The 55,741-nt window shown below is 71.9% G+C and carries 59 protein-coding genes and 2 pseudogenes (1 of these 61 cut by a window edge); 42 read left to right on the forward strand and 19 right to left on the reverse strand.

Translation table 11 applies throughout. From position 1 onward, the window contains the following. Positions 1-56: 56 nt before the first annotated feature. The 18 genes from AB0D74_RS34675 to AB0D74_RS34760 all read left to right on the forward strand — a co-directional run bounded on the left by AB0D74_RS34675 (position 57) and on the right by AB0D74_RS34760 (position 14,197). A complete protein-coding gene (locus AB0D74_RS34675) occupies positions 57-485 on the forward strand; it encodes a Pycsar system effector family protein (RefSeq protein ID WP_362596027.1) in 429 nt (142 codons plus the stop codon). Continuing rightward, on the forward strand, positions 482-1,465 hold the full coding sequence (locus tag AB0D74_RS34680) for a DUF2637 domain-containing protein (RefSeq protein ID WP_362595781.1): 984 nt from the start codon (positions 482-484) through the stop codon (positions 1,463-1,465). The genes AB0D74_RS34675 and AB0D74_RS34680 overlap by 4 nt, the downstream gene beginning before the upstream one ends. Further along, entirely contained in the window at positions 1,462-2,121 is a 660-nt protein-coding gene (locus tag AB0D74_RS34685) for a GGDEF domain-containing protein (protein WP_362595783.1), read from the forward strand. The genes AB0D74_RS34680 and AB0D74_RS34685 overlap by 4 nt, the downstream gene beginning before the upstream one ends. Next, positions 2,121-2,504 carry an RRQRL motif-containing zinc-binding protein gene (locus AB0D74_RS34690; protein WP_362595785.1) on the forward strand — a complete coding sequence of 128 codons (384 nt, stop codon included), beginning with the start codon at positions 2,121-2,123 and terminating at the stop codon, positions 2,502-2,504. The genes AB0D74_RS34685 and AB0D74_RS34690 overlap by 1 nt, the downstream gene beginning before the upstream one ends. A gap of 139 nt (positions 2,505-2,643) precedes the next feature. Then, complete coding sequence (locus AB0D74_RS34695; protein WP_362595787.1) at positions 2,644-4,926, forward strand: cell division protein FtsK; 2,283 nt, start codon at positions 2,644-2,646, stop codon at positions 4,924-4,926. 140 nt (positions 4,927-5,066) lie between these two features. Then, entirely contained in the window at positions 5,067-5,336 is a 270-nt protein-coding gene (locus tag AB0D74_RS34700; protein ID WP_362595789.1) for a hypothetical protein, read from the forward strand. After that, a complete protein-coding gene (locus tag AB0D74_RS34705) occupies positions 5,333-5,527 on the forward strand; it encodes a hypothetical protein (protein WP_362595791.1) in 195 nt (64 codons plus the stop codon). The genes AB0D74_RS34700 and AB0D74_RS34705 overlap by 4 nt, the downstream gene beginning before the upstream one ends. Positions 5,528-5,539: 12 nt before the next feature. Then, a complete protein-coding gene (locus tag AB0D74_RS34710) occupies positions 5,540-6,043 on the forward strand; it encodes a hypothetical protein (RefSeq protein ID WP_362595793.1) in 504 nt (167 codons plus the stop codon). Between the two features lie 37 nt (positions 6,044-6,080). Next, on the forward strand, positions 6,081-6,293 hold the full coding sequence (locus AB0D74_RS34715) for a hypothetical protein (protein WP_362595795.1): 213 nt from the start codon (positions 6,081-6,083) through the stop codon (positions 6,291-6,293). Between the two features lie 175 nt (positions 6,294-6,468). Continuing rightward, positions 6,469-6,630, forward strand: coding sequence for a hypothetical protein (locus tag AB0D74_RS34720; protein WP_362595797.1), 162 nt, complete (start codon positions 6,469-6,471; stop codon positions 6,628-6,630). Between the two features lie 90 nt (positions 6,631-6,720). Further along, positions 6,721-7,455 (forward strand): DNA methylase, encoded by a 735-nt coding sequence (locus AB0D74_RS34725; RefSeq protein ID WP_362595799.1) that lies wholly within the window; start codon positions 6,721-6,723, stop codon positions 7,453-7,455. Then, a complete protein-coding gene (locus tag AB0D74_RS34730; protein ID WP_362595801.1) occupies positions 7,452-8,081 on the forward strand; it encodes a methyltransferase domain-containing protein in 630 nt (209 codons plus the stop codon). The genes AB0D74_RS34725 and AB0D74_RS34730 overlap by 4 nt, the downstream gene beginning before the upstream one ends. Beyond that, positions 8,078-8,953, forward strand: coding sequence for a bifunctional DNA primase/polymerase (locus AB0D74_RS34735; protein ID WP_362595803.1), 876 nt, complete (start codon positions 8,078-8,080; stop codon positions 8,951-8,953). The genes AB0D74_RS34730 and AB0D74_RS34735 overlap by 4 nt, the downstream gene beginning before the upstream one ends. Before the next feature lie 328 nt (positions 8,954-9,281). Then, positions 9,282-10,724, forward strand: a complete 1,443-nt coding sequence (locus AB0D74_RS34740; RefSeq protein WP_362595805.1) for a phage/plasmid primase, P4 family — start codon at positions 9,282-9,284, stop codon at positions 10,722-10,724. Between the two features lie 26 nt (positions 10,725-10,750). Then, entirely contained in the window at positions 10,751-11,023 is a 273-nt protein-coding gene (locus AB0D74_RS34745) for a helix-turn-helix domain-containing protein (RefSeq protein WP_362595807.1), read from the forward strand. 89 nt (positions 11,024-11,112) lie between these two features. After that, positions 11,113-12,378 (forward strand): tyrosine-type recombinase/integrase, encoded by a 1,266-nt coding sequence (locus AB0D74_RS34750; protein ID WP_362595809.1) that lies wholly within the window; start codon positions 11,113-11,115, stop codon positions 12,376-12,378. A gap of 119 nt (positions 12,379-12,497) precedes the next feature. Beyond that, entirely contained in the window at positions 12,498-13,955 is a 1,458-nt protein-coding gene (locus AB0D74_RS34755; RefSeq protein ID WP_362595811.1) for an aldehyde dehydrogenase, read from the forward strand. 8 nt (positions 13,956-13,963) lie between these two features. After that, positions 13,964-14,197: a ferredoxin gene (locus AB0D74_RS34760; RefSeq protein WP_362595813.1), complete on the forward strand. Its 234-nt coding sequence runs from the start codon at positions 13,964-13,966 to the stop codon at positions 14,195-14,197. Here the strand turns inward: AB0D74_RS34760 and AB0D74_RS34765 are convergent. Both AB0D74_RS34765 and AB0D74_RS34770 read right to left on the reverse strand, forming a co-directional pair. Continuing rightward, a complete protein-coding gene (locus tag AB0D74_RS34765) occupies positions 14,194-14,829 on the reverse strand; it encodes a 1,4-alpha-glucan branching protein (protein WP_362595815.1) in 636 nt (211 codons plus the stop codon). The genes AB0D74_RS34760 and AB0D74_RS34765 overlap by 4 nt on opposite strands. Positions 14,830-15,204: 375 nt before the next feature. Beyond that, positions 15,205-15,843: a TetR family transcriptional regulator gene (locus AB0D74_RS34770; RefSeq protein ID WP_362595817.1), complete on the reverse strand. Its 639-nt coding sequence runs from the start codon at positions 15,841-15,843 to the stop codon at positions 15,205-15,207. Positions 15,844-16,063: 220 nt separating this feature from the next. Between AB0D74_RS34770 and AB0D74_RS34775 the strand changes: the two genes are divergently transcribed. From AB0D74_RS34775 to AB0D74_RS34785, 3 genes are read left to right on the forward strand one after another with little or no spacing between them, the layout of a single operon-like run. After that, positions 16,064-17,494: a glycosyltransferase family 4 protein gene (locus tag AB0D74_RS34775; RefSeq protein ID WP_362595819.1), complete on the forward strand. Its 1,431-nt coding sequence runs from the start codon at positions 16,064-16,066 to the stop codon at positions 17,492-17,494. Further along, positions 17,488-18,246: a class I SAM-dependent methyltransferase gene (locus AB0D74_RS34780; protein ID WP_362595821.1), complete on the forward strand. Its 759-nt coding sequence runs from the start codon at positions 17,488-17,490 to the stop codon at positions 18,244-18,246. Before AB0D74_RS34775 ends, AB0D74_RS34780 begins: the two co-directional genes overlap by 7 nt. Beyond that, entirely contained in the window at positions 18,243-19,313 is a 1,071-nt protein-coding gene (locus AB0D74_RS34785; protein ID WP_362595823.1) for a prenyltransferase/squalene oxidase repeat-containing protein, read from the forward strand. The genes AB0D74_RS34780 and AB0D74_RS34785 overlap by 4 nt, the downstream gene beginning before the upstream one ends. 82 nt (positions 19,314-19,395) lie before the next feature. Here the strand turns inward: AB0D74_RS34785 and AB0D74_RS34790 are convergent, their stop codons facing one another. Further along, the gene (locus AB0D74_RS34790; RefSeq protein WP_362595825.1) at positions 19,396-19,683 is read right to left on the reverse strand and encodes a hypothetical protein; all 288 of its coding nucleotides are present in this window, start codon (positions 19,681-19,683) and stop codon (positions 19,396-19,398) included. A gap of 137 nt (positions 19,684-19,820) precedes the next feature. Here AB0D74_RS34790 and AB0D74_RS34795 point away from each other — a divergent pair, with 137 nt between their 5' ends. The 4 genes from AB0D74_RS34795 (at position 19,821) to AB0D74_RS34810 (ending at position 24,157) form a co-directional block, all read left to right on the forward strand. Further along, positions 19,821-20,384, forward strand: a complete 564-nt coding sequence (locus tag AB0D74_RS34795; RefSeq protein ID WP_362595827.1) for a hypothetical protein — start codon at positions 19,821-19,823, stop codon at positions 20,382-20,384. A gap of 128 nt (positions 20,385-20,512) precedes the next feature. Further along, the gene (locus AB0D74_RS34800) at positions 20,513-21,799 is read left to right on the forward strand and encodes a hypothetical protein (RefSeq protein WP_362595829.1); all 1,287 of its coding nucleotides are present in this window, start codon (positions 20,513-20,515) and stop codon (positions 21,797-21,799) included. After that, positions 21,796-23,391 (forward strand): substrate-binding domain-containing protein, encoded by a 1,596-nt coding sequence (locus AB0D74_RS34805; protein ID WP_362595831.1) that lies wholly within the window; start codon positions 21,796-21,798, stop codon positions 23,389-23,391. The genes AB0D74_RS34800 and AB0D74_RS34805 overlap by 4 nt, the downstream gene beginning before the upstream one ends. Continuing rightward, positions 23,378-24,157, forward strand: a complete 780-nt coding sequence (locus AB0D74_RS34810) for a hypothetical protein (protein ID WP_362595833.1) — start codon at positions 23,378-23,380, stop codon at positions 24,155-24,157. The genes AB0D74_RS34805 and AB0D74_RS34810 overlap by 14 nt, the downstream gene beginning before the upstream one ends. Before the next feature lie 15 nt (positions 24,158-24,172). Here AB0D74_RS34810 and AB0D74_RS34815 read toward each other — a convergent pair whose 3' ends face one another. The 4 genes from AB0D74_RS34815 to AB0D74_RS34830 all read right to left on the reverse strand — a co-directional run bounded on the left by AB0D74_RS34815 (position 24,173) and on the right by AB0D74_RS34830 (position 27,833). Further along, positions 24,173-25,183, reverse strand: a complete 1,011-nt coding sequence (locus AB0D74_RS34815) for an LLM class F420-dependent oxidoreductase (RefSeq protein ID WP_362595835.1) — start codon at positions 25,181-25,183, stop codon at positions 24,173-24,175. Between the two features lie 96 nt (positions 25,184-25,279). Next, positions 25,280-26,086 (reverse strand): hypothetical protein, encoded by an 807-nt coding sequence (locus tag AB0D74_RS34820; RefSeq protein WP_362595837.1) that lies wholly within the window; start codon positions 26,084-26,086, stop codon positions 25,280-25,282. Positions 26,087-26,230: 144 nt separating this feature from the next. After that, positions 26,231-27,157, reverse strand: a complete 927-nt coding sequence (locus AB0D74_RS34825; protein ID WP_362595839.1) for an N-acetylmuramoyl-L-alanine amidase — start codon at positions 27,155-27,157, stop codon at positions 26,231-26,233. 22 nt (positions 27,158-27,179) lie between these two features. Then, positions 27,180-27,833: a class I SAM-dependent methyltransferase gene (locus AB0D74_RS34830; RefSeq protein ID WP_362595841.1), complete on the reverse strand. Its 654-nt coding sequence runs from the start codon at positions 27,831-27,833 to the stop codon at positions 27,180-27,182. A 206-nt stretch (positions 27,834-28,039) separates the two neighbouring features. Here AB0D74_RS34830 and AB0D74_RS34835 point away from each other — a divergent pair, with 206 nt between their 5' ends. After that, positions 28,040-29,077 carry an aldo/keto reductase gene (locus AB0D74_RS34835; protein WP_362595844.1) on the forward strand — a complete coding sequence of 346 codons (1,038 nt, stop codon included), beginning with the start codon at positions 28,040-28,042 and terminating at the stop codon, positions 29,075-29,077. 302 nt (positions 29,078-29,379) lie between these two features. Here the strand turns inward: AB0D74_RS34835 and AB0D74_RS34840 are convergent, their stop codons facing one another. Continuing rightward, positions 29,380-31,128, reverse strand: a complete 1,749-nt coding sequence (locus tag AB0D74_RS34840; protein WP_362595846.1) for an MFS transporter — start codon at positions 31,126-31,128, stop codon at positions 29,380-29,382. A gap of 194 nt (positions 31,129-31,322) precedes the next feature. On the opposite strand from AB0D74_RS34840, the gene AB0D74_RS34845 reads away from it, so the two are divergent. Beyond that, positions 31,323-32,522: a lipid-transfer protein gene (locus AB0D74_RS34845; protein WP_362595848.1), complete on the forward strand. Its 1,200-nt coding sequence runs from the start codon at positions 31,323-31,325 to the stop codon at positions 32,520-32,522. Positions 32,523-32,589: 67 nt separating this feature from the next. Here AB0D74_RS34845 and AB0D74_RS34850 read toward each other — a convergent pair. Both AB0D74_RS34850 and AB0D74_RS34855 read right to left on the reverse strand, forming a co-directional pair. Beyond that, positions 32,590-32,784: pseudogene (locus tag AB0D74_RS34850) on the reverse strand (RNA-guided endonuclease TnpB family protein); the annotation flags it as partial. Between the two features lie 63 nt (positions 32,785-32,847). Beyond that, a complete protein-coding gene (locus AB0D74_RS34855) occupies positions 32,848-33,795 on the reverse strand; it encodes a transposase (protein ID WP_362595850.1) in 948 nt (315 codons plus the stop codon). 259 nt (positions 33,796-34,054) lie between these two features. Here AB0D74_RS34855 and AB0D74_RS34860 point away from each other — a divergent pair. From AB0D74_RS34860 to AB0D74_RS34870, 3 genes and pseudogenes are all read left to right on the forward strand, one after another. After that, positions 34,055-34,321, forward strand: a pseudogene (locus AB0D74_RS34860) (MFS transporter); the annotation flags it as partial. Positions 34,322-34,463: 142 nt separating this feature from the next. Next, the gene (locus AB0D74_RS34865) at positions 34,464-35,006 is read left to right on the forward strand and encodes a SigE family RNA polymerase sigma factor (protein WP_362595852.1); all 543 of its coding nucleotides are present in this window, start codon (positions 34,464-34,466) and stop codon (positions 35,004-35,006) included. Further along, positions 35,003-35,764 (forward strand): hypothetical protein, encoded by a 762-nt coding sequence (locus AB0D74_RS34870; protein WP_362595854.1) that lies wholly within the window; start codon positions 35,003-35,005, stop codon positions 35,762-35,764. The genes AB0D74_RS34865 and AB0D74_RS34870 overlap by 4 nt, the downstream gene beginning before the upstream one ends. 21 nt (positions 35,765-35,785) lie before the next feature. On the opposite strand, the gene AB0D74_RS34875 is transcribed toward AB0D74_RS34870, so the two are convergent. Then, a complete protein-coding gene (locus tag AB0D74_RS34875) occupies positions 35,786-36,418 on the reverse strand; it encodes a response regulator transcription factor (RefSeq protein WP_351490902.1) in 633 nt (210 codons plus the stop codon). A gap of 262 nt (positions 36,419-36,680) precedes the next feature. On the opposite strand from AB0D74_RS34875, the gene AB0D74_RS34880 reads away from it, so the two are divergent. Then, positions 36,681-38,252, forward strand: coding sequence for an alpha-L-arabinofuranosidase B (locus tag AB0D74_RS34880; protein ID WP_362595856.1), 1,572 nt, complete (start codon positions 36,681-36,683; stop codon positions 38,250-38,252). On the opposite strand, the gene AB0D74_RS34885 is transcribed toward AB0D74_RS34880, so the two are convergent. After that, complete coding sequence (locus AB0D74_RS34885; protein ID WP_362595858.1) at positions 38,230-39,501, reverse strand: sensor histidine kinase; 1,272 nt, start codon at positions 39,499-39,501, stop codon at positions 38,230-38,232. The genes AB0D74_RS34880 and AB0D74_RS34885 overlap by 23 nt on opposite strands. A gap of 320 nt (positions 39,502-39,821) precedes the next feature. Here AB0D74_RS34885 and AB0D74_RS34890 point away from each other — a divergent pair, with 320 nt between their 5' ends. The 4 genes from AB0D74_RS34890 to AB0D74_RS34905 all read left to right on the forward strand — a co-directional run bounded on the left by AB0D74_RS34890 (position 39,822) and on the right by AB0D74_RS34905 (position 44,026). After that, positions 39,822-40,679, forward strand: a complete 858-nt coding sequence (locus AB0D74_RS34890; RefSeq protein WP_362595860.1) for a MaoC/PaaZ C-terminal domain-containing protein — start codon at positions 39,822-39,824, stop codon at positions 40,677-40,679. Positions 40,680-40,726: 47 nt separating this feature from the next. After that, positions 40,727-41,803: a Zn-dependent alcohol dehydrogenase gene (locus AB0D74_RS34895; protein WP_362595862.1), complete on the forward strand. Its 1,077-nt coding sequence runs from the start codon at positions 40,727-40,729 to the stop codon at positions 41,801-41,803. 11 nt (positions 41,804-41,814) lie between these two features. After that, entirely contained in the window at positions 41,815-42,759 is a 945-nt protein-coding gene (locus AB0D74_RS34900; protein WP_362595864.1) for a 3-oxoacyl-ACP reductase, read from the forward strand. A gap of 157 nt (positions 42,760-42,916) precedes the next feature. Further along, entirely contained in the window at positions 42,917-44,026 is a 1,110-nt protein-coding gene (locus tag AB0D74_RS34905; protein WP_362595866.1) for a SpoIIE family protein phosphatase, read from the forward strand. A gap of 96 nt (positions 44,027-44,122) precedes the next feature. On the opposite strand, the gene AB0D74_RS34910 is transcribed toward AB0D74_RS34905, so the two are convergent. Together AB0D74_RS34910 and AB0D74_RS34915 are read right to left on the reverse strand one after the other, a co-directional pair. Continuing rightward, positions 44,123-44,275: a hypothetical protein gene (locus AB0D74_RS34910; protein ID WP_362595868.1), complete on the reverse strand. Its 153-nt coding sequence runs from the start codon at positions 44,273-44,275 to the stop codon at positions 44,123-44,125. A 96-nt stretch (positions 44,276-44,371) separates the two neighbouring features. Further along, on the reverse strand, positions 44,372-45,604 hold the full coding sequence (locus AB0D74_RS34915) for a hypothetical protein (protein WP_362595870.1): 1,233 nt from the start codon (positions 45,602-45,604) through the stop codon (positions 44,372-44,374). Positions 45,605-45,792: 188 nt separating this feature from the next. Between AB0D74_RS34915 and AB0D74_RS34920 the strand changes: the two genes are divergently transcribed. From AB0D74_RS34920 to AB0D74_RS34930, 3 genes are read left to right on the forward strand one after another with little or no spacing between them, the layout of a single operon-like run. Beyond that, the gene (locus AB0D74_RS34920; protein WP_362595872.1) at positions 45,793-46,632 is read left to right on the forward strand and encodes a Nif3-like dinuclear metal center hexameric protein; all 840 of its coding nucleotides are present in this window, start codon (positions 45,793-45,795) and stop codon (positions 46,630-46,632) included. Continuing rightward, the gene (locus AB0D74_RS34925) at positions 46,629-47,372 is read left to right on the forward strand and encodes a C4-type zinc ribbon domain-containing protein (RefSeq protein ID WP_362596030.1); all 744 of its coding nucleotides are present in this window, start codon (positions 46,629-46,631) and stop codon (positions 47,370-47,372) included. Before AB0D74_RS34920 ends, AB0D74_RS34925 begins: the two co-directional genes overlap by 4 nt. 19 nt (positions 47,373-47,391) lie before the next feature. Beyond that, a complete protein-coding gene (locus tag AB0D74_RS34930) occupies positions 47,392-48,618 on the forward strand; it encodes a bifunctional RNase H/acid phosphatase (protein WP_362595874.1) in 1,227 nt (408 codons plus the stop codon). Here the strand turns inward: AB0D74_RS34930 and eda are convergent. After that, on the reverse strand, positions 48,590-49,264 hold the full coding sequence (gene eda / locus AB0D74_RS34935) for a bifunctional 4-hydroxy-2-oxoglutarate aldolase/2-dehydro-3-deoxy-phosphogluconate aldolase (RefSeq protein ID WP_362595876.1): 675 nt from the start codon (positions 49,262-49,264) through the stop codon (positions 48,590-48,592). The genes AB0D74_RS34930 and eda overlap by 29 nt on opposite strands. 121 nt (positions 49,265-49,385) lie before the next feature. Further along, positions 49,386-50,168 carry a peroxide stress protein YaaA gene (gene yaaA / locus AB0D74_RS34940; protein ID WP_362595878.1) on the reverse strand — a complete coding sequence of 261 codons (783 nt, stop codon included), beginning with the start codon at positions 50,166-50,168 and terminating at the stop codon, positions 49,386-49,388. A gap of 106 nt (positions 50,169-50,274) precedes the next feature. Here yaaA and AB0D74_RS34945 point away from each other — a divergent pair, with 106 nt between their 5' ends. After that, positions 50,275-51,711, forward strand: coding sequence for an RNB domain-containing ribonuclease (locus AB0D74_RS34945; RefSeq protein WP_362595880.1), 1,437 nt, complete (start codon positions 50,275-50,277; stop codon positions 51,709-51,711). Here AB0D74_RS34945 and AB0D74_RS34950 read toward each other — a convergent pair. From AB0D74_RS34950 to AB0D74_RS34960, 3 genes are all read right to left on the reverse strand, one after another. Continuing rightward, entirely contained in the window at positions 51,698-52,279 is a 582-nt protein-coding gene (locus AB0D74_RS34950) for a hypothetical protein (RefSeq protein WP_362595882.1), read from the reverse strand. The genes AB0D74_RS34945 and AB0D74_RS34950 overlap by 14 nt on opposite strands. Then, a complete protein-coding gene (locus AB0D74_RS34955) occupies positions 52,276-53,028 on the reverse strand; it encodes a MerR family transcriptional regulator (protein WP_362595884.1) in 753 nt (250 codons plus the stop codon). The genes AB0D74_RS34950 and AB0D74_RS34955 overlap by 4 nt, the downstream gene beginning before the upstream one ends. A 78-nt stretch (positions 53,029-53,106) precedes the next feature. After that, on the reverse strand, positions 53,107-54,699 hold the full coding sequence (locus AB0D74_RS34960; protein ID WP_362596032.1) for an FAD-dependent monooxygenase: 1,593 nt from the start codon (positions 54,697-54,699) through the stop codon (positions 53,107-53,109). 58 nt (positions 54,700-54,757) lie between these two features. On the opposite strand from AB0D74_RS34960, the gene AB0D74_RS34965 reads away from it, so the two are divergent. The 3 genes from AB0D74_RS34965 to AB0D74_RS34975 form a co-directional block, all read left to right on the forward strand. Continuing rightward, positions 54,758-55,396: a TetR family transcriptional regulator gene (locus AB0D74_RS34965; RefSeq protein WP_362595886.1), complete on the forward strand. Its 639-nt coding sequence runs from the start codon at positions 54,758-54,760 to the stop codon at positions 55,394-55,396. Between the two features lie 47 nt (positions 55,397-55,443). After that, on the forward strand, positions 55,444-55,623 hold the full coding sequence (locus tag AB0D74_RS34970) for a TetR-like C-terminal domain-containing protein (RefSeq protein WP_362595888.1): 180 nt from the start codon (positions 55,444-55,446) through the stop codon (positions 55,621-55,623). A 78-nt stretch (positions 55,624-55,701) separates the two neighbouring features. Then, positions 55,702-55,741, forward strand: the start of a protein-coding gene (locus AB0D74_RS34975) for an AraC family transcriptional regulator (RefSeq protein ID WP_362596034.1). The gene runs 728 nt beyond the window's last position; 40 of the gene's 768 nt are visible here — the first part of the coding sequence; it begins with the start codon at positions 55,702-55,704; its stop codon lies off the right edge, out of view.

The following is a 55,741-nucleotide window of genomic DNA, read 5'->3' on the forward strand; positions in this document are numbered from 1 at the left end:
GACAGGAACCCGCTCCCAGCAACGGCCAGAACGACGAACCCGCGCGCCGGTTCCAGATTCCCCACGCTCAGGAATCTGCGAACTGGCGCGTTTCCGCCCGGACCGACAGCAAGACCGCGCTCCTGCTCGCGTTCGTCGGCGCAGTCCTGGCCGGCGCCTGGACCATCGGCACCTCCCTCCCCCTCAACCCGCCGGCCGTCGCCGTCGGAGCGCTGGGCATGGCGATGTTGGTCGATGCGGTGAGCGTGCTGCTGACGTCGGTACGCCCGAACCTGAACGGCGGCCACGGCTTCCCCCTGTGGGCGACCCTGACCCCCGAGCAGATCACCGAGAGCCTGTCGACGGACCTCGCCGCCGACATCGCCGGCCTGTCCCGGCTCGCGGTCGTCAAGTTCACCTGCCTGCGCCGCGCGGTCGACCTCACCCGCGCCGGCGGCGCCCTCCTGGTCCTCGCCGTACTGCTTGCGATCGGGGGCGCGGCATGAGCGCTGAGCAGGCTACGGAGCGGCAGCAGGTACCGCCGCTCACCCGTCCCGAAATGGGTCTTGCCGGTCTCGGAGCGCTCGCCGCCGCGGCGGTCGGTGCCCTGGGCCTGTACTCCTCCTTCGACGCGGTCTCGCTGGCCGCGGCCCGGTGGGGCTTCAGCAGCCCGCACACCCTCCCCATCGCCATCGACGTGGCCATCCCAGTCTTCACCCTGGCCAACCTGCTCCTCATCCGGCTCGACATGGCACTCGGCTGGGTCCGGTTCGTGCCCTGGGTGCTCACCCTGGTCACCTGCTGGCTGAACATCGCGGCCGGCACGTCTCTGTCGGCGAAGCTGGCGCACGGCACGATGCCGCTGCTGTGGGTGGTGTTCTCCGAGATCGGCGCCCACGTTTACGCCGTGCGGATCGGTGCGGTCACCGGCCGGCGGATGGAGAAGATCCGGTTCTCGCGGTGGCTGCTGGCCCCGGTGTCGACGTTCGCGCTGTGGCGGCGCATGACGCTGTGGGAGGTCACGTCCTACGGGGATGCGCTCGCGCTGGAGCGTGAGCGGCTGCTGGCCCGTGCGGACCTGCGCGAGCAGTACGGCCGTGGCTGGCGGCACAAGACCCCGCGCCGCGAACGCGTCCTGCTGCGCCTGGGAGAACTCGCCCCGGCCGCCGCGAACGTCGCGGATGAACCGGAGCCCGATCAGGCCCCGCAGGAACCGACCCCGGAGGCACCCAAGCCCCCGCGCAAGCGGCCCGCCAAGTCCAGGGCGAAGACACCACCGCGCTCGCTGGCTGATCTGCTGACCGAGGCGCGTGTGATCACGGCCGACTGGACGAACGACGCGGTCAACGCCGAAGCGCTCCGCAAGGCACTGCACTGCGGCTCCGCACCGGCCCGCACCGTTCGTGACGCCCTGCTCGCCGAACGGGCCCAAGGACAAAGCCTGTTCACTCCCGCCGCAGACGCTGCGCAGGAGGTGGCCGCGTGAACACCTTGGCCACCATCGTGTTATCGGTCCTGCCGGTGGCGGGCGGGTGGACGGCGCATGTGCGCTGGCTGCGCGGCCGTCTGGACACGGCCCGCCGTGACCCGCTCACCGGGCTGTTCACCCGCGACGGCTTCACTCGCCGCGCCACGGTCCTGCTGAGGGACCCGCGGGCGGTCGTCGTCCTCGCTGACGTCGACAAGTTCAAGCACATCAACGACACCTACGGCCACGCGGCCGGCGACACCCTCTTGCAGGCGACGGCCGACCGCCTCGCCCACCACGTCGGCCGCTCCGGAGTTGCCGGACGGCTCGGGGGTGATGAGTTCGCGGCCGTCCTCATGGACGACCACGGCACCGCCGCCGACCTGCTCACGATGCTGCACGGTGTGCTGGCCCGGCCGGTCGTCGGCCAGGACCCAGCCGTACACACCACGGTCTCGCTCGGGTGGGTGCGCGCTGCGGACTTCCCCACCGATGACCTCTCCGGTCTGCTGCGCAGGGCGGATGAGGCGATGTACGCGGCCAAACAGGCCCGCACCGGCATGCGCCGCGCGGGACTGGGCCGGCTGTTCGCCACGGTCACCGGCCGCCGCGCCGGCCGCACCACTCGCGCCGGCACTCACCAGCCGGCGCCCGTGGCCGCGGCGGTCGCGTGATGTCCGCCGCGTGGGGCAAGTGCTACGACCCGTCCGGCGCGCTGTACGGCGTGCCCACCTACCCCTGGAAACTCGCCCCGACCGGGCTGGCCACGCGCCGCCAGTTACGAGCGCGTGGACTGCGGCCGGGGGGCCAGCCGGTAGCCGCTCAGATCATGCGCACCAACCGCCGCACCGGAACGCCGCGGGTCGCCTACCTCTACCGCGAGGAACTCGCCCTACCCGTGCGGCCGATGACATCGCGGAAGTGGGGTGCGCTCGCGCTCGCGATGCTCGCCCGCCGCACCTGCCCGAAGTGCCGACTGGACGTGGGCTACTGCATCCCCCGCTCACACGGCATCTGCGGCCTGTGCCTGGCCACCGAAGAACAGCGCGCCGCCTGAAACCGCACACCTGCACGAGGGGCACGATTCCTACCCCTCCCTGCTCGGCATCGCACTGACCATCGCTCTACGGGCCCGGCCGCCAACCTCCTACAGCGCCGGCCGGGCCCACCCTCCAGTGATCCGGAAGGAAGTCTCAGTGAAGCACCCCGACGACGACAACGAACTCTTCAACCGGCTGGAAGCCGAACTCTCCGGTGAGCCGCTCCACATCACCGACTCGCCCAGCACCCGCGACCTCGACCTTCCCGACCTGTCCGGCGAGGTGGTCGACCTCGACAAGCTGCGGGCGGCCCGCGCCCAGGTGGCCGACTCCACCGCCCGACCCGCCGCCGACCAGTCGGCCGACTCCACCCCCGACAAGTCGGGTGCCGAGTCGGCCGACCCCACCGCCCGTGTGTTGGTCGACTCGCCGTCGCTGAAGGCGGCCGGTCCCGGCTACCTCGGTCGGCTGGCCGCCGCCAAGCGCCGTCCGGTCATTCCGGTGTGGCTGCGCTCGCTCGCCGAACTGCGCACCGCGTCCGCGTGGGTAGCCCGCCACTACGCCCACGCGGCCGGTTACCACGCCCTTCGCTCCCCGGTCTACGCCGGCCGCCTCGCCCTGCAAGCCCCCACGGGGCTGGCGAAGTTCGTGGGCGGCACGATGCGGTGGATGGCCGACCGCGAGGGCGAACCGGTCCGACTCGCCGCCGTCCGCCGCGAGGACGCTGCCGAGTACCTGAAGCTGTCGCGGCAGCGCGACGGCCGGGTCCGCCTGCGCACCCTGGTCGCCGTGCTCGGCATGTTCATCGGGCTCGGGGCCGCACTGGCCGTCTACGTCCTCGCCCCCGACTGGCTGCAAGCCCTGTCGGTCGGCGCGGTCGTGATGGCGCTCGGGGCGGCAGGCCGCAAGGCCGACAACCCCGTCGTCCACCGCGCGGTGGAACTACCCAAGGCCACCAAGCTCACCAGTGACATCGTGCTGCGCGCGCTCGGTGCGATCGGCATCCCGGCCATCAACCAGGCACAGGCCAAGGGCCGGGACGGGTTCGAGTTCACCGCCCCGATCACCCGCGACGGCCCCGGCTGGCGCGCAGAGGGCAACCTGCCCTTCGGCGTGACGGTCACCGACGTGATCGAGAAGCGGGAGCGCCTCGCCTCCGGCCTGCGCCGGCCGCTGGGCTGTGTCTGGCCCGAGGCGGAGTCGGAGGAACACCCCGGACACCTCGTTCTGTGGGTGGGGGATCAGACCCTGAAGGCCGCGCGCAAGCCGGCGTGGCCGCTGATGAAGTCCGGCACGGTCGACCTGTTCAAGGCCATCCCCTACGGCACCGACCAGCGCGGACGCTGGGCCGAGGTCACGCTCATGTTCATCGCCGGGATCATCGGCGCGATCCCCCGCATGGGCAAGACCTTCCTCCTGCGCCTGCTGCTGCTCATCGCCGCCCTCGACCCGCGCGCTGAGCTGCACACCTACGACATGAAGGGCACCGGCGACCTCGACCCGGTCGGTGAGGCGGTCTCGCACCGGCACGGCGTCGGCGAGGAGGACGAGACGATCCGCTACGCCCTGGCCGACTTCCGCGCCCTGCGCGAGGAACTGCGACGGCGCACGAAGGTGATCCGCTCGCTGCCCCGGGACATCTGCCCCGAGTCCAAGGTGACCAGCGCTCTCGCCGACAAGCGCTCGCTCGGTCTGCACCCGGTCATCATCGGGGTGGACGAATGCCAGGTGCTCTTCGAGCATGCCGAGCACGGCAAGGAGTTCGAGGAGATCGCAACCGACCTGGTCAAGCGCGGTCCCGCCACCGGGATCGTGCTGCTGCTGGCCACCCAGCGGCCGGACGCGAAGTCGCTGCCCACCGGCATCAGCGCGAACGCGAGCACCCGCTTCTGCCTGAAGGTGATGGGCCAGACCGAGAACGACATGGTCCTTGGCACCTCCAGCTACAAGCGCGGCGTGCGGGCCACGATGTTCGCCTGGGGTGACAAGGGTCTGCACTACTTCGTGGGCGAGGGCTCCGATGCCCGGATCGTCTCCAGCACGTTCCTGGACGCGCCCATGGCTGAGAGCGTTGCGGCCCGCGCCCGCAAGATGCGCGAGAAGGCCGGCCTGCTGTCCGGCTACTGCCTCGGGGAAGTCCCCGAGACCGTGGCCGGCCCGGCCTACGACCTGCTCGCCGACGTCGCCGCCGTCGTCCCAGAGGGCGAGGAGCGGGTGTGGAACGAGCGGATCGCCGCCCGCCTCGCCGAACTGCGCCCCGACGTCTACGCCAGCTGGAAGGGCGAGAACGTCACCAGCGCGCTCAAGCCGCACGGCATCAAGACCCGCGACGTCGCCGGCACCACCGACGACGGAACCCGCACCACCCGCCGGGGCATCGCACGCGCCGACCTCATGAAGGTGATTGCGGAGCGTAACGAAACTCCGGGCGCGGCGTAGGCCGGATCGGGTGCTACCGGTAGCACCCGCACCTGCTACCGGTAGCACCCTCGCTAGCACCCCAAACCGCATCCCATCAGGGATCTAGTGGATAGCACCCCACCTGCGGAAACCCTCGAAAACCGCCCTGGAGGGCCATCATGACCCCCACCATCGTTGCTATCGCCTGCCTGATAGTCGTCACGCTCGGTTATGGCGGGCTGTGTGCGGTCTCGCCGTTCGGCGACTGCCGCCGCTGCCGCGGCATGGGCCACGCCCTCAAGACCGACCGCAAGGGACGGCTCAAGCGCGGCAAGGACTGCCGCCGCTGCCACGCGACCGGCAAGCGCATCCGCATCGGCCGCTGGCTCTACAACCGCTGGGCCCGCATCTACCGCGCCGGCACCGACACCCCCGGAGCCACCCGATGACCCTCACCATCTCCGCCGTCCTGCTCTTCGGCGCGGCATCCGCGTTCGCCGTCAAGACGAAATCCGCCGGGGGCGGCGCGGCCCTGGTGCTGTTCCTGTTCGGGTTCTTCGCCGCCGGGACCGGCGCGTACGAGCCCATCCACAACCTCGTCCAGGCCGCGGCCGACTCGCTCGGCCAGCTCGGCAACTGACCGGAGGAACCAGTGAACGAGCCCACCCCCGCACCGGCCCGGACCGGTGTCCCGCTCACGGACGTCGAAGCTGCCACCGAAGCGCGCCGGATCATCGCCGACGCCTACCGGCCCGCCCCCGACGCCCCGACGTCCTACCGCGACACCAGCCCGCTCCCGCTCTTCGGCGACACGCCGCCGGTCGCGCAGCAGGGCACCCCGCCGATGTCCCAGCGGGCCGTCGACATTGGCCGGCTCATGCTCACCGCCGGACTGTCCACCGTCCCGCCCGGACTCATCGCCATCGGTGTCCTCGTCGCCTCCCGGCACGCCGACGCCACCGTCATCGGCATGATCTGCGCCGCGCCGGCCGCGGTCGCCGTGCCGATCCTCGCCCTCGCCCGGCTGTTCACCCGCGCTGCCGAGGCCGCCCCCGACGAGCACCACCACCACTACAACGCCCCCGTCCGGCAGGAGAACACCACCACCCACACCCGCGGCCTGATCGCCCGCACCCGCAACGAGCACCACGGCTGACTCCCGCACCGACCTCTGACCACCGGAGAAACCAACCGTGTTCGAGATCCGCATCATCTGCGACCCCGACGACACCGACCGCGTCACCACCGCACTCACCGGCACCTTCACCGCCGGCGCGGTACGCACCTACCCGACCCGCGACGGCAAGCGCACCCGCCTGTACGCCACCGCCGACCACCGCCCTGACCCGGAGCCCTTCCCGGCCCCGGAAACCGCGTACGCGCTCGCCCCCCAGCATCGTCAGTGAGATCGGATGGACCGCTCGCACGCTCGCCGCGGCCGAGTGCTTCACGAGGCTGGACCGGACCTTCTACCTGCGCAAGGCCGCGCTCCTGGACCGCATCGCCCTGCTGGATGAGCCGGACCTGTTCGGTGACGGGGAGGCCACGGAGACCGCGCTCCTGTCGGCGCGGATGCTCCTGATGCTCGACACCGACGGGGCGCACATGGACCCGTACCTGGTGGAGCAGGCCGAGCAGGACGTGCGCGGCTACGTCCGACAGCAGTACGCCCGCCAGGCCGCATGCGTCTGCGACGAACCGGGCGAGGGCGACTGCCTCATGCACCCGGACTCCGACCACTAGCTACGCCAAGGGCGGCCCCTCACGTCTCGCCAAAGTCGCGGGGCCGCCCTTGTCCAGCCAGTCACCATCAAGGAACTGGAGACATCCAGGATGACCCAACCCACTCACATCCGGCGAGTGCCCGGCCCCCGGCCGCGTCTGCTGGACCTGTTCTCGTGTGCCGGTGGTGCCGCCATGGGCTACCACCGGGCCGGGTTCGACGTGGACGGCTGTGACATCGCCGACCGCCCGAACTACCCCTTCACGTACTACCAGGGCGACGCCCTCACCTACCTCGCGCTCCTGATCGCGTCGGGTGAGATCCGGCGGTACGCGTTCGTCCACGCCTCCCCGCCGTGCCAGCACGGATGCGCCCTGACCGTGGGCACCAACGCCTCGCAGGGATGGGGGCGCGCCCACGTCGACCTGGTCGCCCCCGTCCGTGACCTCTTGGAAGCGACCGGTCTGCCGTACGCGATCGAGCAGCCCAACGGCCGCGCCGCGATCCGCAAGGACCTCACCCTGTGCGGCGAGATGTTCGGGCTCGGGGTCATCCGTCACCGCAACTTCGAGTTGGGCGGCTGGACGACGGAGCAGCCGGCGCACGTCCCGCACCGCGGGCGGGTGCGCGGCTACCGGCACGGCCGTTTCTACGACGGCCCCTACGTCGCCGCCTACGGCGCGGGTGGTGGCAAGCCGACCGTGCCCGAACTCCAGGTCGCGATGGGGATGGACTGGACCGACGTCCGCGAGGAACTGACCGAGGCGATCCCGCCCGCATACACCGAGTTCATCGGCCGCGCCTACCTCGCCACCCTCGCCCCCGTGCTGGGGGTGGCCGCGTGAGCGCGCGTGTGCTGCCGCTGCGCCGTCCGAACGGGCTGCGGGTGCTGGACCTGTGCTGCGGCGGCGGGGGGCTATCCATGGGCTACTACCTTGCCGGGTTCGACGTCGTGGGCGTCGACATCCGCCCGCAGCCCAACTACCCGTTCACCTTCCACCAGGCCGACGCCCTCACCTTCCCGCTGGACGGCTTCGACCTGGTCCACGCGTCGTGGCCGTGCCAGCACTTCGCCCGGGTCACCGCGTGGCGCGGCAGCCGGGCGGACCACCCCGACCTGCTCACCCCCGGCCGCGCGCGGCTGGAAGCCTCGGGGCTGGCGTGGGTCATCGAGAACGTCCCGGAGGCCCCGCTGAGGCCGGACTACCTACTGTGCGGGACCCAGTTCGGCCTCAACGTCCGCCGTCACCGTGCGTTCGAGACGTCGTGGGGCGGCGGCGGGGGCCTGGTCCCGCCGTGCTGGCACCACAGGGACCTGCTGGCGTTCGAGCACAAGGGCGAGCGCGCTTACGCCGACGCCATGGGCTGCACGTGGATGTCCAACATCGAAGCCCGGCAAGCCGTGCCGCCCGCCTACACCGAGTGGATCGCCACTCAGTACCTCGCCCTGCAAGGGAGGGCCGCCGCATGACCACCACGTCCAACCCCCTGCACGTCGCCCTCGCCCTCGCGGCGGCCGGCGTCCCGGTCCTGCCCCTGCGGGCGGGAAAGGTCCCGTTCGGCAACTGCCGCACCTGCAAGGACAACGAGTGCGGCGGCCGGCCCAACATGAAGAGCGCAGGCCCCTGCCGGTGTGCGGCCCCGTGCCACGGATGGGCCGCCGCCACCACCGACCGCAACGTCGTCGCCTCCCCGCTGTGGGCTCCGGCATGGCGGGCGGCGGCTGCCGTCGCCTACCACCCCGGCGGCGCCGGCGTGACCGTGGTCGACCTGGACAACCCCGCCGCCGTCCAGTGGGCCCGCACCACCCTGCCCACCACCCGCACCGTGACCACCACCCGAGGCGAACACTGGATCTACCGGGGCACCATGCAATCCGCGAACGCCGTACGGCCCGGTGTGGACGTCAAGTCCCTCATGCAGTACGCCCGTTGGCTCGGCCCCGGCACCGGCCACACGGCCCTGCTGCCGCCAGCCGTGCGCGCCCTCGTGGGGAAGGAAGACACCACCCCCGCCGCCGGGAAGGTGGTCTCTTCCCTCCCGCGCGCCCGATGGGACCGCAGCGTCGCGGCCGGCTGCCGCCACACCGACCGCTACGTCCGCACCGGTCTCGAACGCGGGCTCAACCTCGTACGGGCCCGCACCGAATCCGGCGCCGGCTCCCAGGCGTTCGGAGTGGCTCGGTTCCTCGCCGCCCAGCACACCCGCTGCCCCGGACTCTGCGGACTGGACGCGATCGGCGAGGAGATCATCGCCGCCGCCGTCACGGTCGGTGTCCCCGAGGCCTACGCCCGCCGCGCGGTCACCAACGGCCTTGCCGCGGCCCCGGAGCGCACGGCGTGACCAAACCATCGGATAATCCCGCAAACGACCCTCAGGGCGCCGTACAGGGCCCGCCACGGCCGTCCGTAGGCGAACCGAAGGTCGCCGCCCGCAAGGGCGTCCTTTCATCCCTTCGCTCTGACCCGCGGTCGCCGGACGGGCGTTACCCCGTCTCGTGGCTGAACATCCGAGCCCCATCGGGGGCGACCCCGAGTGCGACGTCGACGTGCCTGTGCGGCCGACACGAGACCGCGTTCGGCAAACGGCGGGTGCTCGCCCTGATCGCCGACCACGACGACCACCGCTACCTCTGCCCGCTGCGCAACCCGCTGGAAGGGAGGGCTACGTCATGACCGAGCAGGAGCAACTTCCCCCGCCCTCGAACCCCTTGGCGGTCGCCCGCCGCCTGCTGCCGGACTGGCAGACCAAGGACGGGCACCTGGTGTGCCGGCGCTGGCGCGGCTCATGGATGCGCTGGACCGGAACGTGCTGGCGCGAGCTGGACGAAGCGCAGATGCGCGCGGCCATGTACACCCGCCTGGAGCACGCCGCCTACCTCGCCCCCGCCAAGGACGGCAAGCCCGAACAACGGGACTGGGCACCGACGAAACAGAAGATCGGCAACCTGCTCGACGCCCTGGGAGCCATCACCCTGCTGCCCACCGACACCGACGCCCCGGCCTGGCTCGACACCGACGACGCGACCGCCAAGGACTGGGGGCCGATCGTCGCGTGTGACAACGGCCTGCTCCGCATCCGTGACCGCGCCCTGCTCCCGCACGGCCCGCACTTCTTCAACCTCGTCTCCGTCCCCTTCGCCTACGACCCCACCGCGACCGCCCCCAACTGGGAACGCTTCCTCGCACAGATCTGGCCCGACGCCCCCGACGCCATCGCCGCCGTTCAGGAGTGGTTCGGCTACGTCCTCTCAGGCCGCACCGACCAACAGAAGATCCTGCTCATGGTCGGCCCGTCCCGCTCAGGCAAAGGCACCATCGCCCGCGTCCTCAAAGAGCTGGTCGGCAAGGAGAACCTCGCCGGACCGACCCTCGCCGGACTCGGCACGAACTTCGGTCTGGCCACCCTGATCGGCAAACCCCTCGCGGTCATCTCGGATGCCCGCCTGTCCGGCAACGACAACAGCCAGGTCGTAGAACGGCTGCTGACGATCTCCGGTGAGGACACCATCGACATCGACCGCAAGTACCGCGAGGCATGGACGGGAAGGCTGCCCACCCGGCTGATGCTCCTGTCCAACGAACTCCCGCACTTCGGCGACTCCTCCGGCGTCATCGCCCGCCGGTTCGTCGTCCTGAGCATGACGGTGTCCTGGCTCGGCAAGGAAGACACCACCCTCACCGACAAACTCGCCGCCGAAATGCCCGGCATCCTCAACTGGGCCCTGGAAGGACTCGCCCGCCTGGAAGCCACCGGTCGGATCACCGAACCGAAATCCAGCCGCGAAGCCATCACCACCATGCAGGACACCTCGTCGCCCACCAGCGCGTTCATCCGCGAACGCTGCACCACCGGACCGACGTGCAGCGTGCCCGTGGACGCCCTCTGGAACGTCTGGCGCGAGTGGGCCGAGGACAACGGCGTACGCCCCGGCACGAAGCAGGTGTTCGGCCGCAACCTCCTGTCCGTGGTCCCCCAGCTCAGCCGCTCCCGCCCGCGCGACGAGTACGGCCGGCAGGTGGTCACGTACACCGGGATCACCCTGAACAAGTCCGAACCACATTTGCCTGAGTCGCGACTCATCGCGTCTCAGAACCTCCCTGAGAGCCGCTGAGTGCCGATGAGTCGCGACTCAGAGCAATGTATTTCCAACTCCCGGAGGACTCAGTGAGCGCGCCCGCCTCCGTCCGAGACGACCCCCGCGCCACCCTTCGCGGCGGACTCCCGGACCGCTACCTCACCCCCGACGACATCGCCGACATCTTCGGCGTGCCACTCGAAACCGTCTACCAGTGGCGCAGGAAGCGCACCGGACCACCCGGATTCCGCATAGGTAAGCACCTCCGCTACGACCCGGCCGACGTACGGGCCTACGTCACTAGCCGCAAGAACCACGACAGCGACGCTGCCTAGAGCAGCCGAGCAGCACATCACCGAACTCCCTGGGGAGGGCCGCGCCGCGGCCCTCCCCGACCCATGCCCAGAAAGGGACCACGCCCCGAATGGCTGGCTACATCCAAGACCGCTGGTTCAAGACCGAGACCGACGACAACGGCAACGAAATCAAGGCCAAGACCGACCGCTACGGCACGGGCATGCGCTACCGGGCCCGGTACGTCGGCCCTGACGGCACCGAGAAGTCCAAGAGCTTTCCCGATGGGAAGAAGCGCCTTGCCGAGAAGTGGCTGTCTCACATCGAGTCCGACATGGAGCGCGGTCAGTACATCGACCCGAAAGCCAGCAGGACCACCTTCCAGCAGTACGCCGAGCGGTGGGTAGCAGCACAGACCACAGACGTCGCCACTCAGTCAGGTGCGGAATACCGACTCAGGCTCCACGCGTATCCGCACATCGGTTCTCGCCCTCTCGGCTCCTTCCAGCCGGAGCACATCCGCGCGTGGTTCCGCGAGTTGCAGGAGAAGGGACTTGCCGCGTCCTATCGGCGGGTCATCATCTCGAACGTGTCGACCGTGTTCACGGCCGCCGTGGACGACGGACTCATGGGCAAGAACCCGTGTCGAGCGGTCTCGGTCAGGCTGCCGGCCGTGGTGCCCAGCCGGGTGCGGCCGTGGACGTCTGAGCGCGTGTTCGCTGTGCGCGCGGCGCTCCCCGAGCCGTACCGCGCCATGGTGGACGCGGGCAGCGGTTGCGGACTGAGACAAGGCGAGATCTTCGGCCTTCCCGTCGATGAAATCAGTTTCCTCAGAGGGTGGTTGCACGTCGCCTACCAGGTGAAGCTCATCAATGGGCACCCCGTATTCGCACCCCCGAAGCGCGGAAAGGTGCGAGACGTGCCGCTGCCCGAAACGGTCGGGGAGACGTTCGCGGCGCACATGAAGCAATGCCCGCCCGTGGATGTGACGTTGCCCTGGCTGATCCCCGGCGGCGCTCCCGTGACGAAGAAGCTTCTGTTCACCGCTCCCGACGGCGGCGCCGTCTTGCGCAGCAACTTCAACGTGCATGCCTGGAAGCCTGCTCTCGTGACCGCTGGAGTGATCCCGCAACCCAAACCGGGGGAGCGGATCGCAGAGTCCCGCGAGGACGGCATGCACGCGCTCAGGCACTTCTACGCGTCCGTACTGCTCGACGCCGGCGAGAACATCAAGGCACTCAGCCGGTACCTGGGGCACACCGACCCGGGGTTCACGCTGAGGGTCTACACGCACCTCATGCCGAGCAGTGAGAGCCGCACCCGGCGGGGCGTCGACGGCATGTACCGAGCGGCCCAGGGAGGCGATGACGGCCCACAGACGGCCCACGCGGCTTGACGGCACACCCCATCAGCGGCAAAGCCGCTGGTGGGGGCCTATTTGCTCCCATGCCTGGCTTAGTTCAACTAGAACTGGTATCAGTTCTGAAACATCGTCAGGAAGGGTGGCGGGGCGCCATGACCGAGTTCCTGGAACACGGACAGCTGTTCATCGGCGGGGAGTTGACCGATCCTCTGGGCAAGGACGTCATCGAGGTGGTCTCCCCGCACACCGAGGAGGTCTTCGGGCGGGTGCCGCATGCCTCGCGGGCGGACGTGGACCGGGCGGTGGCGGTGGCGCGGCGGGCGTTCGACGAGGGGCCCTGGCCGCGGATGACGCTCGACGAGCGGATCGAGGTCGTCACCCGGATCAAGGACGCGATCGCCGTGCGGCACGAGGAGATCGCCCGGGTGATCTCCTCCGAGAACGGTTCGCCGTACTCCTGGAGCGTCCTCGCGCAGGCGCTGGGCGCGATGATGGTGTGGGACGCGGCGATCAGGGTCGCGCGCGACTTCACGTACGAGGAGACGCGCGACGGCGTGCTGGGGAAGATCCTGGTGCGGCGGGAGCCGGTCGGGGTGGTGGCGGCCGTGGTGCCGTGGAACGTGCCCCAGTTCGTGGCCGCCGCCAAGCTCGCCCCCGCGCTGCTCACCGGCTGCACGGTGGTGCTCAAGCCGTCCCCGGAGTCGCCGCTGGACGCCTACATCCTCGGCGAGATCACGAAGGAGGCCGGGCTGCCCGACGGCGTGCTGTCGATCCTCCCGGCGGACCGCGAGGTGAGCGAGTACCTGGTCGCGCACCCCGGCATCGACAAGGTCTCCTTCACCGGGTCCGTCGCGGCCGGCAAGCGCGTGATGGAGGTCGCCGCGAAGAACCTCACCCGGGTGACCCTGGAACTCGGCGGCAAGTCGGCGGCCGTCGTGCTGCCGGACGCGGACGTGGCCACCGCCGTCGCCGGCATCGTCCCGGCGGCCTGGATGAACAACGGCCAGGCGTGCGTGGCCCAGACCCGCATCCTCGTCCCGCGCTCGCGCTACGACGAGTTCGCCGACGCCTTCGCGACCGCGGCCGGCGCCCTGAAGGTCGGCGACCCGCTGGACCCCGCCACCCAGGTGGGCCCGCTGGTCGCGCGCCGTCAGCAGCAGCGGAACCTGGACTACATCCGCATCGGGCAGGAGGAGGGCGCGAAGATCCTCACGGGCGGCGGCCGGCCCGCCGGGCTGGAGAAGGGCTGGTACGTCGAGCCCACCCTCTTCGGCGACGTCGACAACTCCATGCGCATCGCGCGGGAGGAGATCTTCGGGCCGGTGATCTGCCTCCTCCCGTACGGCGACGAGTCCGAGGCACTGAAGATCGCGAACGACTCGGACTACGGGCTCAGCGGCAGCGTCTGGACGGCGGACGTGGCGCACGGCATCGAGGTCGCGCGCCGGGTCCGTACCGGGACCTACTCCGTCAACACCTTCAGCCTGGACATGCTGGGCCCCTTCGGCGGCTACAAGAACTCCGGTCTGGGGCGGGAGTTCGGACCTGAGGGGTACAGCGAGTTCCTCGAACACAAGATGATCCACCTGCCGGCCGGCTGGGAGGGGTGACGGGCCGCATGGGCGACCGCTGGCACGTCGAGGTCGACCGTTCGCTCTGCATCGGCTCGGCCCAGTGCGTCCACCGCGCCACCGGGGCCTTCCGCCTCGACTCCGCGATGCAGTCCCACCCCGTGGATCCGGAGACCGACGCCAACGGAAGGGTCCTCGACGCGGCGGAGAACTGCCCGGTGGAGGCCATCACCATCACCCTGCTGGGCAGTGGGGAACCGGTGTTCCCGCCGGAGGACTAACGGCTTTCCAGGGTGGCGAACAGGCCGCGGGCGCGGGTGCCGTCCGGCTGCTGCCAGGCGCCCGTGACCTCGCCGACCGCGCCGTCGGGTGCCGTCGAACCGGCGGTCAGCACGCGCCGCAGCCGTAGCACCGGGCCGCCGTCCGGTACGGCGAACTCGGTGGCCCCGTCGGTGTCGACGGGGCCACCGAGGCCGGGCACGGGACCCGCGCCGGCGTAGGACCGGGCGACCTCGCGGTCCGGGGTGTCGGTGACGCTCTGTGCCTGGGCCTCGGCGCGGCCCTCGATCAGGGCGAGCAGCCCGGCGGTCAGGACCGGGTCGTGGCAGCCGTCGTAGGCCCAGCGGGTGCCGAGGACCCCGTGCTCCATGGTGCCGACCAGCGCGTGGTCGGCGCCGGGCAGCGGGGCGCCGCGATAGGTGAGCGGTACGAGGTACGCCTCCGGGTCCGCCGCGCCCGCGGTGACGATCATGAACTCGATCCCGACCTCGCCCGCCGGGTCGTCGAGCCGGAATCCGCCGGCCTTGGCCAACTCCGGCGCGGCGGGGCCGTGGTACCAGGGGCGGGTGGGGAGCCAGGCGGTGAGGAGTTCGACCTTGGTGGGGCTGAGGGTGGTGTGGTGGATGAGTGCCATGGGGGTGATTCTGCGTTCGGGCGGGGCCGCCCCGCCAGACGGTTTTCGCGCCGCGGGGCGGCCGTCTCGGTTGTATCGCTCGTGTCGGCCGTAGCGGTTGTGTCGGCAGTGTCACGAAAAGTCCAAAAAATCCCCCATGGGGGGTTCTCATTTGCTCTGTGCGTTCTATCCTGGAAGCAGCCTACGAGGCGAGTGAGGGAGTCCGAGCGGAGTAGCCGACTCAGGCGTGACGCAGATGCAGAAGCATCCGCCGGTGCCGACGTCGACGGTCGGGCTGAGAGGCCGGAAGGCAGCAGTAGGGCCGGACGGCGACCCCCAACACCTGATCCGGACCATGCCGGCGAAGGGAACCCGTCTCGTAGGTCTTCGCATGCCCTACGGCGCCCCGGGCCTCCCCGCCGGCTCCGTCAGGTCGATCAGGCGGCACACCGTCTCGATGTCGATCTTCACCTGGGCGATGGAGGCGCGGCCCGACAGCCAGGTGATCAGCGCCGAGTGCCAGGTGTGCTCGATCACCCGGACGGCGGACAGCTGGGCCGGGGTGGGGTCGGTCAGGCCCATCGCGTCCAGGATGATCGCCGTCGTCTGCCGGGAGACCTGGTCCACCTCGGGGGAGACGCTGCGGTCGGCGAAGGTGAGGGCGCGGACCATCGCGTCGGCCAGGTGCGGCTCGCGCTGGAGCGCGCGGAAGGCCCGCATCAGGGTCTCGGCGACCCGCTCGGACGCCGTCTCGCCCGCCGGCGGCTTCTTGCGCAGCGTGCCGTGCATGTGTTCCAGCTGGTCCTGCATGGTCGCGACCAGCAGATGCACCTTGGACGGAAAGTAGCGGTAGAGCGTGCCCAGGGCCACCTGGGAGGACTCGGCCACCTCCCGCATCTGCACCGCGTCGAAACCGCCCCGGCTGGCCAGCTGGGCGCTCGCGTGCAGGATCCGGCGGCGCCGGGCCTCCTGCCGCTCGGTGAGCGGCGGGGCGGCCGATCTGGCGCCGATGTCCACCTTGGCTTCCGCAGGCATGGGTCCCGTCCGTGACAGTCGGTGAGGGCAGTGCTCAGGGCGAGTGATCAGACAGCATGGCAGGGGTTCCCGCCGTGGCGCGAATCACCCGATCCACTGCTCACTCCGCCCCTACCTGCCGGTAGATTCAGAGCCTCTTGAACGATCAAGTCTGAAACTTGTTCTAGATTAGCGTCCCGGCGTAATCTCACGGGAAACTGCAGGGAGAAGGGGGCCCGGAGTGACCGCTGAGGCCAGTCGGGCGGGTGCCGACGAGGAACCCGCCGCCGACGGCGAGCGACCGCTCGACATCGCGCTCCTCACCTATAAAGGGAACCCGTTCTGCGGCGGCCAGGGTGTCTATGTACGGCACCTGTCGCGCGAGCTGGCCCGGCTCGGGCACCGGGTCGAGGTGATCGGCTCGCAGCCGTACCCCGTCCTCGACGCGGGATACCCGGGCCTCACCCTCACCGAGCTGCCCAGCCTCGACCTGTACCGCTCCCCGGACCCGTTCCGGACGCCGAAGCGGGACGAGTACCGGGACTGGGTCGACGCCCTCGAAGTGGCGACCATGTGGACCGGCGGCTTCCCCGAACCGCTGACCTTCTCCCTGCGCGCCCGCCGCCATCTGCGCGCCCGCGCCGGGGAGTTCGACGTCGTCCACGACAACCAGACCCTGGGGTACGGCCTGTTGGGGGACATCGGCGCCCCCCTGGTCACCACCATCCACCACCCCATCACCGTCGACCGGCAGTTGGAGCTGGACGCCGCCGAGGGCTGGAAGCGGCGGTACTCCGTACGGCGCTGGTACGCCTTCACCCGGATGCAGAAGCGGGTCGCCCGCCGGCTGCCCTCCGTGCTCACCGTCTCCGGCACCTCCCGCCAGGAGATCGTCGACCACCTCGGCGTACGCGAGGACCGCATCCACGTCGTCCACATCGGCGCCGACACCGACCTCTTCGCGCCGAATCCCGCCGTCCCGCAGGTGCCCGGCCGGATCGTCACCACCTCCAGCGCGGACGTCCCGCTCAAGGGGCTCGTCTACCTCGTCGAGGCCCTCGCCAAGGTACGGACCGAGCACCCCGCCGCCCACCTCGTCGTCGTCGGCAAGCGGCCCACCGAGGGCCCCGTCGCGCAGGCGATGGAACGTTACGGCCTCGACGGCGCCGTGGAGTTCGTGAAGGGCATCTCCGACGCCGAACTCGTCGACCTGGTCCGCTCGGCCGAGGTCGCCTGCGTGCCGTCGCTCTACGAGGGCTTCTCGCTGCCCGCCGCCGAGGCCATGGCGACCGGCACCCCGCTGGTCGCCACCACCGGCGGCGCGATCCCCGAGGTCGCCGGACGCGACGGGGAGACCTGCCTCGCGGTACCGCCGGGCGACGCGGGCGCGCTGGCGGCCGGGCTGAGCCGGCTCCTCGGCGACCCGGAGCTGCGGCTGCGGCTCGGCCGGGCGGGCCGTGAGCGGGTGCTGCGGCACTACACCTGGGCACGCGCCGCGGAGGGCACGGTGGCCCGCTACCGCGAGGCGATCGCCCGCGCAGGGACCGGCACCGGCGCCGCCTCCGGCCGCTCCGAGGCCGGGTCCGCCACCCCCTCCGCGCCCCGCAGTCCCGGCCGCTCAGCGGCCTCAGCTGGTGTTCGTCACGAGAGTGAAAGCAGGGCCACGTGCTGACCGTCGACTTCTCCCGGTTCCCGCTCGCGCCGGGCGACCGCGTCCTGGACCTCGGCTGCGGGGCGGGCCGGCACGCCTTCGAGTGCTACCGGCGCGGCGCGCAGGTCGTGGCCCTCGACCAGAACGCCGAGGAAATCCGCGAGGTCGCCAAGTGGTTCGCGGCGATGAAGGAGGCCGGCGAGGCCCCCGCGGGCGCCACCGCCACCGCCATGGAGGGCGACGCCCTGGCCCTGCCGTTCCCCGACGAGTCCTTCGACGTCGTCATCATCTCCGAGGTGATGGAGCACATCCCCGACGACAAGGGCGTGCTCGCCGAGATGGTGCGGGTCCTCAGGCCCGGCGGCCGGATCGCCGTCACCGTGCCCCGCTACGGCCCCGAGAAGGTCTGCTGGACGCTCTCCGACGCGTACCACGAGGTCGAGGGCGGCCACATTCGCATCTACAAGGCCGACGAGCTGGTCGGGAAGATCAGGGAAGCCGGGCTGCGGCCCTACGGCAGCCACCACGCGCACGCGCTGCACTCGCCGTACTGGTGGCTGAAGTGCGCGTTCGGCGTCGACAACGACAAGGCGCTGCCGGTGCGGGCGTACCACAAGCTGCTGGTCTGGGACATCATGAAGAAGCCACTGGCCACACGCATCGCCGAGCAGGCGCTGAACCCGGTGCTGGGCAAGAGCTTCGTCGTGTACGCGACCAAGCCGCACCTGCCGGCGGTCGCCGACAAGGCCGATGCCGGGGTGGCCGCCAAGTGACCACCCCCCGGACAGAACACCTCGTCCTGCCCGGGGTCCTCACCGCCGAGCAGGCCGCCGCGACCGTCCGCGGCATCCTCGCCGTGCAGCGGGAGGACGGCGCGATCCCGTGGTTCCGGGGGCACCACCTCGACCCCTGGGACCACACCGAGGCCGCGATGGCGCTGGACGCGGCCGGGGAGCACGCCGCCGCCGAGCGGGCGTACCGCTGGCTGGCCCGGCACCAGAACGAGGACGGCTCCTGGTACGCGGCCTACGCCGACGGCGCGCACGACGACGTCACCGACCGCGCCCGCGAGTCCAACTTCGTCGCGTACATCGCCGTGGGCGTCTGGCACCACTACCTGTCCACCGGCGACGACACGTTCCTCGACCGGATGTGGCCCGCCGTCTACGCGGCCGTCGAGTGGGTGCTGCGGCTTCAGCAGCCGGGCGGCGAGATCGGCTGGCGCCGCGAGGACGACGGCTCGCCCACCGACGAGGCGCTGCTGACCGGGAGTTCGTCGATCCACCACGCGCTGCGCTGCGCGCTCGCCATCGCCGAGCAGCGGGAGGAGCCGCAGCCGGACTGGGAGTTGGCGGTCGGCGCGCTGCGGCACGCGATACGGCTCCACCCGGAGCGGTTCCTGGACAAGGACCGGTACTCGATGGACTGGTACTACCCGGTCCTCGGCGGGGCGCTGACCGGGGCGGAGGCCGCGGCGCGGATCGAGAAGGACTGGGAGCGGTTCGTCGTGCCCGGGTTCGGGGTGCGGTGCGTCGTCCCCAACCCGTGGGTGACGGGCGGGGAGTCGGCGGAGCTGGCGCTGGCGCTGTGGGCGGTGGGGGAGTCCGACCGGGCGCTGGAGGTTCTCCAGTCCATCCAGCATCTGCGGGACGCCGAGTCGGGGCTGTACTGGACCGGGTACGTCTTCGAGGACGACGCGGTGTGGCCGCGGGAGCTGACGACGTGGACGGCGGGGTCGTTGCTGCTGGCGGTCGCCGCGCTCGGGGGGCACGACGCGACGTGCGCCGTTTTCGGGGGCGGGGAGCTTCCGTCCGGGCTTGAGGTGGACTGCTGCGCCTAGCGGGGCGGGGGGTTCCGTGCTACGGCGGGTGCGGGTCCGTCGTGGTTGCTCGCGCAGTTCCCCGCGCCCCTTCGGGGGCGCTTCAGTGGCGGTGCATGCGGTTGGCGATCGCGTGGCCTATGAACAGGTAGACCACCGCGGCCAGGCCGTAGCCGGCCACGACTCGCGCCCATGCCTTGTCGAAGGTGAACAGGTCGTGGGACCAGCCGGCCAGCCAGTCGGCCGCGTCGTGGACGAACTGGACCAGGCTGTTCGCCCGGTTCGCGTCCAACAGGTACATCAGGATCCAGAGGCCCAGGATGAGGGCCATGACGTCGGCGACGAGCGCGACGACCCTACCGGCCTGATTGGCACCGCGTTCAGAGGACATACCCTGCGGCTTGCCGCTGAACGGTCCTTGAAACCTGAACCGCGTCCTCCCCGAGTGGCGAGGTGCCGCCATCTGGGTGAGGCTGCCGGAGGAAGCAACCCGCTCGGGGAGGACACCGAGACACACGGGAGGACCCCGTGCCCGTACCGATACGGCGCCTCGTCGTCACACTCACCCTCTGCTGCGCCCTGGTCGCCGGCGTCACCGCCTGCGCCGGCAGCGCCCGGAGCAAGGCCGTCGACACCGGCATAGCGGTGGCCCCGGTGGCCGACACGCCCAGTCCGAGTACGTCCGCGCAGAGACAGAAGCTCGCCAAGACGCGGTTCGTCGCCAACGCGGGTCTGGCCGCAGGCGCGACCTACCAGTGGATCGTGAAGCCGTGGAAGGCCGGCAAGTTCAAGAAGGGCTCCCACGGCCGCACCTTCGCCCTCGTCAAGGCCGGCCTGGCCGGCACCTTCGCCTACAACCGGCTCAAGGCCGCCCAGCGCAACGCCCAGGGCGATCCCCTGCTCTCCAAGGCGATCGCACCGCTCACCGCCGCGATCGACGGCCTGAAGGACCTGCCGGCCAAGCTCCGCAAGGGCGACACGAACGCGGCGAGTTCGTTCAACGACGTCATCAACAGCGTGAAGGACGCGGGCAAGAGCGCCGGCGCCCCGGTCACCAACCAGGTGCCCAAGGCATCTCAACTCACCCACTAGCAAGCAGAGTTGCGGATGGAAGGCGCCGGTGAGCCGTTCGCCCCGTGTTCGGCCGGAGTTGACGCTTCCGGCGGGGGCCGTTCGAGGCGGTACCCGATGATCCTGCCCCCGGAGAGGCAGGAGCGCAGGTGTCCGACTCCAGACCCGTCACCGCCGACGAGCCCCGGCTCGGCATAGGCCGAAGACCCCGGCGCCGCTTCCCCCGCCGTGTTCTGCTCGCCCTGCCGCTGGCCCTGGCCGGCCCGCTCTCCCTGCTGCTGCCCGCCGACGTGCCCCGGCCCTACCGGAGCGTCGTCACCATCGAGGCCAAGATGGCCTCCAAGTCCGACTTCTTCAAGGACCGCGAGGTCCAGCGGCTGCTGCTCAGGCACGGCATCCGGGTGGACATCCACCGCCTCGGCTCCCGGGGCATCGCCACCCAGTCCCTCAAGGGCATGGACGTCGTCTTCCCGTCCGGCCAGCCCGCCGCGAAGATGATCATCGACCGGCAGCAGGGGATGTCCGCGAAGTCCGCGCGCCCCTTCGTCACCCCGCTGGTCCTCGCGACCTTCCGGGACTACGCCGAGACCCTGGTCAAGGCCGGGGTGGCCCGCCCCCAGCCCGGCTCGGACGCGGACCGCACCCTCTACTACGACCTCGACATGCGCCGCTTCACGGGCCTGCTCGACGGCAGGGACGACCCGCAGAACAGCGGGGACGGCTCCGGCCGTACCGCGGACACCTGGAACGGGATCGGCTACCGCGAGGTCAGCGGGCGCAGCAACAGCGGCCGGGTGCTGGTGCGCACCTCCAGCGTCTGCGAGTCCAACTCGGCCGGCACCTACCTGAGCATCCTGGCCTTCGTCGCGGGCGGGAACACCACCCCCGGCACCACGCACTCCGACGACCCCGAGGCCGCCTCCGCCGCCGTGCGCAGGCTCGCCGAGAAGGTCCGGCCCCTGATCGACCTCCAGGGCATGTGGGCCGACGAACAGGCCGACAGCTACTTCTCCGACCTGGGCGAGAGCATCGCACCCGTCTCGGTGATCTACGAGCACCAGTACCTGGCCCACCAGATCGAGTACCACGACAGGCACCACCGCCAGGACACCGGCCGCGTCCTGCTCTACCCCACCCCCTACGCCCTCACCGAACCCCAGCTGATCTCCCTGAGCCCGCGGGGCGACCGGCTCGTCGACCTGATGCAGAACGACCCCGAACTGCGCGAGCGCGCGGTGGAGCTCGGCTTCCGGGTGCGGTTCAGCGGCGAGGACGGCACCAGCGAGCGGCTCAACGCCTACCTGCGCGACCACGGCATCCAGGTGCCCCGGCAGAACACCGACCGGACCAAGGTGTACGAGCCCGCCCTGGACGTCCTGGAGGACATCATCACCTACGTGGGCAACTGCCCGCCGCCGGCCGGGGACGGGCGGTGAGCCGGCACGCACGGGCGGTTCGCACCGCCTGCCTGGCCCTCGCCCTGCTGCTGCCCGCCGCCCTCACCACCGCGTGCGGCGGACACGACGCCCGCCCGGTCACCCTGCGCGTCCTCGCCGGCCCCGAACTCGCCGACGTGGCACCGCTGCTGGACGATCTGGCCGAGGACACCGGGGTCCGCCTCGACATGACGTACCAGGCCGCCGCCGACCTGACCGGGCAGCCGGACACCGCCGGGACATCCTCGTACGACCTCGCCTGGCCGGTCTCGGACCGCTCGTTCCTGCTGGGGCTGCAGGCGTCCGGGAAGAACACGGCGCGGCCCGAGTCGGCGCCGATCATGCGCTCACCCGTCGTGGTCGGGCTCGCCCCCTCGGTCGCCGAACGGCTCCGCGAGGGGGTGCCCGGGGGACGGCTGAGCTGGGCGGACATCGCGGACGCGGCAGCCCGGGGCGTCGTGCGGTTCGGGATGGCCGACCCACGGCGCAGCGACACCGGACGGGCCGCGCTGGTCGGCGTGGCCACGGCGGCGGCCGGCACCGGCGGCGCGCTGCGCGCCCAGGACGTCTCCTGCGACCGGCTGCGGGGCTTCCGCTCCGGCCAGACCCTGACCGGCGCCAGCTCCCGCGACCTGCTGGCCGGCTACCCGGCCCACCAGGACCGGGCCAACGCCCTCATCGCCCACGAGTCCGAACTGCTCTCCCTGAACGCCACCCGGAAGCTGCGCCGGCCCCTGGAGATCGTCCACCCCGACGACGGCATGGTGCTCTCCGACTTCCCGCTGCTCCTCCTCCACCCGGCACAACGCGACGCGTACCGCAAGGTGGTGGACTGGCTGCTCGGCGCCGACGCCCAGCGCAGGCTGATGGAGACGACCTACCGGCGGCCGGTGAACCCGGACGTCACCCCGGCACCCGCGCTGCGCACCTCCGTCGGCAACGCCCTGTCCTTCCCTGACCGTCTCGCCGTCGTCGAGCAACTGGTCGACGACTACGGCGATCCCGCCGACCGGACCGCCGACCAGGTGGTGTTCCTGCTGGACTTCTCCACCTCGATGCGCGGCGGGCGGATCGCCGCACTGCGCGCCGCGTTCGCGGGGCTGAGCGGTGCCGACCGGTCCGCGGGCGGCAAGTTCACCCGCTTCTACCGGGGGGAGCGGCTCACCGTGGTCCGCTTCGGCGGCCGGGTCCTCCAGGAGCGTACGGTGACCGTCCGCGGCGACGCCGATCTGCGCGCCCTCGGCCGGGTGGTCGCCGACGGCGGCTTCGACGACGCCACCGCCGTGTGGTCGGCGCTGGACCGCGGCTACCGGATCGCCGCCGACGCGGTGCGGGCACGGCCCGAACGGCCGGTGGCGATCGTCCTGATGACCGACGGCGAGAGCAACTCCGGCCTGTCCTATGCGGAGTTCAGGCGCCGGTACGACACGCTCGGCGCCCCGGCGGAGGCGGTGCCGACGTTCACCGTCCCGTTCGGAGAGGCCGACACCGGCGCCCTGGAGCGGGCCGCAACCGCCACCGGGGGCCGTATGGTCGACGCCGGGCTCTCCTCCCTCTCCGAGGCGTTCAAGGAGATCCGTGGCTGCCGTTGACCGCGAGTGGTGGGGCGTGTGGGGATGGCCGTGGGCCCTCCTGTGGGTGCTGACGGTCCTGGGCTGGGCGGTCCTCGCCGGGTGCGGCGGGACGGCGTTCGTCCGCCGGCGGCGCGGCCGTGGCGGCGGGCGGACCGTCCACGGCATGTGCTTCTACCTGCACGAGCAGCGGGTGATGGACCTCTTCCAGAGCGGCGGCTTCGCGGCGGCCCTGGAGCAGGAGGTCGCCGACCGCACCAACGTCACCACCGGGTTCGGGCTCAAGGGCCGGCTCGGCCTCGGCGACGGGAGCGCGACCCAGGACATCACCCGGGAACGCGTCACGAAGTACGTCCGGCAGAACACCCCGATCACGGTGATACGGCTGCTCATGGACACCATGCGCAAGGAGGACGTGATCGTCGACGCCGACCTGCTCACCGACCGGATCGTGCCCAACCGGGCGCTCGGCGAGCGGCTGCGGGAGCGGCACGCCGAGCGGGTCGCGCTGAGCGACGTGATGCCGGAGTTCGTCTGGGTCACGGGCCGCTTCACCGCCCGCAGGCTCGGCGACCGCACCCTCGTGCTGCGGGCCGGCTACGGCACCGCCCCGGACGAGCCGGCCCACGTCAGGATGGCCTGCGCGGTCTCCGGGGTCCGCGAGGAGTTCCGGGACGAGGAGTACCCGGACGGCGTCGAGTTCCAGGCCCGCTGCCTGGGCAAGGTCCGCAGCTGGAACCGCCAGGCCCGGGAGCTGACCCTGGACCCGCTCGCCGTCTTCCGCTGAACGGCAGCCGTACGGCTAGGAGTTGAGCTCGGCCAGCACCCGCAGGGTGTGCGGGTCCGGTGCCAGGGCCAGCAGGTCGGTCACCGGGCCCTTGCGCCACAACTCCAGCCGCTCGGCGATCCGTTCGCGCGGGCCGACCAGCGAGATCTCGTCGGCGAACGCGTCCGGCACCGCCAGCACCGCCTCCTCCCGCCGCCCCGACAGGAACAGCTCCTGGATCCGCCGCGCCTCCTCCGCGTACCCCATGCGGGCCATGAGATCGGCGTGGAAGTTGCGGGCCGCGTGCCCCATCCCGCCGATGTAGAAGCCGAGCATGGCCTTCACGGGCAGCAGCCCGGCGGCCACGTCGTCGCAGACCTTGACCTGGGCCATCGGCGCGACCAGGAACCCCTCGGGCAGCTCGCCGACCGCCGGGCCGTACACCTCGGGCCGGCTCGGCGCCCAGTACAGCGGCAGCCAGCCGTCGGCGATCCGGACCGTCTGGGCGACGTTCTTCGGCCCCTCCGCGCCGAGCAGGACCGGCAGGCCGGGGCGGAGCGGGTGGGTGATCGGCTTCAGCGGCTTGCCGAGGCCGGTCGCGTCCGGCCCCCGGTACGGGAGCGGGTGGAAGCGCCCGTCCACCGCCACCGGCCCTTCCCGGCGCAGCACCTGCCGTACGACGTCCACGTACTCCCGCGTCGCGGTCAGCGGCGACCTCGGGAACGGGCGGCCGTACCAGCCCTCGACGACCTGCGGCCCGGACAGCCCGAGGCCGAGCAGCATCCGGCCCCCGGACAGATGGTCCAGGGTCAGCGCGTGCATCGCGGTGGTGGTCGGCGACCGGGCCGCCATCTGGGCGACGGCCGTACCCAGCTTGATCGTCGACGTCTGCGCGGCGATCCAGGTGAGCGGGGTGAAGGCGTCCGAGCCCCAGGACTCCGCCGTCCACACCGAGTCGTATCCGAGCCGCTCCGCCTCCCGTGCCAGCGGCACATGGTCGGGGGAGGGCCCGCGCCCCCAGTAGCCGAGTGCCAACCCGAGCCGCATGGCCACCTCCTGACGTCACGTCAGATCGACTGCCGGGCGACTGTACGACAACGGCCCCTCACCCGGAAGGGCAAGGGGCCGTACGTGCGGGGCCGTTCAGCCGCGCTGGATCCCGGAGGTGTCCTGGAGCACGCCGCGGCGGCCGTCCTGGGTCTGCGCCACCAGCGCGCCACCGCGCTGCTCGACCGCCAAGTACCAGGTGCCGGGCGCGAGTTCGGCGATCGGCGCGGTCGAACCGTCCTCCGCGAACAACGGCCGTGCCACCGGTACGGCGAACCAGAACGGCGAGAAGTCGGGGGCCGGCGGCTGCTGCGTGGCGGCCGGGGGCTGCTGCTGGCCGAAGGGCTGGCCGGGCTGCGGCTGCGGCTGCGCGCCGTAGGGCTGGCCGGGCTGCGGGGCACCGGCACCGGGGTAGCCGTAGCCGCCGGGGGGCTGGGCGCCGTAGGGCTGCGGGGCCTGCGGCTTGGGGGCCGGGACCAGGGCCGCCTGGAGCGCCGGGACCAGCGGGGTGGCGATCGCGGCGGCGGCCAGCACCAGCGTCGCGATCAGGCCGAGGATCAGGCCGGAGCCCGCGCCGACGTCGGCGCCGCCCAGCTCGTCGGAGAACGCGCCCAGCGGGTCGATGGTCGACCAGAACGCGGTCCACAGGGAGAACACCGTGAGGCCGACGCCGATCTGGCCCAGGTCGAGCCCGACGAACTTGAACGGCTGCGGCAGCGCGCGGGCGAGGACGATCAGGACCGCGCCGGCGATGCCGCCGACGTACATGCTCATCACCAGGCCGAGGTTGTCCCAGGCGTTCGGGCCGGACTTGTCGAACGTGTCGAGGAACGACGCGACGAACAGCAATACCGCTGCTCCGATCACCGCGCCGTCGCCTCTAGTGAGGGAGCGGATATTCACTTCAGGTCCTTCGTGGGTCGTCTCGTCGGCGGAGGAGGCGTCGCGGGGGTGTGCCCCTCATCGTAGGAATCGATCGTAGGAATCCTAGGAAGGACCCTATCGTCCGAACGATCAGGGTGTCCGCCCGGAGGGGCCCGCCGATGCCTACCCGCGCAGGAAACTCACGATTCCCTCAGACATCCCCTGCGCCGCCTTCTGCCGCCAGGCCCCGCTGGTCAGCAGTGCCGCGTCCTTGCTATCGCGCATGTTGCCGCACTCGATGAACACCTTGGGAACTGTTGACAGATTGAGACCGCCGAGATCCTGGCGCACGTCGAGACCGGTGCCGTTGCCCACGTAGTTGGAGGGCGCGCTGCCCGTGACCTTCGCGAAGTCGCTCTCGACGCGTTCGCCGAGGGTGCGGGAGGAGTCGACGATCGGGCGGGTGTCCGCGGCGCCCGAGTGCACGGACGCGGGCAGGATCACATGGAAGCCGCGGTCGCCCTCGGGCGCTCCGTCGGCGTGGATGGAGATGGCCGCGTCGGCGTGCGCGGCGTTCCCGATCTCCGCGCGCTGCGTCACGCACGGCCCCCAGGCCGGCTGGTCCCCGTCGTGCGTCAGCTTCACGGTGGCGCCCTGCTTCTCCAGCAGGGTCCGCAGCCGGTCCGCGACGTCGAGCGTGAACCGCGCCTCGGTGTAGCCGGCGTTGGTGGACGTCCCCGTCGTGTCGCATTCCTTCCAGTTCGTCCCGATGTTCACCTGCTGGTTGATCTCGGACGTGTGCTGGAAGTTCCCCGGGTTGTGCCCCGGGTCGATGACCACGACCTTGCCCTGCAGCGGGCGGCCCGCGCTCGGGCTCGCGCTCGCGCCCGGCACCTTGGCGTCGTCGCCCGGCACCGCCCCCGCCGACTTGGGCGTCGCCGCCCCCGCCTGCCCGGACCCGCCGGAACTCCCGCCGGACCTGCCGACGCCCTCGTACACCACCCATCCGAGCAGCGCACCGGGCACCAGCGCGGCGAGACCGACGGCAAGCGGCGCCCGCCGGAACCGGCGCTGCTGCGGGGGATCGAATTCCGGGCTTGTGTACGACACGTCTGCGACTCTAACCGCGTCCTCAGATCCCCGCCCCCGTTCGCCGCAGCACACGCAGCGAGTCGTGGGCGGACACCTCCGTGAAGGCGCCCGACTCCAGGGCGCGGAGGTAGACGCGGTAAGGGGCCTGGCCGGTGAACTCGTCCTTCGGGTCAGGGAAGACGTCGTGGATCAGGAGGAGCCCGCCTTCGGCCAGATGGGGGGCCCAGCCCTCGTAGTCGGCGGTGGCGTGCTCGTCGGTGTGGCCGCCGTCGACGAAGACGAGGCCGAGCGGGGAGTTCCAGAACGCGGCGACCTGCGGGGAGCGGCCGACGACGGCGACGACGTGGTCCTCCAGGCCCGCCCGGTGCAGGGTGCGCCGGAAGGCGGGCAGCGTGTCCATCAGGCCGATCTCCGGGTCGACGGTCTCCGGGTCGTGGTAGTCCCAGCCCGGCTGCTGCTCCTCGCTGCCCCGGTGGTGGTCGACGGTGACCGCGGTGACCCCGGCCGCGCGGGCCGCGTCGGCGAGCAGGACGGTCGAGCGCCCGCAGTACGTCCCGACCTCCAGCAACGGCAGGCCGAGCCGCCCCGCCTCGACGGCGGCCGTGTACAGCGCGAGCCCCTCGCCGACGGGCATGAACCCCTTCGCCGCCTCGAACGCGGCCAGGATCTCGGGCTTGGGGGCTGCCGCCGTCATGGGCGTCCTCTCACTCGTGCACTCGTGTCCGCTGTCCGGACCTCCATGCTGCCGCACGTGCTTCGCGGGCCGGTCGACAGGGGGTGTGTGGCGGTCAAGTCGGCTGTACGGCACCGGGGTTGGCCGCAGGGGCTGGCTCTCAAGTGCACTCCAACACCTACACTGACGCCGCCAACCCGCCGCCCCACCTGTGACGGAGCACCGACATGCGCTACCGCGTCCTCGGCAAGACCGGCATCGAGGTCAGCACCCACTGCCTCGGCACGATGATGTTCGGAGGCATCGGCAACCCCGACCACGAGGACGGCGCCCGCGTCATCAACGCGGCGCTCGACGCCGGCATCAACTTCGTCGACACCGCCGACATGTACTCGGCCGGTGAGTGCGAGGAGATCGTCGGCAAGGCGCTCAAGGGCAGGCGCGACGACGTGGTGCTCGCCACGAAGGTGCACTTTCCGCTGGGGGAGGGCCGCAACCGCAGCGGCAACTCGCGCCGCTGGATCGTCAAGGCCGTCGAGGACAGCCTGCGGCGGCTGGACACCGACTGGATCGACCTCTACCAGGTGCACCGCCCCGACCACACCACCGACATCGAGGAGACCCTGTCCGTCCTCGGCGACCTGGTGACGGCGGGGAAGATCCGGGCGTTCGGCTGCTCCACCTTCCCCGCGGAGGACCTCGTCGAGGCGCACCACGTGGCGGAGCGGCGCGGGCTGATGCGGATGCGCACGGAGCAGCCGCCGTACTCGGTCCTCGCCCGCGGCATCGAACGGGCCGTGCTGCCCACCGCGCAGCGCCTGGGCATGGGCGTGCTGACCTGGTCGCCGCTCGCCTCCGGATTCCTCTCCGGCGCCCACCGCGAGGGCCGGACCGTCGACTTCGGCACCGGCCGCGCCAAGCTCACCCCGCACCGCTTCGACCCCGGGCTCCCGGGCAACGCCGCCAAGTACGCGGCCGTCGAGCGGCTCGTCGCCCTCACCGAGGAGATCGGCTGCACCCTGCCGGAGCTGGCCGTCGCCTTCCCGCTGGTGCACCCGGCCGTCACCTCGGTGATCATCGGCCCGCGCACCATGGACCAGCTCACCGCGCTGCTCAAGGGGGCCGAACTGGTCCTCGACGACGCGGTGCTGGACCGCATCGACGACATCGTGCCCCCCGGCACCGACCTCTACCGAGCCGACGGCGTCTGGCAGCCCCCGTCCCTCACCGACCCAACCACCCGCAGGCGCCCGACCACGCCCTGACCGGCCACCCCGAAAGCCGAGCGCCCCGAAGGCCGAGCGCCCCGAAGGTTGAGCGCCCCGAAGGTTGAGCGCCCCGAAGGCCGAGCGCCCCGAAGGCCGAGCGACCCGAAGGCCGAGCGACCCGAAGGTTGAGCGCCCCGAAGGTTGAGCGCCCCGTAAGGGGCGCGGGGAACTGCGCGACCAGCCACAACGCTGCCGCAGACGCCAGACGGCACACAGCGGCACGTCCCACCGAATCCCCCGGTTCCCATGACAAAAGGGGGGCGACCGCAACGTACTCGGCCGCCCCCCCCCACGGAGTGTCACGCGCTGACCGTCTCCCCCGGCAGCGCCAGGTCCAGGTCGACCGCCCGCTCGTCCCCGGCGTGCGTCGCCGACGAGGCGAGCGGCCCGTGGCCCGCCGCCTTCGCGGCCAGCACGTACGCCCCCTCCGCCGGCACCGCGAGCGCATACGTGCCGTCCTCGCCGGACACCGTGGCCCCCGCCTGCCGCCCCCGCCGGTCGATCAGGGTCACCTTGGCACGGGCCACCGGCACGCCCGTCGCGTCCAGGACCCGGCCGCGGAAGCCGCGCAGCACCTCCTCGGCGCCCGCGAGCACCGCGTCCTCCTCGCTGCTCGCCCGCAGCTGCGTGTGCTGGGCGACCTCGGCCGGCCGGCTCCGCTTCGGCAGGAGCAGGGCGAGGACCAGACCCACCGCGACCGCTCCGGTGGCGATCAGGAACGAGACGCGGAAGCCGTGCATGGTCGGGATGGCGACGCCGCCCACGTGGTTCGCGGTGTTGGCCAGCACCATGCCGATGACGGCGCTGGACACCGACGTACCGATGGACCGCATCAGCGTGTTGAGGCCGTTCGCCGCGCCGGTCTCCGAGGCCGGGACCGCGCCGACGATGAGGGCAGGGAGGGAGGAGTAGGCGAGGCCGATGCCCGCGCCGAGGACGACCGCGATGACCAGGCTCTGCCAGGCCGCGCTCATCAGGCCGAGACCGGCGCCGTAGCCGATGCCGATGATCAGCATGCCGAGGATCAGGGTGGTCTTGGGGCCGTACTTGGCGGAGAGGCGGGCGTAGACGGGCGCCGTGAACATCATCGTCAGGCCCAGCGGGGCGACCAGCAGACCGGCGCTGACCATCGACTGGCCGAGGCCGTAGCCGGTGGCCTTCGGGAGCTGGAGCAGCTGCGGCAGGACCAGCGAGACGACGTAGAAGCTGACGCCGACCATGATCGAGGCGAGGTTGGTGAAGAGCACCGCCGGGCGGGCCGTGGTGCGCAGGTCGACCAGCGGGGCGGAGTGGCGCAGCTCGAAGAGGCCCCAGAGGAGGAGGACGGCCACCGAGGCGGCGAACAGGCCCAGCGTGGTGCCGGACGACCGGCCCCAGTCGCTGCCCTTGGTGATGGGCAGCAGGAGCAGCACCAGACCGGCCGACAGGCCGATCGCGCCGGGCACGTCGAAGGAGCCCTCCGCGCGCATCGGGGATTCCGGCACGACGAGGAGGGTCAGGGCTATGGAGAGCACACCGAGGCCGGCGGCGCCGTAGAACAGGGCGTGCCAGTCCATGTGCTGCGCGACCAGGGCCGCGGCGGGCAGCGCGAGGCCGCCGCCGACGCCGATCGAGGAGCTCATCAGCGCCATCGCCGAGCCGAGCTTCTCGCGCGGCAGCATGTCGCGCATCAGGCCGATGCCCAGCGGGATCGCGCCCATGGCGAAGCCCTGGAGGGTCCGGCCGACGATCATGGTGAGCAGGTCGTTGGTGAGCGCGCTGACCAGCGCGCCGGCCACCATCACGGCGAGGCTGAGGACCAGCATCCGCCGCTTGCCGTAGAGGTCGCCGAGGCGGCCCATGATGGGGGTGGCCACGGCGCCGGACAGCAGCGTCGAGGTCAGGACCCAGGTGGCGTTGCTGGGTTCGGTGCCCAGCAGCTGCGGGAGGTCCTTGATGACCGGAACGAGCAGGGTCTGCATCACCGCGACCACGATGCCCGCGAAGGCGAGGACCGGGACGACGGCCCCGCTCGCGCCCCGGGCGGGCTGGTCGGTCGTGTGCGTCATGGGGTGGGGCCTCCGGGCCGAGAGAGTGACGGGACGTACGGCATGCGTGCGGGATAAGTGCTCGGTAAACCTCGTATGCACAGGCAACTATTCCGTTGCTTCGAGCTGCTAACGAATCCTTGACCGTCCCATGGGTTTCTGATCTGCCGTCAGGGTCTGGCCTGTTAGTGGAACGTGTTCTAATCTCACGCGTCATGGCTGCTGTGAAGGCGTATGTCGCCGGGGTCGGAATGACCAAGTTCGAGAAGCCCGAGACCCGCGACTGGCAGTACTGGGACATGGTCCGGGAGGCCGGCGGCTCCGCGCTCGCCGATGCCGGGATCTCCTACACCGACGTGGAACAGGTTCCTGTCGGCTACTGTTTCCAGCCCTCGACCGCGGGTCAGCGCGCCGCCTATGAGCTGGGTCTCACCGGCGTCCCCGTCTACAACGTCAACAACAACTGCGCCACCGGCGCGACCGCCCTGATGCTCGCCCGCCAGCTGGTCGAGGGCGGAGCGGCCGACTGCGTCCTCGCCCTCGGCTTCGAGAAGATGAAGCGGGGCGCGCTGGGCGGCGGCGCCGACGGCGGCGACTTCTCGACGTCCCCCGTCGCACGGCACTACGGCGTCATGGCCGCCCGGCACGGCTTCGAGATGACCCCGCCCACCGCGCAGATCTTCGGCGACGCGGCCCGCGAGCACATGGAGCGGTACGGCACGACCGAGGCCCAGCTCGCCGCCGTGGCCGCCAAGAACCACCGGCACTCGGCGGACAACCCCTACGCCCAGTTCCAGGACGTGTACGACGTCGCCGGCATCCTCGCCGCCCGCACCGTCCACCGCCCGCTCACCAAACTCCAGTGCTCGCCCACCTCCGACGGCGCGGCGGCGGCCGTCGTCGTCTCCGAGCGGTTCGCCGAACGGCGCGGCCTCACCGGGCTGGTCGAGATCGTCGCGCAGGCGATGACGACCGACACCGAGGAGTCCTTCGCGTCGGGCTCGTGCATCGACGTCGTCGGCCAGCCCATGTCACGGGCCGCGGCCCGGCAGGTGTACGACCGCTCCGGACTCGGCATCGAGGACGTCGACGTCGTCGAACTCCACGACTGCTTCTCCGTCAACGAGCTGCTGACCTACGAGGCGCTCGGCATGTGCGCCGTCGGCGAGTCGGGCAAGCTCGTCGAGTCCGGCGCCACGACCTACGGCGGGCGCTGGGTGGTGAACCCCTCCGGCGGGCTCATCTCCAAGGGGCACCCGCTGGGCGCGACCGGCCTCGCCCAGACCGCCGAACTGGTCTGGCAGTTGCGCGGCACGGCCGGCGACCGGCAGGTGCCCGGGGCGCGCGTGGGGCTCGCGCACAACATCGGCCTGGGCGGCGCGGCGGTGGTGACGCTGTTCCGGCGGGCGGCGTAGGCCGTAGGAGCGGGCCGTATGCCCGCCGCACTGTCGGCGATGTTCTGCATTTGACATCCTCCCCCTCTCAAAAGAGGAGGATTCCAACCCAGGTGGGTTGAGGTTCACGGGCGCTCGAACGGCCGATGGCCGCTGTCACCCCTCCGGCACCGGCTGATTGCCGGGAGCGGGGGATCCCGCCCTGTCCTGCCGCGACGTTGATACTTGCGTTCTCATCGGCATTGCAGGTGAACGCGCAGGACACGCAGACGAAGTCGGCTTGGCTGAGCCTTCTGCTCGGTGCGCCGTCTCAGCAGACCCCAGCCCTGAGCAAGGATGCCCCGGTTCAGCCGGCCTTCTGCCGGACGTTCTTACCCGGCTCGGTGATGGTTCCCTTCGCCGAGCGGGTCATGTTCTTGATGTTCAGCTTCTCGAAGCGGATCACGTCGTATGTGCGAGCGAGCATGGTGCTGGTCTTCACGCACCAGTCCTTGCGCCGGTTCGCCTCACGTGCCTTCAACCGGGCGGCCTTCGCGTACTCGGTGGCCCTGGCACCACTTCCCTTGGGCGCACGAACTGTGCGCCGCTGGTGCTTGCGGATCTGCGCGCGCTCCTTGACCGTGAGCTGCGGGCAGTTCAGCTTCCGGCCGTCGGACAGAGCGGCCGTGATGGTCACGCCCCGGTCGATGCCGATGACCCCGTCGGCCGTCGGCGCGTCGATCGGCTCGGGAACGACGGCGAAAGCCACATGCCACTGCCCGTTGCGGAAGGTGACCCGGAACGTCTTCGCGGCAGGCAGTGCGGCACGAGTGAGACGGAAACGCACCCAGCCACAGCCGGGCACCTTCACCCGCGCCCACCGCCGGTTGAGCTTCTGCACGACCACGGAACGGCCCATGACCTGCTTACCGTTCTTCGGGTTCAGCTTCGCGCTGCCGTCGGGCTTGTACTCGGGTACGCGATCAGTACCGATGACACGGAAACCCTCGTGCACGTGCTTCCTGCGCCAGGTCGGCTCACCAAAGCCGGAGGCAAAGCGAGCGTTCCTGGCCTTGGCGAAGTCCCTCAGGGCCTGCTGCTGCACGTCCGCATTCCCGGCGGCAAGCCACTGGTTCTCGGCACGCGCTTCGGTCAGCTGGCGGCACTGCTCCGCAAAACCCGGTCCGGACCCCCGGCCCGGCCTCCAGTACGCATGTTGCTCCACAGCCAGATTCCACACGTACCGGGCGTGCGCGCAGTGCAACAGCATCTGCTCCGCCTGCGCAGACGTCGGGTACATCCGGAAACGTGACATGCCGTGAACCTAGCCACCCCGTTCCCCACCCGCGTATGTCTTCGATCAACATCACCCATGAGAGTGACCCACACACCATGCCCCCAGGGAATCCCCGGCCACAAAGCCCTCGACTTGCCACCACCGACCATCCGAGGCCGCCCTCAGGTCTGTGCGCGGAGACGAGGAATTGCCCTGGCGGCTACTCATCCCTGTCCCGCTCCGCGGGAGCACGCATTCACCCCGGCCCCGAAGGGCGGGGCGCCCTGCGCGAAGGATCCCGCTCGCCGCGCTCGCCACGTCCGGGGCGGCGCCGGCCGAGGCCGGGCTGCTCTCGGGACTGGTCAACACCTCGCGGACGATGGGCGGTTCGCTGGGGCTCGCGGTGATGTCGACGATCGCGGCGGCCCGGACGGGCCCGGACGGCGGGCCGGCCGCCCTGACGGACGGGTACGCGGCGGCCTTCCGCACCGGCACCGGGCTGCTGCTGGGCGGGGCGGTGCTGATGCTGCTGTGGCTGCCGCGGCGCGGGGCCGCCGCGCGGTAGGCCGCAGGACCGTCGCGCGGTAGACCGGAGGGCCGTCGCGCGGTAGGCCGGAGGGCCGCCGCGAAGCAGGCCGGAGAATTCCGGGACGGCGGGCAACGGTCCGGGCGGCTCGCGGACTCCTTCTTACATCTAGGAGGTGCCCATGGGGGAGCGGAAGGACGCTCGGAACGAGGAGTTCCAGAGCTTCATGGTCGGCCGCTGGCCGCGGCTGATGCGTACGGCATTTCTCCTCACGGGGGAGCAGCACGCCGCCGAGGACCTGGTCCAGTCGACGCTCGAACAGGTCTTCGTGGCGTGGCGGAAGGTCGGCTCGGCCGACGACCCGGAGGCGTACGTGCGGCGCGTGATGATCAACGCGCACGCGCGCAGGCACAGAAGGAAACTCAAGGAGTTCCTCGCCCCGAAGGACGACTCGGGCCTGGTCCGCGAGATCCCGGACACGGGGGACCGGATCGCCCAGGCCGACGACCGCAGCACCCTGCTCACGGCGCTCGCCGAACTGCCGCCACGGCAGCGGGAGGCGGTGGTGCTGCGCTACTGGGAGGACCTGACGGAGACCCAGGCGGCGGAGGCGATGGGCTGTTCGGTCGGCACGGTGAAGAGCAACGCGGCCAAGGGGATCGCGAAACTCCGTGCCATACCGGGACTGGCCGACATGGTGACGCAGGGAGGGCACAACCGATGAGCACGGACCGGGAGAACCACGGCATGACACAGACGGAGTCGGACATCGCCCTCCTGCTCGCGGACGCCGCGGACGAGGTCGAGATCGGTATAGCCCCGGTGCAGGCGGTCATGCGCGGCGGCCGACGGCGCCGGACCAGGCGCTGGGCGGTGGCGGCGACGGCGGTCGCGGTGCTGGCGGGGTCGGCGGGGGCGACGCTGGCGGTGACGGGACTGCCCCGGGAACACCGGGCGCAGGTGGCGCACGAGGTGTGGGACGCGTCGAAGGCCCGGTTTTCGGAGCTGGCCAGTGGTGACGACCACGGCAAGCACTGGCAGGTCCTGCTCTCCGTCTGGGCGGCGCCGCACGACAGGACGGAGGCGGCCCAGCAGCTGGAGGCGATGCGGGAGTTCGGCATCGCCGACGGCGCGCAGCCCCGGCTCGCGGACCTGGTCGGCAAGACGTCGCACTACGTGACCCTGCGGTACGGCGACGACCGCCTGAGGCCGATCATGTTCGACACGGTGACGAAGTGGGAGAAGCTGACCGGACATGACCTGGAGTCGGCGGGGGTGCCGCTGACCGAGGAGGACGGCGAGGGACCGAACCGGCTGGTGGTGGGCATGGTCGCCGGCACCGCCAAGCTGGTCGAGTGCACCTTCGACAACGGCACGAGCTACTTCGCCCGGCCCACCGCCGCCGCCGGATCCCCGGTGAGCTGGTTCGTCTGCCTGGCGCCCCAGGGGGTTCGGCCCGGGACGGCTGAGGTGATCAAGTAGCCCGACGGTCCTCCCGGTGGCTCACAGCCATCCCTGCTGCCGGGCCTCCCGTACCGCCTCCGCCCGGTTGCGGGTGCCGGTCTTGCCGATCGCGGCGGAGAGGTAGTTGCGGACCGTCGACTCCGACAGGTGCAGCTTCGCCGCGATGTCGGCGACGGTCGCGCCGTCCACCGACGCCTTCAGCACGTCGCACTCGCGGGCGGTGAGCGGGTTCGGCCCGGCGCTCAGCGCGGCGGTGGCGAGCGCCGGGTCCACCACGGTCTCCCCGGTGAGCACCCGCCGGATCGCCCGGGCCAGCTCCTCGACCGGCCCGTCCTTGACGAGGAATCCGGCCGCCCCGGCTTCCATCGCCCGGCGCAGATAGCCGGGCCGGCCGAAGGTGGTGAGGATCAGCACCCGGCAGTCCGGCGCCTGCTCGCGCAGCTCCGCCGCCGCGTCCAGGCCGCTCATGCCCGGCAGTTCGATGTCGAGGAGGGCCACGTCGGGCCGGTGGACGAGCGCGGCGTCCACGATCGCGTCGCCCGTCCCGACCTGGGCGACGACCTCGATGTCCGGCTCCATCCCGAGCAGTAAGGCGAGAGCGCCGCGCATCATCCCCTGGTCCTCGGCGAGGAGCACCCGGATGGACTTGGCGGGCCGGTGGTCCCGGGGCATCTCGTTCGCAGGCTCGTACACAGCCCAAGCGTAGCCTCGGGCCCGGCAATTAAAGAATAGCCATTGTTCCGCGCCGCAGGTCTTGACGGCGGTTGACCGTGCTCAAACAATCACCTCTGCAATTCCCCGAACGGCCGGCGAATGGTCGGTATTTCGACAGCTGAATAGGTTCGGTATTTTGGTCGAACACCGTTCGGGATACCGGACGCCAGGAACCCGCACCGCCCTACGAGGAACCAAGAAGAGGTGCACCGTGTTCTCAGTGCCTGTACGAGCCCTGCGCTCCTGTCCGCCGCGCGTCCGCAGAGCCGTCCTGTCCGTGCTCGCCGCGTTCGTGACCGTCGCCGCCCTCGTCGTCGGGGCCGGCGCCCCCGAGGCGTCCGCCGCGAGTTCGCTGCCCTGTGACGTCTACGCCGCCGCCGGCACCCCGTGCGTCGCCGCGCACAGCATGGTCCGCGCGCTGTACTCCTCGTACAGCGGCTCCCTCTACCAGGTGCAGCGCGCCTCGGACAGCGCCACGGCCGACATCGGCCTGCTGGCCACCGGCGGCTACGCCAACGCCGCCGCGCAGAACTCCTTCTGCGCCGGTACGACCTGCATCATCACCAAGATCTACGACCAGTCCAGCAGGCACAACGACCTCACTGTCGAGGGTGCGGGCGGGGCCGGCGCGGCCGACGTCGGCGCCCCGGCGGACGCGCTGCCGGTGACCGTCGGCGGGCACCAGGTCTACGGCCTGGAGATCTCGGCCGGCATGGGCTACCGGGACAACTCCACCTCGGGGGTCGCCACCAACGGCGGCGCCGAGGGGATGTACATGGTCACTTCCGGCACCCATGTGAACGGCAGCTGCTGCTTCGACTACGGCAACGCCGAGACCAACAACAAGGACACCGGCAACGGCCACATGGACGCCATCAACTTCGGCACCGAGTGCTGGTTCGCGCCCTGCTACGGCTCCGGGCCCTGGGTCCAGGCGGACCTGGAGAACGGGCTGTTCGAGTCCAACCTCGGCTACAGCACCAACTCCTCCAACACGGGCACCGGCGCGATACCGTTCGTCACCGCGTTGCTGAAGAACAACGGGCAGGACCATTTCGCACTGAAATGGGGAAACGCGCAATCGGGCAGTCTCACCACCACCTATTCCGGAAGTGAGCCCAGCACCAGCAGCGGTTACTCGCCGATGCACCAGGAGGGCGCGATCGTCCTCGGCACCGGCGGCGACAACAGCAACGGCTCCATCGGCTCGTTCTTCGAGGGCGTGATGACCTCCGGCATCCCGACCGACGCCGCCGACGACGCCGTCCAGTCCAACATCGTCTCCGTCGGCTACGGCGGCGCCACCGGCTCCACCGGGAGCCTCAACTCCGCCTCGGAGATCTCCCTTCAGGCCACCACGTCCTGCTGCACCACCGACTACGTCCGCCACCAGAACAACGCGGGCGTGCTGTCCGCCATCACCTCAAGCAGCTCCACCCTCGACAAGAACGACGCCACCTGGATCGTCCGGCCCGGCCTCGCGAGCAGCTCCTGCGTCTCCTTCGAGTCCCGGAACTACCCCGGCGACTACCTGCGCCACTACAACTACAAGATCTACCGGCAGCCCATGGACGGCACCACCACGTTCAGGCAGGACGCCACCTTCTGTCCGACGACCGGCAAGAGCGGCACGGGCACGTCCTTCGCCTCGTACAACTACCCGACGAAATACCTGCGCCACTACAACTACAACCTCTACATCGCGAGCGACGGCGGTTCCAACGCCTGGGACAGCGCCACGTCCTGGACGGACGACGTCAGCTGGGCCGTCAGCTCGCCCTGGGCGCCGTAGCGACCGCCGGGGCCAGCAACTCCAGCGCCTCGGTCGGAAGTTCCGCGGTGACCGTGAAGCCGCCGCGCGGCGCCGGGCCGGCCGTGAGGGAGCCGCCCGCCGCCGCGAGGCGCTCGGCCAGCCCCTTCAGGCCGGTGCCGCCGACGCCCTCCGGGCAGGGCTCGGCGGCCACCGTGCCCGAGCCGTCGTCGGTGACCGTCAGCCGGGCCCGCCCGGCGGCGCTGTCGACGGCGATCTCGCAGCGCGTGGCACCGCTGTGCCGGACCACGTTGGTGACCGCCTCGCGTACCACCCAGCCGAGCAGCGTCTCGGTCTGCGGGGCGAGCGGGGCCCCCGACTGCCGGACCACCGGTTCGACGCCCGCCGCCGTCAGGGCCGAGCGGGCCCGGACGAGATCGGCGGCCAGGCTGCCCTCCCGGTAGCCGGTGACCGCCTCGCGGATCTCGGTCAGCGCCTGCCGGCCGACCGACTCGATGTCGGAGATCTGCGTCAGCGCCGCGTCCAGGTCCCGGGGCGCGACCCGCCGGGCCGCCTCCGACTTCACGACGATCACCGAGAGGGTGTGCCCGAGCAGGTCGTGCAGATCCCGGGAGAAGCGCAGCCGCTCCTTCTCCACCGCCCGCCGGGCCAGCTCCTCGCGGGCGGCGCGCAGCTCGCGCACGGCCTCGGAGAGGGAGAGGATCGCGGCGGTGATCATCGTCGACAGGAAGGTGCCGTAGGCGATGGTGATGGCGTCGGAGCCGTCCCGGTACCAGGAGACCGCGCCCGCGAAGCAGGCCAGCAGGATGCCGGCCCGGCCCAGCCAGGGCCCGCGCAGCGCCGCGCCGGTGGCGAGGCCCAGCAGCGGGAAGAACATCAGCCAGTTGCCGCCGTAGCCGAGGGCCAGGCCGGTGGTCAGCAGGCCCATCAGCAGCAGGGCGACCCGGGAGGAGGTGGCCTCCCGGGCCTCTTTGCGGAAGGAGCGGAAGGTCACGTAGATGTAGAGGGAGTTGAAGGCCAGCAGGCCGATCGCGCCGATCCAGGGGTTGGCCGTCTTGCCCTGGAGCAGGTTGGAGAAGGAGCCCAGCCCCATCAGCAGCCACGGGAGCAGGGCGAACCCGGAGGGCGGCGGTCCCGCGTGCTCGGGCGTCTCACCGTTCTTCCGGGCGGCCTTCTGCTGCTCCCTGAAGCGGGTCATGTCCTCCCGCCACTGGGCGCGCGCCGTCCGCCACCCGTCCACCTGGCACTTCACCTGCTGCTGCCACGCCATGTCACTCTTCCCCCGATCTGCGCCAACCTGTACGGATCTGATCTGCTCTGTCCCGTCCGGGCGTACTGTCCGGCGGTACGACCCTACGAAAGGCGGCGCCGGTTCGGCAGAGGCGGATGTACGGCCGTGGGCAGGACAAATGTCATGGTCCGGCGCAGCCGCATCTGACACGACGTCAGGAGCCTTCACAAGTGCGGAGCGCTGGGCTATACAAGGTGCGCTGGAATGGAACGCGTTCTAGATCTGCACCCGTGGACGACCTCGGTGCGGCCGACGGTGCGGACGGCCGTGCCGAGGTCTTGAGACACCTCAGGAGCCGTATGCCCATCGACGCCGCCAAGGCCCTCGCCGCCGAACCCCGGTCCGGGGAGATCCACTGGGAGCGCCGGGACGTCCAGCTCTACCACCTCGGCATCGGCGCGGGCCGCCCCGCCACCGACCCCGACGAACTGCGCTACACCCTGGAGACCCGGCTGCACGTGCTGCCCAGCTTCGCCACCGTCGCGGGCGCCGGCTCGCCCGGGGTGATCAGCGGACTGTCCATGCCCGGCATCGACGTCGACCTCGCCAAGGTACTGCACGGCGGCCAGCGGCTGGAGATCCACCGCCCCATCCCGGCCGCCGGCACCGCCACCGCCACGGGCCGCATCGCCGCCGTGTACGACAAGGGCAAGGCGGCCGTCCTGGTGATGCGCACCGAGGTCGCGGACGCCGACGGCCCGCTGTGGACCAACGACGCGCAGATCTTCGTGCGCGGGGAGGGCGGCTGGGGCGGCGACCGCGGCCCCTCGACCCGGCTCGACCCGCCGGACGGCGAGCCCGACCGGACCGTCGAGCGCCCGGTCCGCGAGGACCAGGCCCTGCTGTACCGCCTCTCCGGCGACTACAACCCGCTGCACGCCGACCCCGAGTTCGCCAAGCTCGCCGGCTTCGACCGGCCCATCCTGCACGGGCTGTGCACCTACGGGATGACGCTCAAGGCGGTCGTGGACACGCTGCTCGGCGGGGACGTGAGCCGGGTGCGGTCGTACACGACGCGGTTCGCCGGGGTGGTGTACCCGGGGGAGACCCTCCGTATCCGCATGTGGCGGGGCGACGGGCGGATCCGGGTCGCCGTCGGTGCCGTGGAGCGGGAGGACGCACCCGTCCTCGCCGACACGATCGTCGAACACTCTTGACCAGTCGAACACTCTTGATCAGCTGAGCAGTTGAGGGGAGCCGCACCATGCGCGCAGCCGTACTGCACGAGATCGGCCAGGAGAAGCTGGACGTCCTCGACGACGTCGAGGCGGTGGGATTCGGGCCCGGCAGGGTGCGGATCCGGGTGCGCGCCACGGGGCTGTGCCATTCGGACCTGTCGGCGATGAGCGGGGTGCTGCCGCAGCCGGGACCGTTCGTGCCGGGCCACGAGGGCGCGGGCGAGGTCTTGGAGGTGGGCGAGGGTGTCACCCGGGTGAAGCCCGGCGACCGGGTGGTCGTCTGCTGGCTGCCGGCCTGCGGCGCGTGTCCGGCCTGCCGGCGCGGCCAGACCGAGCTGTGCCTGGCCGGGTTCATGAACGCCGGCACCCCCAACTTCAGGCGCCCCACCGGTGATGTCTTCGGCTTCGCGGGCACCGGCACCTTCGCCGAGGAGGTCGTGGTCGACGCCGGGTGCGCGGTGCCGATCCCGGACGACGTGCCCTTCGACATCGCGGCGCTGATCGGCTGCGGGGTCACCACCGGGCTCGGTGCGGCCCTCAACACGGCCGACCTGGAGGCCGGTTCGTCGGTCGCCGTGATCGGCTGCGGCGGTGTCGGGATCTCGGCGATCCAGGGGGCGCGGCTCAAGGGCGCGGCCGAGATCGTCGCCGTCGACCCGGTCGCGTCGCGGCGCGAGTCGGCGCTCAGGTTCGGGGCGACGAGGGCGGTCTCGCCCGACGAACTCCCCGGCGCCAAGCAGGAGGTCACCGCCGGCGAGGGCTTCGACTACGTCTTCGAGGTCGTCGGCAGGTCCGCCACCGCCCGGACCGCGTACGAGAACACCCGGCGCGGCGGCACCCTCGTGGTGGTCGGCGCGGGCGCCATGGACGACTTCCTCCAGCTCAACATGTTCGAGCTGTTCTTCGACGAGAAGCGGATCCTGCCGTCCATGTACGGCGGCGGGGACGTGGTCCGCTCCTACGAGCGGACGATCACCCTGTGGCGGGCGGGCCGGATCGACCTGGAGGGCCTGATCACCCACCGCGTGCCGCTGGCCGACATCAACGAGGCCCTGGACCAGATGCGCACGGGCACCGCCCTGCGCACCTGCATAGAGATCTGAGGGGCCGCCGTATGCAGGAGAGTCCGCTGGAAGGGCTGACCGCCGTCGTCACGGGGGCCGGCCGGGGTCTGGGCCGGGCCGAGGCGCTCGAACTGGCCCGGCTGGGCGCGGCCGTCGTCGTCAACGACTTCGGCCAGCCGGGCCGGGACGGCTCGGGGGCGGCCTCCGCGGCCCCCGCCGAGCAGGTCGCCGAGGAGATCCGTGCGGCGGGCGGCCAGGCCGTCGCCCACACCGGGGACATCGCCGACTTCTCGCAGGCGCGAGACCTTCTCACCCTCGCGACAACCCATTACGGAAAGCTGGACATCCTCGTCAACAACGCCGGCATCCTGCGCGACCGCATGGTCTTCTCCATGACCGAGGACGAGTGGGACTCGGTGATCAGGGTCCACCTCAAGGGCCACTTCAACACCACCCACTTCGCCGCCGCGCACTGGCGGGACCGCTCCAAGGCGGCGGGCGGCGCGCAGGTCTACGGCCGGATCGTGAACACCTCCTCCGAGGCCTTCCTCGCCGGCTCCGCGGGCCAGCCCAACTACGCCGCCGCGAAAGGCGGCATCGTCGGCCTGACCACCTCCACGGCGCTCGCCCTCGCCAAGTACGGCGTCACCGCCAACGCGATCTGCCCGCGCGCCCGCACCCGGATGACCGAGGACGTCTTCGCCGGCTTCGCACAGCCCGCCGAGGGCCTCGACCCCCTCGCCCCCGAGCACGTCGCCCCCCTCGTCGGCTACCTCGCCTCCCCGGCCGCCGAACGCGTCAACGGCCAGCTGCTCGTCGTCCACGGCGGCATGGTCGCGATCGTGGAACGACCCCGCGTCCAGGCCAGGTTCGACAGCAAGCAGGACACCTTCGACTACGCCGAACTCGACGCCGTCCTCACCCCGCACTACGCGGAGCGGCCGGCGGGGGAGACGTTCGCGGCGGCGGAGGTGCTGGGACTGAAACGCGGGTGACACCGGCCGGCCGCCGTGGGAAGTGCCGCGCTCTCCTGGTGCGAGCCACGACCACCTGCTCGTATCGTGAAGAGACCTCGTATCGTGAAAAGACCTCATATCGGGAACAGGCCTCGTATCGGGAAAACCGCGAGCGGCGGGGTGAGCAAGGAAGATCATGGCTGGACCGGCGGTCGACTACGCGGCGGTGTTCCAGGCCCTTCCCGGGGCCGCGGCGCTGGTGACACCGCAGCTGATCTTCGCCGACGTCAACGCGGAGTTCGAGCGACTGCGGGGCCTGCCCCGGGAGCAGATGATCGGGCGCTTCCTGGCCGAGGACAACATCGAGAGCGTGTCCGCCGAGCCCCTCCTGCTCAGGGTCCTGGCGTCCCTGCGGCGGGCGGCGGAGACCGGCGAGCGCAGTGTGGTGGCGCTGCAGCGCTTCGACACGCAGGACCCCGAGCGGCCCGGGGTGTGGCACGAGCGGTACTTCAACGTGACCAACATCCCGGTGTTCGGAGACGACGGGCAGGTGACGCTGCTGCTGCACCGGCTGGAGGACGTCACCGAGCTCATCCGCGCCCGTGAGGTCGCGCTGACCCTGCAGGAAGCCATGCTGCCCGCCCCGCGCCAGGTCGGCCGGCACCCGGCGGCCGTCCGCTACCGGCCCGCCGCCGAGGCCCTCAACGTGGCCGGTGACTGGTACGACCTGGTCGACCTGCCCGGCGACCGCATCGCCGTGGCCGTCGGCGACGTCGTCGGCCACGGTCTGCCCGCGGCCGGTGTCATGGGGCAACTGCGCAGCGCCCTCACCGCCGCCTCCCTCGTCCCCGAAGGCCCGGCCCGCGCCCTGGAGGTCCTCGGGCAGTACGCCCGCACCGTCGACGGCGCCGAGAACACCACCGTGGCCACGGCATTCGTCGACTGGGAGAGCTTCACCATCACCTACAGCAGCGCCGGCCACCTCCCGCCGGCACTGCTCCAGCCGGACGGGACCGTCGAGTTCCTGGACCGGGCCACCGACCCGCCCCTGGCTGCCCGCCCCCAGCACGGCCCCCGGACCCAGGCCGTCGCGCCCTTCCGTGAGGACGCCGTCCTCGTGCTCTACACCGACGGCCTGATCGAACGCCGCGGCGAGGACATCGACAAGGGCCTCGCCCGGCTCGCCGACTCCCTGGTCCGCCACCGCACCGCCCCGTGCGAGGCCCTCGCCGACGCCGTGCTCGCCGACCTGCTCCCGCCCGGGGACGCCACCGACGACACCGCCCTGGTCATCGTGCGCCTGTGAACCCGGCCCCGGCACGGAAAGACGGAAAGGCGGGAAAAACGGGAAAGGGGCCCACCGGTCACCCGGTGGGCCCCTCCTCCTGCCTACTGCCTACCGTCAGGCCGCCGCCTCGACCGGCTCCGGCTTGCGGTGCCGGCCGCTCGGGGCCGTCTCGCCGTCCTGGGCCGAGACGTGACCACGGTGCTTGCCGTGGCCGTCCGTCTCCTGGTCCTCGGCGGACAGCTGCTGGTACGTGCTGGCGTCGTTCATCGGAAGAATTCACCCCGTCAACATGATCTTTCTTACAGCGCGGCGAGTCTAACCGGCCCACCACGGGGCGAATCCAGGCGGGCACGCCGACTGCTGCTAGTTCGTTACAAGCCGCGCAAGCGGCGCCTGTTGGAGGGGCACCGGCCGGGCCACGACCGGTCCCGGAGGATCCGGTTCCGCCGGCTCCCCGGGCGTCCCCGACGCCCCGGCAGCCGTACCGTCCCGAACCGGATCCCCCGGGCCCGCGTCCCCCGGCCCCCCGTGTTCCCCCGTCTCCCCGTGTTCCCCCGTCTCCCCCCAGGGCACCGCCACCGCCGCCACACCGCACGGGACCTCCCCCGTGGCGTACGGCAGCCGCAGCACCCCGTCCTGCGTCCACACCCCGGCGCCCGTCAACCACCCCTCGGGCGCCGGGAGATGACACATCCTGCGCGCTCTCGGCCGCCAGGCCCCCACCCAGCTGCCGAGCGGACCGTCGATCCGCAGCGCCACCCCGCAGCTCTCCGGCACCAGCACCTGCCCCGGCTGGGCCGCGAACGGCGTCACCACGCAGTCCGGGCACTCCGGCACCCGCAGGCTCTCCGGGAAGCGCACCGGCAGCGTGCTGCCGAGGACACCCCAGCCCAACCGTTCCTGCCCGGGGCTGGGCGCGTCCGAGCCGACCAGGATCAGCCCGCTGTCGGGGTCGGCGAGCAGCAGCCGGTCGTCGCTGTCCGCCGCGATCTGCAGCAGCGGCGACACCTCGCCACCGCGCTCCAGATCGACCACGACCGCCTTGGTCCGCCCGCCCAGCTCCCGGTCCAGGGCCAGCATCCGCCCGGCCCGGTCCAGCCAGACCCCGCCCGCGCACCGCCCCGGCACCACCGCGAGCCGCTCCGGCCCGAACGCCCCGCCCGCCACCAGCCACACGGCGGACGAACGCGGCCCCACGGCGAGCGCGTACGCGTGCACACCCCCCGGCGCCGGCGCCAGCAGCCGTAGCGAGGAGCCCTCGTCCGGGCACTCCACCGCGCCCAGCGGCAGCTCGCCGGTGGAGGGGCCGGTCGGATAGAGGAGGGCGAAGTGGTGCCGCCCGTCCACCAGGCGGTGGATGAGCACCCGCCCGTCGCCCAGTGGCTGCACCTCCGTGCCCGGCTCCTCCGGCTGGTTGCCGGGGAGCGGAACGGTGTAGGGCTCGGGACCGTCAAGGGTCCACCGCTCCGGGTAGCAGGAACCATCCTGCTGGGCCAGCCGGGCCGCGTACGCCCCGTCCACCGTGATGGTGCAGCCCGCCCCCGGCGCGCTGTCTTCCTCGTCCGCTGCCGAGGGTTCGATCGCACAGGCCGTCATCGTTCGGTCACCTCCGGCCACGAAGCTAGTTTTCGCACGCACAGGCGGCGCACCGGCTGACGGTGGCTTCACACATACGGGTGCACACTCGACGATTCGCCTGAGGAAACCGGGGCGGATGTGCTGCGCGTTGCCTCCCGTGGGCGAGCAGGTACGGCCCCGCGGAACAGGCAGGTAGCCTTTTCCCCGTGCCCCGTCTGTCAGAAGTCATCGCCGCGCTGGACAACCTGTGGCCCGCCGAGCGGGCCGAGTCCTGGGACGCGGTCGGTACGGTCGTGGGCGACCCCGGCCAGGAGGTCACCCGGGTCCTCTTCGCCGTCGACCCGGTCCAGGACGTCGTCGACGAGGCGGTGAAGCTCGGCGCCGACCTGCTCGTCACCCACCACCCGCTCTACCTGCGCGGTACGACGACGGTCGCGGCGACCCACTTCAAGGGCCGCGTGGTCCACACCCTGATCAAGAACGACATCGCGTTGCACGTCGCCCACACCAACGCCGACACCGCCGACCCGGGCGTCTCCGACGCGCTCGCCGGCGCCCTGGACCTGCGCGTCGTACGGCCCCTCGTGCCGGACTCGACGGACCCGGAAGGCCGTCGCGGTCTGGGCCGCGTCTGCGAACTGGACCACCCGGTGACCGTCCGCGAGCTCGCCGACCGGGCCGCCGCCCGCCTCCCCGCCACCGCGCAGGGCATCCGGGTCGCCGGCGACCCCGAGGCCCTCGTCCGTACGGTCGCCGTCAGCGGCGGCTCCGGCGACAGCCTCTTCGACGTCGTACGCGCCGCCGGGGTGGACGCCTTCCTCACCGCCGACCTGCGCCACCACCCGGCCTCCGAGGCGGTGGCCCACAGCCCCCTCGCGCTGCTCGACGCGGCGCACTGGGCCACCGAATGGCCCTGGTGCGAGCTGGCCGCGAGCCAGCTCGACGAAATCTCCGACCGCCACGGCTGGGACCTGCGCGTGCACGTCTCCAGGACGGTCACCGACCCCTGGACCAGCCACTCACCGTCCCTTGGAGCCCCCAACTGAACGCAGCGCCCGCCGACCAGATCCGACTCCTCGACGTCCAGGCCCTGGACGTACGCCTCCAGCAGCTGGCGCACAAGCGGAAGTCGCTGCCGGAGCACGCCGAGATCGAGTCGCTGACCAAGGACCTCACCCAGCTGCGCGACCTGCTCGTGGCCGCGCAGACCGAGGAGAGCGACACCGCCCGCGAGCAGACCAAGGCCGAGCAGGACGTGGACCAGGTGCGCCAGCGCGCCGCCCGCGACCAGCAGCGCCTGGACTCCGGCGCGGTCACCTCCCCCAAGGACCTGGAGAACCTCCAGAAGGAGATCGTCTCCCTCGCCAAGCGCCAGGGCGACCTGGAGGACGTCGTCCTGGAGGTCATGGAGCGCCGCGAGTCCGCGCAGGAGCGGGTCGCCGAGCTGACCGAGCGGGTCGGCGCGGTCCAGGGCCGTATCGACGAGGCCACCGCCCGCCGGGACGCGTCCTTCGAGGGGATCGACGGCGAGGCGGCGACGGTCACCAAGGAGCGCGAGGTCATCGCCGGCTCGGTCCCGGCGGACCTCCTCAAGCTCTACGACAAGCTGCGCGAGCAGCAGGGCGGCATCGGCGCGGCCAAGCTGTACGCCCGCACCTGCCAGGGCTGCCGCCAGGAGCTCGCCATCACCGAGCTGGCCGAGGTCCGCAAGGCCGCGCCGGACACCGTGGTCCGCTGCGAGAACTGCCGCCGCATCCTGGTGCGCACGTCCGAGTCGGGTCTGTAGGAACACTTAAGGGGCGTACGTGGCAAGGGAGTTCATCGTCGAGGCGGACGGCGGCTCCCGGGGCAACCCGGGACCCGCCGGCTACGGCGCGGTGGTCGTCGACGCGACGAGCGGCGAGACGCTCGCGGAGGCGGCCGAATACCTCGGCGTCGTCACCAACAACGTCGCCGAGTACCGCGGCCTCCTCGCGGGCCTGCGCGCGGCCCACACCCTGGACCCCACCGCCACGGTCCACGTCCGCATGGACTCCAAGCTGGTCGTCGAGCAGATGTCCGGCCGCTGGAAGATCAAGCACCCCGACATGAAGCCCCTCGCGATGCAGGCGGGCCGCGTCTTCCCCGCGGACCAGGTCACCTACGAGTGGATCCCCCGCGCCGAGAACAAGCACGCCGACCGCTTGGCGAACGAGGCGATGGACGCGGGGAAGCGGGGCGAGCCCTGGTCGCCGACGGTCCCGGCAGCGCCCCGGAAGGGGCGCGGGGAACTGCGCGAGCAACCCCCACTCACCGGCACTGTGACGACTGCCGAGACGCCCCGCGTCGACTCCCGCGCCGCGCGCAACGTAGCGACAGCGCCCGTACCCAAGCCCACCGTCGGCTGGGCCTCGTCGCCAGACATGGGCGCTCCCGCGACGTTCGTGCTCCTCCGCCACGGCGAAACCCCCCTCACCCCCCAGAAACGCTTCTCCGGCAGCGGCGGCACCGACCCCGCCCTCTCGGACGTCGGCCTGGAGCAGGCCCAGCGCGCCGCCGAGGCCCTCGCCCGCCGCGGCACCATCGAGACGATCCTCGCCTCCCCCCTCACCCGCACCCGGCAGACCGCCGCGGCCGTCGCCGAGCGCCTCGGCCTCGACGTCACGATCGAGGAAGGGATCAAGGAGACGGACTTCGGCGCCTGGGAGGGCCTCACCTTCGGCGAGGTCCGCGAGCGCCACCCCGACGACCTGACCACCTGGCTCGCCGACCCGTCGGCCCACCCCACCGGCGGCGGCGAGAGCTTCGCCGAGACCGCGGCCCGCATCGCGGCCACCCGCGACAAGCTGATCGCGGCCTACGCGGGCCGCACGGTCCTGCTCGTCACGCACGTCACGCCGATCAAGACGTTCGTGCAACTCGCCCTCGGCGCCCCGCTCCAGTCCCTGTTCCGCATGGAACTGTCGGCGGCCTCGCTGTCGGCGGTGGCGTACTACGCGGACGGCAACGCGAGCGTACGGCTCTTCAACGACACGTCCCACCTGCGTCCCTGACCCCGGATCCGGACCTGAACCCGGCCCCGGCCCCGAGCCCCGCCGCGCCCCGGGCCAGCTCCCGGACCCGGTCCCAGTCCCCGGCGGCGACCGCGTCCGCCGGGACCATCCAGGTGCCGCCGACACAGCCGACGTTGGGCAGGGCGAGGTACTCCGGCGCGTTGTCCGGGCCGATCCCCCCGGTGGGGCAGAAGCGGGCCTGCGGCAGCGGACCGGCGAGCGACCTGAGGTAGGCCGTACCGCCCGCGGCCTGCGCCGGGAAGAACTTCATCTCCCGCACCCCGCGTTCGAGCAGCGCCACCACCTCCGAGGCGGTCGACACCCCCGGCAGGTACGGCACCCCGGACGCGGCCATCGCCGCCAGCAGCCCGTCCGTCCACCCGGGGCTGACCAGGAACCGCGCCCCGGCCGCCACGCACTCCGTCACCTGCGCGGGCGTGAGGACCGTACCCGCGCCGACCACCGCGTCCGGCACCGCGGCGGCGACGGCCCGGATCGCGTCGAGCGCGGCCGGCGTCCGCAGCGTCACCTCGATGACGGGCAGCCCGCCGTCCACCAGCGCCCGCGCCATCGGCACGGCATCGGCGGCGTCCTCGATCACGACGACGGGCACGACGGGCGCGAGATCCAGCACGGAGGTGGGCATGACGAACATCCTGCCGACGCGATGCAGAGTGCGCAAAGGGCATTGCGCATGTTGCAACAGGGTCGGAAGGGTGCGGGACTGAACCGGCGTCTCGGTGCGTCTCAGCGCGTCTCGGTACGTTTCAGTGGACCTCGGCCACCAGCACGTCCAGCGCCCACGGTTGCCCCGCCCGCGCGGGTGCCTCCGCCTCCACCTCGTACCCCAGCTCCCGCAACGCCTCCACCAGCTCGGCCGGACCGGCCGGCGCGATCCCGGCGGCCAGCAGACTCCGTACGATCCGCCCCTTCGTCGCCTTGTTGAAGTGGCTGACCACCTTCCGCGTCGGCGCGTGCAGCACCCGCACGGTCGCCGTCCGCCCGGCCACCTCGCCCTTCGGCTTCCACGCCGCCGCGTACGCCGCTGACCGCAGGTCCAGCACCAGCCCCGCCCCGGCCGCCGCCGGCAGCACCTCGGCCATGGGCCCGCGCCAGTGCGTGCCCAGTGCGCCCAGACCCGGCAGCTTCACGCCCATCGAGCAGCGGTACGACGGGATCCGGTCCGTCACCCGCACCGCGCCCCACAGCCCCGAGAAGACCAGCAGCGACCGGGCGGCCCGCCGCTTCGCCGCCGCGTCCAGGGAGGCCAGGTCCAGGGCGTCGTACAGCACCCCGGTGTAGATCTCCCCGGCCGGCCGCGCGCCCGCCGTCCGCAGCGCCGCGTTCTTCCCGACCTCGCCGCGCAGCCCCTCGCTCAGCCCGAGCACCTCGCGCGCCTTCTCCTCGTCGCCCGCACACAGGTCGACCAGTTCGGCGAGCACCGCCTCGCGCGCCGCCGCGAGCCCCGGCAGGGACAGCGACTCCGGCTTCAGCGGGGCACCACGGCCCGAGGACGCCTTGCCCTCGGAGGGCGGCAGCAGGACCAGCACAGGTACGTCCCTTCACCGGCGGCGTCCGTCGTCAACCGCCGTTCGTCATCAACGCTTCGCGCCAGCGTAGAGCGCCGGAGCGGTGCGATGTGACTACGCTCGTCCTATGCCCAGCCGCCACATCCGTGTCAAGGGTGCCCCCGAGGCTCCCCTCCGGGCCGCGCTCGCCGCGCTCCGGGCCGACCTCGGCGTCCCCGAGACCTTCCGGTCCGAGGTCCTCGCGGAGGCCGAGAGCACCGCCAGGTTCCCGGCCGTGCCCGGCCACGACGCGACCGACATCCCCTTCTTCACGGTCGACCCGCCCACCGCGAACGACCTGGACCAGGCGATGCACCTGTCCCGGCACGACGGCGGCTACCGCGTCCGGTACGCCATCGCCGATGTCGGCGCCTTCGTCGTCCCCGGCGGCGCACTGGACTCCGAGGCGCACCACCGCGTGACCACCCTCTACTTCCCGGACGAGAAGGTCCCCCTGCACCCGACGGTGCTCAGCGAGGGCGCGGCCAGCCTGCTGCCCGGCCAGACCGCCCCGGCCGTCCTGTGGACCATCGACCTGGACGGGGACGGCCGGACCGTGGCCGCAGACGTCCGCCGGGCCCTCGTCCGCAGCCGGGCCAAGCTCGACTACGCGGGCGTGCAGAAACGGATCGACGAGGGGACCGCCGAGGAGCCCGTCGCCCTGCTCAGGGAGATCGGCGAGGCCCGCGAACGCCTGGAGGTGGAGCGCGGCGGCATCTCCCTCAACGTGCCCGAGCAGGAGATCGTCGAGTACGACCACACCTACGAGCTGACCTACCGCGCCCCGCTGCCCGCCGACTCCTGGAACGCCCAGATCTCCCTGCTCACCGGCATGGCCGCCGCCGACCTGATGCTGGCCCACGGCACCGGCGTGCTGCGCACCCTCCCGACCGCCCCCGACGGCGCGGTCGCCCGCCTGCGCCGCACCGCGCACGCCCTGCGCATCGAGTGGCCGCACCACGTCTCCTACGCCGCGCTGATCCGTTCCCTGAACCCGCACCGCCCCCGTCACGCGGCCTTCCTCCAGGAGTGCACCACCCTGCTGCGCGGCGCCGGCTACACGGTCTTCCGGGACGGTGTCCTCCCCCCGAACACCACCCACGCGGCCGTCGCCGCCCCCTACGCCCACTGCACCGCGCCCCTGCGGCGCCTGGCCGACCGCTACGCCTCGGAGCTGTGTCTGGCGGCGGCGGCCGGCGAGGAGCCGCCCGACTGGGTGCTGATGGCGCTCGACACGCTCCCCAAGCAGATGGCCGAAGGGGCGCGGCGCTCGGGCACGGTGGAGCGGGAGTGCGTCGACATCGTCGAGGCGGCCCTGCTCAAGGACCGGGTCGGGGAGGTCTTCGACGGGTGCGTGGTGGAGGTCGAGGCGCGCCGGCCGACCGTGGGGAAGGTGCTGTTGCAGCAGCCCGCCGTCATAGGCCGGATCGAGGCCGCGGACCCGCTCCCGCTGGGCGAGCGGCTGCCGGTGCGGCTGACCGAGGCCGACCCGGGGACCACGAAGGTCCGGTTCACGCCCGCGTGAGCTCCCGGGCCGCGACGAGCTGCCGTACGAGGTCGCCCGCGTCGTCGGCGTGGAAGCGGACGACGCGCACCTCGCGTCGGCGGCCCAGCAGGGTGAAGTGGGCGACGGGCTCGGCCAGTTCGACGGTCACCGAGGTCTGGGAGCCGACGGGCACGTCGAGTTCGGCGGTCGCGGTCCTGCCGTGCAGGTAACGGGTGTCGCGGCGCACGGACCTGATCGCGTCCAGCGGAATGCGCAGGTCGAGCCGGACACCGCCCCGGACCCGCAGCGCGTCCGCGGTCAGCAGGTGCGGATGGACCACGGCGGCGGCGTGCAGCCCGACGACGAAGAGGACCGTGTAGACGTCCAGGACGAGGACGACGAGGTGCACGGCCGGCCAGTTGCGCAGCAGCACCGACATACCGATCGTCTCGGTCACGCACACGAATCCGAGCCCGAAGACCATGGCACCCTGGCCCCGGGCGTACCCGAAGCGCACCCCCGTCCCGTCGGTGCGCCGGGCGGCCCACAGCACCAGGCTCGCCATCAGCCGCGCCTCGTGGCGGAGCACGGCGTGTGCCGCCCTCACGGCTGTTCTCCACCGATGATGTCCAGGGCCCGGCGGATCGCCGCCGCCTGGGCCGGGGCGAGGTCGGCGTACAGGGCGCGCAGGAAGCTGTGCTCGTGGTCGACGGTGCCGTCGGGGAACGCGTCCCGGGGGATGCACCCGGCCAGGACCCGGGCGGCCTCGCCCACCCGAGGGTCGCCGGGGTCCGCGTCGGCGAGCGCGTCGAGCAGCGCGTAGGCCTCGTTCGCGCGGGCCGTGGCCTGCGGTGACCCGGCGACGGCACCGGCCAGGGCCAGCAGCCGTTCCCGGTCCGCCGGGTCGGCCACCGTGTCCATCAGGGCGAACACCTCACGGTCCCTGGCCGCCATCGGGGAACCGGTGAACCGCGGGGCCGTCGCGGCGAACAGGGCGGCCAGCTCGGGCGAGACGGGCCCCTCGGCGGGCAGCTCGCCCGCGTCCAGCAGGGCCCGCAGCCGCTGCCGCCGCTCCCGGATCCCCGCCTCCTGCCGGGCCAGGTCCTCGTCGAGTTCGGTGAGCACCTCGACGAGGTCCTTGCCGGCGTCGTCCGCGAGCACGTCCCGTACCTCGGCGAGCCCGAGCCCCAGCTCGGTCAGCCGCCGGATCCGGGCGAGGACGACGGCGTGCCGGAGGGTGTAGTCCCGGTAGCCGTTGGAGCGTCGCTCGGGCTCGGGGAGCAGGCCCTGCTGGTGGTAATGCCGCACCGCGCGCGTGGTGACGCCGACGGCGGCGGCGAGTTCTCCGATCCGCATGGGACCAGTACAGACGTTGACGCCGCGGCAGGGTCAAGCCGCCGATCCGCCGGTCCGTCGATCGGTCGGTCCGCGGGCTCAGGCGGCGACGAACCAGCGGCTCAGGGCGTCGTCGAGGCCGTTCCCGCCTTCGTCGTCCCGGTCCGCGGCCCAGGCGACGAACCCGTCGGGCCGTACGAGCAGGGCGGTCAGCTCCGGCCGTCCGGGGCAGGCGACGGTCAGCACGTCCACCCGGTCGGCGTACCCCTCGGCCCGTGCACGCAGCTTCGGGTCGTCCGCGAGGTCGAGGAGCAGGGCCCGGCCGCCGTGCAGACGGTCGCCGAGCCGGGTGCCGTCGGAGAGCTCCAGGTCAGGAGTGCTTTGCCCGGTGAGGGCGTGCTCGCCGGGCAGCTGGTAGTGCTGCCAGACACCGGAGATCTGCTTGACGAGGTACGTCGTCCCCGTCGTCGTCAGCGCGAGATCGGTGACCACCCGGCGCAGGGCACGGGCGTGCCGGTCCGGGCGCATCACGGCGATCTGGGCGCGGGTCCAGTCCAGCACCCAGGCGCCGATCGGGTGCCGTTCGGCGGTGTAGCTGTCGAGGAGCGCGTCGGGGGCCGTCCCGCGCACCACGGCGGCCAGTTTCCAGCCGAGGTTCATGGCGTCGCCGAGCCCGAGGTTGAGCCCCTGCCCGCCGAACGGCGAGTGCACGTGCGCCGCGTCCCCCGCGAGCAGCACCCGGCCCTTGCGATACCCGCTCGCCTGCCGGGCGTTGTCGGTGAACCGGGTCGAGGAGTGCACCTCGTGGACGGTCACCTCGGCCACGCCCGACACCCGGCGCAGGGCGGCCTGCAGTTCCTCGGCGGTGACCGGCGCGGAGCGGTCGGCGGGCGGCCCGTCGAACTCGACGGTGAGGATCCGGCCGGGGAAGGGCCCGTTGACGTACGTCCCCACGTCGGTGGTGTTCCAGCCGACCCCGAGCCGCTCGCCGCCGCTCATCTCGACGACCGCCTGGTAACCGGTGATCTCCGGCTCGGTGCCGGGGAAGTCGAACCCGGCGAGCTTGCGGACGGTGCTCCGGCCGCCGTCGCACCCGACCAGCCAGCCGGCCCGTACCGTGCCGCCGCCGTCGAGGTGTACGGCCACTCCGTCGTCGTCGGCGTCGAACCCGGTCAGCTCCACGCCCCGGCGCACCTCGACGCCGAGGCGCTCGGCGTGGGCGCCCAGGATCCGCTCCAGCTCCACCTGCGGGACACCGAGGCCGACGCCGTCGGCGGGGCCGATGTCGGCGAACGCCGGGTCGGAGGCGTCGAACAGGTCGCCGCGCATCATGATCCCGGCGAAGTGCCCGGCGAACTTGGGCGGAGCCGGGGGCGCGTCGGAACCCTCCCTGTCCCGATCCCCGAGGAAGGCCCGCATCCGCCACCGGTTCCGTTCCCAGGCCGCCGCGAGGTCGGGCAGCAGCCCGCGCCGGTAGAGGCTCACGGCACCGGCCGTGTTGATCCCGCCGGCCTTGATGGTCTCGTCCACCTCGGTCAGCCGCTCCACGACCAGCACGGCCGCCCCGCCGAGCCGCAGCTCACCGGCGAGGAAGAGCCCGACGGGCCCACCGCCGACCACCACCACGTCGTATTCCGTGCCGTTCTTGCCGTACTTGCCGTTCTTGTCGGTCCTGCTGTCTGTAGTCCCCATGCTTTCGCTCATGACTTCACTGTAGTCACTAAAACTTTCGAGCCGCTATAGTTTTCTCGTGATCGATGAGAACAGGCCGGGCGGGCCAGACGGACCAGGGGAGTCCCTGCGGGAGCGCAAGAAGCGGGAGACGCGGCAGCGGATCTCCAACGTCGCGACGGTGATGTTCCGTGAGCACGGCTTCGACCGGGTGACGGTCGCGGAGGTCGCGCGGGCGGCCGGGGTGTCGGCGATGACCGTGTTCAACTACTTCCCGCGCAAGGAGGACCTCTTCCTCGACCGCATCCCGGAGGCCGTCGCGGCCTTCGCCGGTGCGGTACGGGACCGCGCGCCCGGCGAACCCCCGCTGGCAGCGCTGCGCCGCCTGGCCTTCCGGTTCATCGACGCGCGCCATCCGCTGGGCGGTGTCGGCGAGAACTTCGGCGGCTTCTGGCCGGTCGTCGCCGACTCGCCGGCGCTGCGTGCCCGTGCCCGTGAGGCGGTCGAGGAGGTGGAGCGGGCACTGGCCGGAGCGCTCGCCGAGGCCGGCCTCGCCGACCCGGCACTGGTGGCGGCCGTGACCGTGGCCGCGTACCGCTCGGTGTGCGTCACCTCGGTGAGCCGCCAGCTCGCGGGCGACCCGTTCGCGGAGATCGTCGCGGACCACCGGGAGCGGATGGGGGCGGCGTTCGACGCACTGGAGCGGATGGTGCCGTAGCGGGTCTGCGGGTCTGCGGGTCTGCGGGTCTGCGGGTCTGTGGGTCTGTGGGTCTGTGGGCCTCTGGGCCTCTGGGCCTCTGGGCCTACGGCGGTGACCGGGACCTGGCCCGCGCCACCTGGGCGTTCGCGCACGGCATGGTGGTCCTGGAGATCCACGGCCGTTTCCCGGAGGACGCCGACCTGGACGGGGCATGGAAACTGGGCCTGAAGTCGTTGCACCCTTAGCGCGAGGGGGTGCCGAAGGTGGCTGAGGACGCACGGTGGACAAGAGCACGGCTGGGTCGCTGCGGCCCGCCGCTCGACATGCTGACGGCCCACTTCGACAAACATGTGTACGCCCCGC

Origin of the sequence: Streptomyces sp. NPDC048278 (assembly GCF_040652195.1) — a bacterium.
Taxonomy (GTDB): domain Bacteria; phylum Actinomycetota; class Actinomycetes; order Streptomycetales; family Streptomycetaceae; genus Streptomyces.

Coding starts and splice junctions, on each gene's coding strand:
- AB0D74_RS34680 (WP_362595781.1), top strand. CDS start 482: ATGAGCGCTGAGCAGGCTACGGAGCGGCAGCAGGTACCGCCGCTCACC.
- AB0D74_RS34690 (WP_362595785.1), top strand. CDS start 2,121: ATGTCCGCCGCGTGGGGCAAGTGCTACGACCCGTCCGGCGCGCTGTAC.
- AB0D74_RS34700 (WP_362595789.1), top strand. CDS start 5,067: ATGACCCCCACCATCGTTGCTATCGCCTGCCTGATAGTCGTCACGCTC.
- AB0D74_RS34705 (WP_362595791.1), top strand. CDS start 5,333: ATGACCCTCACCATCTCCGCCGTCCTGCTCTTCGGCGCGGCATCCGCG.
- AB0D74_RS34720 (WP_362595797.1), top strand. CDS start 6,469: ATGCTCGACACCGACGGGGCGCACATGGACCCGTACCTGGTGGAGCAG.
- AB0D74_RS34725 (WP_362595799.1), top strand. CDS start 6,721: ATGACCCAACCCACTCACATCCGGCGAGTGCCCGGCCCCCGGCCGCGT.
- AB0D74_RS34735 (WP_362595803.1), top strand. CDS start 8,078: ATGACCACCACGTCCAACCCCCTGCACGTCGCCCTCGCCCTCGCGGCG.
- AB0D74_RS34740 (WP_362595805.1), top strand. CDS start 9,282: ATGACCGAGCAGGAGCAACTTCCCCCGCCCTCGAACCCCTTGGCGGTC.
- AB0D74_RS34745 (WP_362595807.1), top strand. CDS start 10,751: ATGTATTTCCAACTCCCGGAGGACTCAGTGAGCGCGCCCGCCTCCGTC.
- AB0D74_RS34750 (WP_362595809.1), top strand. CDS start 11,113: ATGGCTGGCTACATCCAAGACCGCTGGTTCAAGACCGAGACCGACGAC.
- AB0D74_RS34755 (WP_362595811.1), top strand. CDS start 12,498: ATGACCGAGTTCCTGGAACACGGACAGCTGTTCATCGGCGGGGAGTTG.
- AB0D74_RS34760 (WP_362595813.1), top strand. CDS start 13,964: ATGGGCGACCGCTGGCACGTCGAGGTCGACCGTTCGCTCTGCATCGGC.
- AB0D74_RS34765 (WP_362595815.1), bottom strand. CDS start 14,829: ATGGCACTCATCCACCACACCACCCTCAGCCCCACCAAGGTCGAACTC.
- AB0D74_RS34770 (WP_362595817.1), bottom strand. CDS start 15,843: ATGCCTGCGGAAGCCAAGGTGGACATCGGCGCCAGATCGGCCGCCCCG.
- AB0D74_RS34790 (WP_362595825.1), bottom strand. CDS start 19,683: ATGTCCTCTGAACGCGGTGCCAATCAGGCCGGTAGGGTCGTCGCGCTC.
- AB0D74_RS34815 (WP_362595835.1), bottom strand. CDS start 25,183: ATGCGGCTCGGGTTGGCACTCGGCTACTGGGGGCGCGGGCCCTCCCCC.
- AB0D74_RS34830 (WP_362595841.1), bottom strand. CDS start 27,833: ATGACGGCGGCAGCCCCCAAGCCCGAGATCCTGGCCGCGTTCGAGGCG.
- AB0D74_RS34835 (WP_362595844.1), top strand. CDS start 28,040: ATGCGCTACCGCGTCCTCGGCAAGACCGGCATCGAGGTCAGCACCCAC.
- AB0D74_RS34840 (WP_362595846.1), bottom strand. CDS start 31,128: ATGACGCACACGACCGACCAGCCCGCCCGGGGCGCGAGCGGGGCCGTC.
- AB0D74_RS34845 (WP_362595848.1), top strand. CDS start 31,323: ATGGCTGCTGTGAAGGCGTATGTCGCCGGGGTCGGAATGACCAAGTTC.
- AB0D74_RS34855 (WP_362595850.1), bottom strand. CDS start 33,795: ATGTCACGTTTCCGGATGTACCCGACGTCTGCGCAGGCGGAGCAGATG.
- AB0D74_RS34865 (WP_362595852.1), top strand. CDS start 34,464: ATGGGGGAGCGGAAGGACGCTCGGAACGAGGAGTTCCAGAGCTTCATG.
- AB0D74_RS34870 (WP_362595854.1), top strand. CDS start 35,003: ATGAGCACGGACCGGGAGAACCACGGCATGACACAGACGGAGTCGGAC.
- AB0D74_RS34875 (WP_351490902.1), bottom strand. CDS start 36,418: ATGCCCCGGGACCACCGGCCCGCCAAGTCCATCCGGGTGCTCCTCGCC.
- AB0D74_RS34885 (WP_362595858.1), bottom strand. CDS start 39,501: ATGGCGTGGCAGCAGCAGGTGAAGTGCCAGGTGGACGGGTGGCGGACG.
- AB0D74_RS34890 (WP_362595860.1), top strand. CDS start 39,822: ATGCCCATCGACGCCGCCAAGGCCCTCGCCGCCGAACCCCGGTCCGGG.
- AB0D74_RS34895 (WP_362595862.1), top strand. CDS start 40,727: ATGCGCGCAGCCGTACTGCACGAGATCGGCCAGGAGAAGCTGGACGTC.
- AB0D74_RS34900 (WP_362595864.1), top strand. CDS start 41,815: ATGCAGGAGAGTCCGCTGGAAGGGCTGACCGCCGTCGTCACGGGGGCC.
- AB0D74_RS34905 (WP_362595866.1), top strand. CDS start 42,917: ATGGCTGGACCGGCGGTCGACTACGCGGCGGTGTTCCAGGCCCTTCCC.
- AB0D74_RS34910 (WP_362595868.1), bottom strand. CDS start 44,275: ATGAACGACGCCAGCACGTACCAGCAGCTGTCCGCCGAGGACCAGGAG.
- AB0D74_RS34915 (WP_362595870.1), bottom strand. CDS start 45,604: ATGACGGCCTGTGCGATCGAACCCTCGGCAGCGGACGAGGAAGACAGC.
- eda (WP_362595876.1), bottom strand. CDS start 49,264: ATGCCCACCTCCGTGCTGGATCTCGCGCCCGTCGTGCCCGTCGTCGTG.
- AB0D74_RS34945 (WP_362595880.1), top strand. CDS start 50,275: ATGCCCAGCCGCCACATCCGTGTCAAGGGTGCCCCCGAGGCTCCCCTC.
- AB0D74_RS34955 (WP_362595884.1), bottom strand. CDS start 53,028: ATGCGGATCGGAGAACTCGCCGCCGCCGTCGGCGTCACCACGCGCGCG.
- AB0D74_RS34960 (WP_362596032.1), bottom strand. CDS start 54,699: ATGGGGACTACAGACAGCAGGACCGACAAGAACGGCAAGTACGGCAAG.